This is a genomic window from Paractinoplanes maris, assembly GCF_023544465.1.
Taxonomy (GTDB): Bacteria; Actinomycetota; Actinomycetes; order Mycobacteriales; family Micromonosporaceae; genus Actinoplanes; species Actinoplanes maris.
Genome location: NZ_JALPVL010000018.1, coordinates 170,461 through 225,926 on the forward strand (window position 1 = coordinate 170,461; position 55,466 = coordinate 225,926).

Below are 55,466 nucleotides of genomic sequence, written 5' to 3' on the forward strand. Positions count from 1 at the left end.
ATCGGCGAGCTGATCCCGGCGCGGCCGGACGGGACCACGCTCGAAGTACGGTCCTGACCGCGAGCGCCGGGCACGGCGAGCCGGCGCGGGGGTTGACTTCGAGTGCACTCGAACTGCGAGGCTGACACCCATGGCTAACGGACTCACTGTCGGCGAGGCCGCGGAAACTGTCGGGCTCAGTGTGCACACGCTGCGCTGGTACGAGCAGGAGGGCCTGGTCGCGCCGATCGAGCGGGACAGTGCCGGCCGGCGGCGGTACTGCGACGACGATCTGGGCTGGCTGCGGCTGCTGATCCGGCTGCGGGGCACCGGCATGCCCGTGCGGGACATGCGCCGCTACGCCGAGATGGTGCGCGACGGCGACCACACCGTGGGCGACCGGCTGCAGCTGTTCGTCGAGCACCGTGAGCGCGTGCTGGCCCGCATCGACGAGTTGCAGCAGGACCTCTCGATGCTGGACATCAAGATCGCCCTGTACGGCGAGATGGACCGCGCCCAGCAGGAACGGCAGGGCGACGACTTCCAGCGGGTGCGGCACGAGCTGGGACACGATGGACTGACCGCGCCGGCCCGCTGACCGCGTTCGCGGCGACCCCCGGCGAAAGAAGCGACCCGCGAGACAGCGACCCCGCGAGACAGCGACCCCGCGAGACAGCGACCCCGCGAGACAGCGACCCCGCGAGACAGCGACCCCGCGAGACAGCGACCCCGCGAGACAGCGACCCCGCGAGACAGCGACCCCGCGAGACAGCGACCCCGCGAGACAGCGACCCCGCGAGACAGCGACCCCGCGAGACAGCGACCCCGGCGAAGCAAGCGACCCGCCGAGACGAGCGACGCGCCGAACTAAGGCCCGGCGAGACTAAGACCCGCTGACTTTCTTGCCGCCGGCTTTGTTCAGGCCCTCGCGCTGCGGCACGACCGTGTAACGCGGGTCCTTGGCCGACTCGACGCCGCCCTCGAACACCCCGAACCGGGTCAGCACCGAGCCTGCCAGCAGCGACACCCCGGCCAGGGCCGACACGACCCGGCTGCGACGACCGACCACCGCACCCACCGCGCCGGCCACCGTCAGCAGCCGCGCCGCCTTCAGCAGCTTGCCCGGGCGGCCCGTGGTGTAGGGCTCGCTCAGCAACCCGTACCCGTGCTCGACCCGATGCCCGGCGACGAGCTCGACCGCGGCGCCGGCCAGGGCCATCCGCCGGGCGGGCCGACCGGGGGCGGCGATCAGCCCCACGGCCGCCCCGCTGGCCAGGGCGCTTCCGGCGAACATGAACGGCAGGTCGGGATAGACAGCGTTCCAGCTCGGCACCGCCGTGTCGGCGAAAAGCACCGCGGTGTACGTGGCCAGCCCGGGAGCCAGCACGGCGGCGCCATACCCGGCGGCCGCACCCACCGGCGGCAGCACTTTCCGAGCTAGTCCGAGCACCCCGTGGGCGGGCAGGAACGGCGCCACCTCGGCCACCGCCGCCACCCCGGCCGCGCCGCCGAACAAGCTCAGCAGCCACGTACCCATCGACATCGGCGACGTCGGCTTGGCCACCCGCAGCATGTGGTGGAAGCGGTCCGGTCGCCCCAGGTCCTTGATCAGGAAGAAGGTGCTGGCGCCGAGCGCACCCAGCGCCGTCGTCCGGCCGGCGACCCGCAGCACCGGATCGCCGGTGGCCTGGCCGCCCGCCGCGAGTAGCGCCGACCCGGCGGCGAGGCCACCGGTGAACAGGTAGATCGCGATGTCGTGGGTCCACACCGGAGGCCGCACGATGGGCCGCCCGTAGTAGGACTGGAAGTCGGCCTTGGGCACCATCGACCGGTCGCCGCCACCGCCGCGCTTGCCCTTGCGCCGCCCGGCACCGTCGCCCCCGGAGGAATTGCGCACCGGGCCACCCGGCGCCTCGTCCCGCGACAGTCCGCTGCCGGGCCGGCCGGCGGGCGGCGGGGAAACCGAGCTCACTGACGCCTCCCGGCGAACGCGACGACCGCGGTGGCGGCCATGGTCAACGCGGCCAGTCCGGCCCGCTTCCACATCGAGACGACATCGCGGGTCGGCACGTGCGGGTCGGGCGGCAGACCGTACACCTCGGGCTCGTCCAGCAGCAGGAAGAACGCGCCGTCCCCGCCCACCCCGTCGGAGGAGTCGTGGCCATAGAGCCGGGCCTCGGCGACACCGTTCTCCTGCAGGTTCTTGACTCGGCGGGCCGCGCGCTCACGCAGCTCGGAGAGCTCGCCGAACTGGATGGACTCGGTCGGGCAGGCCTGGGCGCAGGCGGGGGTCAATCCATCGCCGATGCGGTCGTAGCAGAGCGTGCACTTCCAGGCCCGGCCGTCGTCCTCACGCCGGTCGATCACGCCGTACGGGCAGGCCGAGATGCAGTAGCCGCAACCGTTGCAGATGTCTTCCTGCACCACGACCGTGCCGAACTCGGTGCGGAACAACGCCCCGGTCGGGCAGACGTCGAGGCATCCGGCGTGGGTGCAGTGCTTGCACACGTTCGACATCATCAGCCAGCGGAAGTCGGTGCGCGGCGCCTCGGCGACCCGCCCCGGCAGATCGGTCATCGGCATCCCGAGGAACTGCCCACCGCCTGCCTGAGCAGAGCCCGGTGTAGCAGAGCCCGGTGAAGCAGAGCCCGGTGTAGCAGCGCCGGAATGAGAAGAGCCGCAGCCCCCGGAACCGCAGCCCGGAGCAGCCGGGGCGCCGAGGAACTCGCTGCCGGCGGTGGCCGCCGCGGCCAGCGCGTCGACCGCCGGTGGAATCCCCGGCGCGGTGCCCGTGTCCGGCGCGGTCCGCGCCGCCACCACATTGGTCGCCGGGATCGACGACGGCCCGACCGGCAGCCCGGCGAACGCGCCCGGCGTATCGGTGGCCGCGCCCGACGACGACCGGGGCTGCTCGATGAAGGCCACGTGCCGCCACGAGTTCGCGGTCAGCCCACCGGTGTTGTCGTAGGACTGTCCGAGCAGGTCGAACCCGTCGTCCGGCACCGCGTTCCACGTCTTGCAGGCCACCTCGCACGCCTTGCAGCCGATGCAGACCGACGTGTCGGTGAAGAATCCCATCCGCGGCGGCGCGTCGGTGTAGCCCGCGTCCGGCGCCGGGTCGAGCGGCCCGTAGAGGCTATTGCTGCCCATCGTCTGCGTCCCTCGGGGTCTCGATCGGCGTGTGGTGCCCGGGTGTGAGGCCCGCACGATCACGGTAGCCCTGCACGTACGTCAGAAGCTCCGGGCCGGTCGGCCGGCGGCCCGGCTGGATGTCGCAGGTGCCCACCTTGCTCTCCTGGATGAGCACGTTGGGGTCGAGCGTGATGCCGATCAGGTCGTTGGCCGAGTCGCCGGTGACCAGGCCCTCGCTGCCCCAGTGATAGGGCATCCAGAGCTGGTGCACGACGCGGCCGTCGATCCGCAGCGGTGTCAGCCGGTCGGTCACCATCACCCGGGCCTCGATCGCCGCTCGCGCGGTGACCATGTGGGCCCAGCCCATGTGCTCCAGGCCGCGCTCGGCCGCCAGCTCGGGCGACACCTCGACGAACATCTCCGGCTGCAGCTCCGACAGGTAGGCCAGCTGCCGGCTCATGCCGCCGGCCGTGTGGTGCTCGGTCAGGCGGCTCGTGCTGAAGACGTACGGGAAGACCTCCGAGTGTTTCTCGGGCGGGCTCGGGTTGGTCAGGTTGTCGGAGCGCTCGTACACCTTGCGGGTCGGATTGGCCTGCTGGCCGTAGAGCGGGTTGCGGAACACCGACTCGGCCGGCTCGTAGTGGGTCGGCATCGGGCCGTCGATGAGCCCGCTCGGCGCGTACAGCCAGCCCTTGCCGTCGCCCTGCATGATGAACGCGTCGTCACCGGAGATGGCCTCGACCCCGCTCGCGCCCTCGGGCGGCCGGTAGGACGGCGGCTTCGTCTTCTCGAAGTCGGGCACGTCGTCGCCGACCCACTCGCCCTTCTCGGCGTCCCACCACACGTATTTCTTGCGCTCCGACCACGGCTTGCCGTCGGGGTCGGCCGAGGCCCGGTTGTAGAGGGTGCGCCGGTTGGCCGGCCACACCCAGCCCCACTCGAGGGCGACGTAGTTCTGCTCGCTGCCGGGCTTGCGCCGGGCGGCCTGGTTGACCCCGTCCTGGTAGACGCCGGTGTAGATCCAGCACCCGCCCGAGGTCGAGCCGTCCGGCTTCATCTCGGTGAAGGTGCTCAGCAGCTTGCCGGTCGTCAGGTCGTACCCGTTGATCTCCTTCAGGACGTCCTCGCCGCTGGGCTCGCTCAGCTCGCCGTGCACGGGATAATCCCAGGCCAGGTTGAGCACGCCCTCGTCGCGGGGGCGGGTGGACCCGGCCAGGCGCTCCTTGATCTTGCGGCCGAGGTGGTAGAAGAACCACAGCTCACTGCGGGCCTCGCCCGGCGGCTCGACGGCCTTCTCCCGCCACTGCAGCATGCGCTGGGTCTGGGTGAAGGTGCCCTCCTTCTCGGCGTGCGAGGCGGCGGGCATGAAGAAGACCTCGGTCTTGCACTCCTCGGGCACGATCTCACCGGTGGCGATCTCGGGCCCGTTCTTCCAGAACGTCGCGCTCTCGATCATGTAGAGGTCGCGGACCACCAGCCAGTCGAGGTTGGCCATGCCGAGTCGCTGGGCCTTGCCGTGGGCCGAGCCGACCGCCGGGTTCTGGCCGAGCAGGAAATATCCCTTGATCTTTCCGTCGATCATGTCGAGAACCTGCTGGTAGGTGCCGTGGTCGCCGGTCAGGCGGGGCATCCAGCCGTACCCGTAGTCGTTCTCCTCGGTCGCCGCGTCGCCCCAGTAGGACTTGAGCAGGCTCACCGCGTACGACTTCGCGTTGGCCCAGAACCCGGACTGCTCCGGATGCCGGATGGCGTCGATCCACTGGTCGAACGTCTGGTGCTGCTGGAAGTGCGGCATCGGCAGGTAGCCGGGCAGCAGGTTGAACAGCGTCGGGATGTCGGTCGAGCCCTGGATGCTGGCGTGCCCGCGCAGCGCCATCACGCCACCGCCGGGGCGCCCCATGTTGCCCAGGAGCAGCTGGATGATCGCGCCGGCCCGGATGTACTGCACGCCCACGCTGTGCTGCGTCCAGCCCACGGAGTAGACGAGCGCGGTCGTCCGCTCCCGGCCCGAATTCGCCGTCCAGGCCTCACAGACCTCGAGGAACTTCTCTTGCGGTACGCCGCACAGGCGCTCCACGACCTCGGGCGTGTAGCGGGCGTAGTGCCGCTTGAGCACCTGGTAGACGCAGCGCGGGTCCTGCAGGGTCGGGTCCCGCGGGACGTCGGCCGGGATCGGCGGGCCGTGCGACTCCTGCTCGAGGCCGGAGGCGGTCTCCCGGTCGGCGTGCGACTCGCCCTCCTCCTGACCCTCGTCCTGCTGCCCCGCGTACTGCCAGCTGCCCTGGTCGTACGTGTTGAGCTCGGAGTCGTAGCCGGAGAACAGGCCGTCGAGGTCCTCGGTGTCCTGGAAGTCCTCGCTGACCAGCATGGACGCGTTGGTGTACGCGACCACGTACTCCCGGAAGTCCTTCTCGTTGCTGAGGATGTAGTTGATCACGCCACCCAGGAACGCGATGTCGGCCCCGGCCCGCACCGGCAGGTAGGTGTGCGCGAGCGCACTGGTGCGGGTAAAGCGCGGGTCGACGTGGATGACCTTCGCCCCGCGGTTCTTGGCCTCGACAACCCACTGGAAGCCCACCGGGTGCGCCTCGGCCATGTTGGAGCCCTGGATGATGATGCAGTCCGCGTTAGCCAGATCCTGGAGGAATCCGGTGGCCCCGCCACGGCCGAAGGAGGTCCCCAGACCGGGGACGGTGGCGGAGTGTCAAATACGGGCCTGGTTCTCGATCTGAATAGCGCCGATCGCGGTGAAGAGCTTCTTGATCAGATAGTTCTCTTCGTTGTCGAGCGTGGCCCCGCCGAGGCTCGAGATTCCCAGCGTACGGTTGAGCGGCCGCCCATCGTCGTCGGCGTCCTGCCAGGTCGCGTCGCGCGCGGCGAGCACCCGATCGGTGATCATGTCCATCGCCGTGTCGAGGTCGAGCTCTTCCCAATCCGTGCCGTACGGCCGGCGGTAGAGCACCTTCTGCTGGCGGCGGTCGCTGGTCACCAGGCTCAGGCTGGCCGAGCCCTTGGGGCAGAGGCGGCCCCGCGAGATGGGGCTGTCGGGGTCGCCCTCGATCTGGACGACCTTCTCGTCCTTGACGAAGATGCGCTGCCCGCAGCCGACCGCGCAGTAGGGGCAGACCGATTTGGCCACCCGGTCGGCAGTCTCGGTGCGGGCGGTCAGAGCCTTGGACCGCGGGGACTGCGAGGCAGCGCCCCGGCCCAGCGGGTCGGTGCCGGTGAGCTGCCGGTAGACCGGCCACCCCTCGATCCATGTCTTGACTCCCACGATCACGACCCTAACCCAGCTTCCGGCCTGTCGCACGGGACCCGCGCGCGCCTCACAAACGACCTGGATAATGGGTTTCATGGAGCGTCCCGTGGCCCTGCGGCGGTGTCCCCGCTGCGGGCATCAGACACGCGCCGACCGCATGGTGAAGGGCTTCGGCCGTGACTGCGCGACCCAGCTGGGCCTGATCGGGCGCTCGGTCGACACCGGCCACGAGGGCCCCGACCTGCTCGACGTGCTTCGGGAGAACGCGTCCTCGGCCGAACAGGAGGATTCGTGCGACGGCTGGGACCGGCCGGGCGACGGTCCGTACGGATGGTGAACAACATCGGACAGAATGCATCCTGATCAGAGGGTACGCTGCGGGCGCCGCTGACCGCCCGGACAAGGGAACACATCAATGCGCAGGCTCGCTGGCGCCGCCCTGATCCTCCTTCTGACCGTGCTCACCGCCCCGGCGGCGGCACAGGCCGCACCCTCCTGGCAGATGCAGGTGAAACAGGTCAGCATCGCGCCCGGCAGCGTCGAGGAGGGCCTGCCGTTCTCGGTCACCCCGCCTCGCGTCCGCGGGACCCGATACCAGTACGACCTGGTCTTCGACATCACCGCGGCCGCGGGCCTGGTCAAGCTCCGGCCCAACATCAACCCGAGGTGTGTCACCACGGCCACCACCCTGACCTGTCCGGAGACGGGCTTGGACATGTCGAGCTACCTGCTGGTCACCGCGGAAGCGGATGCCCCGGTCGGCACGGTCGTGCGGATCCCGGGTCGCGTCGTCACCGGCGGCCGGACGGTGGCCAGTGCGACCGGCACGATCACGATCGCCGAGGAGGTCGCCCTGACCGCGGTCGAATCGCAGGGCGACCTGTCGATGGCCACCGGCTCGACCGCGGGGCTGGCCGCCGGCATCCGCAACACCGGCGACGTCCCGGTGAACGGCATCGTCCTCGAACTGAAATCGATCACCGGCATCGAGACCGCCGGCTACCGCAACTGCGTCAACTTCGAGGGTCCGCCCGGTCCGGTCTCCCCGTCGTCCGGCGCCACCTGCCTGTTCGACGCCGTGCTGGAGCCCGGTCAGGAGTACCGGCTGGCGACGCCCTGGCAGATCACCGCCACCGACGCGGTGTGGGCGCCGAGTGAGTGGCTCTCCCAGTTCTTCTGGTACACGGTGCAGGACTACCGGGACCTGGGCCGCCGGCTGCCACCGGGCACCGGCGACGGCCCCGAGCTGCAGCTGGCCGGTGCGGCAGAACTGCCCGCGGGCCCGGCCGCCGCACCGCAGACCGAGCTGGACGTCAACGCCAACCCGGACAACAACAATGATCAGTGGAGCCTGCGGGTCACCGGGCGCAACGTCTCCACTTTCACGGTCACCGGCGACACGGCGAGCGGCCGCGTCGGCCAGACCGTGGCCGTGCAGGCCAGTGTGCTCAACAACGGCCCGGCGCGGGTCGAGGGCTGGGGCGTCGGGAACTCCCACCTGATGGTCACCGTGCGGCCGCCGGCCGGCACGACGGTGATCAAACCCGGCAAGGGCTGCACTGTGTTCAACGTCGACGCGCCGTCGGCTCCGGGCGTGCCGTGGCCGCCGGGCGCCGACTTCGACGACGGCAACTACTACTGCTTCACCGACATCATCCGGGGCAACCCCTACCTGCCGGGCAAGCCGGTGAACTTCGACTTCACCCTGCGCCTCGACAAGCCCGGCACGCTGCGGGGCGAGATCCGGACCATCCTCGGTTTCGGTGGGGGCCAGGCCACCGTGGTCAACCAGAAGGACGCCATCGTGGTCACCGCCACCGGCCCGGCCGCGGGCAGCCCCGGTGGTGACGGTGACGACGGTGACGACGGCGGCACGGGTGGTGGCGGCGGCCTGCCGATCACCGGTGGGAACACCGCCACGGTCGCTTTGATCGGTCTCGCTCTGCTCGCGGCCGGCGCCGCCGCGCGGTTCGCGACGCGCCGCCGGTGATCGGGTCACGCAGCACGCCGCGCTCCACTTCACTCCGGACGATGCGCAGGCTCGCCGGCGTCACTCTGATCGCATTCGTCGCCGCCCTCATTCCGGCCGCGGCCGCGCCGGCCGCTCCCGCCGGGGACTACGGACTGACCCTGGCCGACACCAGCGTCGCGCCGGGCACGGCCAAAGCCATGCGGGTCCAATTCACCGCACCCGCCACCAATCCGCCGCGCGACTACCGCCTGGTCTTCGACATCGCGGCGCTGAGCGGGATCGCCACCCTCACCCCGTGGCCGTCCGCCCAATGCACCACCACCGCCTCCACGCTGGACTGCGCGGCCGTCGGCGAGTCGCAGCTGGTCGTGACCGCCGCACCCGGCGCCGAACTGGGCGCAACCGCGAAGGTCGGCCTGCGGGCCGTCCTGGGCACCGCGACGCTGGACACCGCGACCGCCACCGTGACCATTGCCGAGCAGGCCGCGCTGACCGCGGTCGACGCCCAGGCCGACCTCTCGGTGGCGACCGGCGCGACGACCGGGCTGGCCGCCGCGGTCCGCAACACCGGCGACCGCCCGGTGACCGGTGTGGTCCTGCAGCTGCGCACGGCCATCGGCATCCGCACGGCCGATCACCGCAACTGCGCCCCGATCACCGCCGCCCCCACGATCCTTCGGCCCCAGGCGGGCGCGGCCTGTCTGTTCGACGCCGAGCTGGCCCCCGGTCAGACCTACCGGCTCGCGACACCGTGGCCGGTCACCGCGACCGACGCCGTCTGGGCGCCGAGCGAGTGGATCTCGTCGTTCACCTGGTACACCGCGCAGGACTACCTCGACCTCGGTCACCGGCTGCCGGCCGGGGGCAGCGGCCCCGAGCTCGAACTGGCCGCCGTCACCACCGCCCGCGCCGTCCCGCAGACCGAGCCCGACACCCTCGACAACGCCGACGACTGGACGCTCTCTGTCACCGGCGACAACCGCTCCCCCATCACGGTGAAGGGCGCGACGGTGAACGGCACGGTCGGCCGGACGGTCACCGCCCGCCTCAGCGTGCGCAACGACGGCCCGGCGCGCATCGAAAGCTGGGGACACCCGGCCGGCGCGTACCTGACCGTCACGGTGAAGCCGCCCGCCGGCACCACAGTGGTCAAGCACCCCGAGCGGTGCGAGCCGTTCGTCAGCGGCTACCCGGGGCCGGACGCGCCCTGGCCGCCGGGTGTGCTGCCCGGTGACGGCAACTTCTACTGCTTCACCGACTTCTGGCGCGGCAACCCCTACCTGCCCGGCCGGGCCGAGACCTTCGACTTCACCTTCCGGGTCGACCGGCCGGGCACGCTGCGCGGCGAGATCCGCACCGAGCTGCACAGTGCCGGCGTGAAGCGCCAGAGTGCCCCCATCGTCATCACCGCGACCGGCGCGGCCACCGGCGGCGACAACGGCAATGGCGGCGGCGAGGGCGGCGGCGGCCTCCCGATCACCGGCACCGACACCGCCACCGTGGCGCTGATCGGTCTCACTCTCCTCGTCGCCGGCGCCACCGCCCGGTTCGCCACCCGTCGCCACTGAAGGCCACCGTCATGCGCCGAGCCGTCGGCACAGCCTGATCGCCCTGCTGACCGCACTTCTGACGGTGACCGTCCGGCTGCCCGCCGGGCAGCAACACCACCGCCGTGGCCCTGATCGGCCTCGCGTTGCTCGTCGCCGGCGCCTGCGCCCGGGTGGCCACCCGCCGCCGTCAGAAAGATTTTGCATCGCTAGTGACAAAAGTTGGCGGGCCGTCCATCATGGCTCGATGCCTGGCCGTCATCGTCATCTCCAGCGCACCGGACTGATCGTCACCGCCGCCGCCGTCACCGTCGCCGTGGTCGCCGGCGGTGCGTGGGCGGGCTTCCGCGAGTGGGGCGGCGAGGAGTGCGCCACCACGGTCCAGCTGCGGGTGGACGCCGCCCCCGAGATCGCCCCGGCCATCCGGGCCGCCGCCGAGGCGTGGACCAAGCGCGAGGACGCCTGCGCCCAGGTCGCGGTCACCGCCGCCGACCCGGCGGCGGTCGCGGCCGCGGTCGGCGGGCAGCACGGGGTGAACCTGGCCGGGGTCGGCACCGGCGGGCGGGCCACGGCGTCCGGCGTCGACATCTGGATCCCCGACGCCACGACCTGGTTGCTCCGCATCTCGTCGGAGGCACCGGGATTCGTGCCGTCCGTGCTGGGCTCGGTGGCGATGAGCCCGATGGTGCTCGCCGTGCCGCAGTCGTCGGCCGCGTCGCTGGGCCTGACGACCCGTACGCCGAAAATGGCCGACCTTGTCACGAGGCTCTACGCCGACAAGGCACTGCGGCCCGGCATCGTCGAGCCGTCGCGCTCGGCCACCGGGCTGGCCGGGCTGCTCACCGTGGCCGGCGCGACCAAGAACCCCGCCCTGCGCGTCGGGGTCATGCGGACCCTCGCCGCCAACAGCTCCAACCTCCGCGACGACCTGCTGGTCAAGCTGGGCGACAGCGTCGGCCTGGCGCCGCTGTCCGAGGCCGACGTCATCGGCCACAACGCCAGAACACCGGGCAATCAGCTGGCCGCCCTCTATCCGAGCCCCGCCACGGCCGTGCTCGATTATCCGTACGCGGTGATGCCCGGGGTCGACCCGGAGAAAGCCGCCGCGGCGGCCCGGCTACGCGCGGCACTCGGCGCTTTCCCGGCCGAGCTGGCCCAGGCCGGGCTGCGCAACGCGGACGGCTCGGTGGGTTCGGGATTCCCGGCCCCGGACGGCGCGCCGGCCAAGGTCTTGTCACCGCCGGCCCCGCCCGCCGCGGCCATCACTCCGTTGCTCGGCAGCTGGACGGCGATCACCCAGCCGGGCCGGATGCTCGCGGTGTTCGACGTGTCGGGCTCGATGAAGGCGAAGGTGCCGACCGCCGGCGGCCTGACCCGGGCCGAGGTGACCCAGCGGACGGCGCAGCAGGGCCTGGCGCTGCTCGACGGACGCTGGTCGGTCGGCAACTGGACGTTCTCGACGAACATGGTGGGCCGGCGGCCGTGGAAGGAGAACGTGCCGATCTCGTCGGTCGCCACGAACCTGCCCCGGCTGAAGGCGGCCATCGGCCGGATCACCCCGAAGGACGGCGGGGACACCGGGCTGTTCGATACCGCGCTGGCCGCGTACGGGGCGGTGCTGAAAGGCTGGAAGCCCGGCGTGTCCAACTCGGTGGTCATCTATACCGACGGCGCGAACGACAATCCCGGCGGCCTCACGATCGACGAGCTGGTCGCCAAGATGACCAAGCTCCGCAACCCGGCCAAACCGGTCCGCATGATCATCATCGGCATGGGCACCGCGATCGACCGCGCCGAACTGGAAGCGATCGTCAAGGCCTCCGGCTCCGGCGGCGTCTTCGTCGCCACCGACCCCGCCAAGATCGGCGAAATCTTCCTGGAGGCGATTGCCAGCCGCCGCGGCGCCTGATCAGGCGCCGGGACGGGCCGGGCGGCCGGCGCCGATGCAGACGAAGCCGGACGCGATGGCCATCACGCGTTCGTCGTCCGCGTTCTCGCGCTGGGCGGCGGCGAGCGCCTCGGCGGCCGGGACGCCCGCGGCCAGGCGGGTGTGCAGGGCTGACATCAGCGGTGCGGTCTGTGCGTCGAGCACGGGCAGCACCGATGCCACCACCTGCACGGCGCCGAGTGCGAGGAAGGTCGCGCTCAGGCCCAGCAGTTCGTTGCCCGCCGCGACGACGTTGCGCCCGCCGTCGCATGACGCCAGCACCACCGTGTGCGGGACGCCGGTCAGCCGCTCCAGGTCGTAGACCATGAGCGGGCCGTCGGCGAACCGCAGCGAGGAGAACAGCGGGTTGTGCTGGTGGGCGGTGCCGTGCGCGGCCAGGTGGGCCAGCGTCGCGCCGTCCATCGTGCCGGTGACGGCCGCGACCGTCGCGTCGGCGCCGATCAGAGGCTTCCCGTCGTAGATCTGGGCGACGTCGAGCGCCTCGGCCTCGGCGCCGGGCAGATCGGGCCCCGCGCACACCGCCACCGGTCCGTCCACGGTGGATTCGCGTGCTGTCGCGCGCGCCCACAGCATGGCTGACGGCGCCACGACCATCGGGCGCCCGGCGCACGAGGGCAGCAGCGCCCACGGCAGCGACTGCAACGGCCCGGTCGGCACCAGCACCAGCGGCCGGTCCGCGGTCTCGGTCAGCGGGCTCAGGATCAGCCGGTCGAGCCGCCGGGCGGCGTCCCGCACGAGCGCGAGGGCGCCGGCCCGGTCGTCGCGTCCGGTCGCGTCGGCGGCCAACCGGCCCAGCCCGAACGGCAACCGGCGCACGAGGTCGCGCACCTCGGCGGTCGCGGCCAGGCGGTGATGGCGCATCCCGGCCGGCGTCATCGTCACCGCGTGCAGCTCCGGGCCGTGCTCGACGAACTCGATCAGGGCCCGCTCGCCCAGGGAACCGGCGACGGCCGCGGCCGACGGCGCCAGGGCCGACCGGGCGGTCCCGGCCTGCCTGGACCACCGCGCGTGGTCGCGGATCCGGCGCTCCAGCGCGATCTGCCGCCGCACCAGGGCGGCCACGGGGCTGCCGGCCTTGCGCAGCTGGAGGATCTCGACGGCCACCGACCGCAGATCGGCCAGGTCACCGGCCAGCACGTCGTCGTCCGGCGGCCGGACCGGGCGGCGCATCAGGTGCACGGCCCGCCCCAGCTCGGCCCACTCCCAGATGCCCAGCGGACGGCCGCGGCGGACGGCCACCTCCAGGCCGAGATCGACCAGATCCGTACGGTGGCCGGCCGCGTGCGCACGCAGGTCGGTGGCGCCGATGGTCGCCGCGTGGTCGCCCAGCACGGTCAGGCCGGCCCGGACCGCCCGGGTCGCCCCGCCCGGGTCGTCCGCGGCCAGCCGCCGGGTCGCCTCGGCGTACCAGCCCCGGGCCCGCAGCAGGGCCGGGCCCCGCCGGCGGGCCTCGGCTGCGACACCAAGGTGACGTTGCGCGGTGGCCGGCTGGCCCTTGGCCCGGGCCACCCGGGCGGCGAGCAGCCGTCCTTCGAGCGCCGCCACCGGCCAGCGGTGCGGGAGCACCGCCTCGACGGTCTTGTCGATCGCGGCGAGCGAGGGCGTCGTGCCGCCGGCCTCACGGATCGACAGGACGGCGAGCCGGGCCAGCGGCACCCAGTCGGCCCGGCCCTGGCGCGCGAACTCGCGCAGCGCCCGGCAGGCCTGACCCAGCGCGAGCGGCAGGTCGCCGTCGACCGCCGCGACCCGGGCCAGCAGCAGGCGCACCTCGGGCAGCCCGAGCCGGCTGCGGGTCCGTTCGAACTCGGCCACCGCCTGCTCGGCCGTCTCCCGGGCCTCCGAGATCAGGCGGGCCGACAACAGCAGGTCGGTGCGGTCGGTCAGCAGCGGGCCGAGCTGCGCCCGCAGACCCTCGATGATCTCTTCGGCCTCGTCGAAATGGGCCAGCGCGGCCGGGATGTCGCCCCGCAACGACTGGACGAAGCCGAGGTTGGCCAGCGCGTAGCCGTTCTGCAGGGTGAGCCCGAGATCGCGGCACAGCCGCACCGCCTCGTCGAGATCGGCCAGGGCGGCCGCGTGCTCGCGGCGCTGGGCGTGCAGCACGCCCCGGTTGAAGACGACACGCTGCACCCACAGGTCGTCGCCGGCCCGGCGCAGTGGCGGAAGGGCTACGCGGTAACGCTCCAGGGCCTCACCGAGGCGCCCCAGCTGGTGCAGGATCGCGCCTTCCTGAGCGCGGGCGCGGGCCCCCTCGACGTGGTCGAGACGCTGGACGGCGGCGCGGATCTCGCGCAGGGCATCCCGGGGACGGCCGCGCAGATTCAACGCGTACGCGAAGGTCATCTGAGCCTCGGCGCCGAGCCGGGGCAGGGCGGCGGTGCGCGCGACCTCCATCGCCCGCCGCAGGTGACGGACCGCGCGGTCGAGGTCTTTGTGGTGGATCGCGGCCAGCCCGCGGGCCCGCTGAGCGATCACGGTGGCGGCCTGGTCACCGCTGCGCCGGGCCAGGGTGAGGGCCTGGACGGCGAGGTCGTCCGCGCGCTCCGGGTCACCCTCGGCCACCCGCAGCGCGTCCTCGGCTGCCTCCCGTGCGGCCGACGCTCCCACACCTAACAGAGACGACGCGGCCGGATTCCTGTCAACCACTTTACGGTCAGGACCGGCGTATCAGCCGTTGCTTTCACCCCTCTGTACGCGTAGGACTGACTGCAGGCAACGCCGGAAAGGGTGTGCCCATCATGGATCAGGAACGTTCACGGAGGCTCGATCTCCAGGTCGGCAACGAGATCGTTGTCGAGCTGGAGTACGTACCGCTGGTCAGCGAGGAGCTGATCCATTTCGGCGTGACCGTCGACGGCGAACCGGACCGGAACCAGCGCCTCGGCCTGGGCCGTCTGAGGTTGAAGGGTCTGGCGGTCGAGGACACCGCCGCGACCACCGACCCCGGCGCCGGTGTCGGCGACGACGCCCGCGGGCACTGGAAGAAGGCGCTGGGCGCGATCCTGGCCGGCGACGGCCCTGAACCGACCAATCTCGACGTCTGCCTGGCCGCAATGCGGTCCTGGTTCGCCGGGAAGTACGGCGGTTTCGTGCCCGCCTTCGGAAAGAACCGCGGACTGCAGGACGTCGAGGGCCTCCCCTACATCAGCGGCGGCGGCGTAAGCAAGGTGCCCACCCTTCCGCGGACGCCACCACCCGCCATCGGCCGGGTGGGATCACCGGACGGAGCCGGTGTCCGGGTCGGTCTGGCCGACACGCCGATCTTCGCCAACGCGCAGCTCGAAGGACGCTACGACAAGGATGTCGCCACGTTCGTACCGGAGGGTGTGGTCAAGCCGGCATCCGGGCACGCGACCTTCATCGCCGGCCTGGTGCTGCAGCGGGCCCCCGGCGCCTTCCTGGTCGTCCGGCCGGCCCTCGGCACCGACGCCCACGGCACCAGCTGGGACGTCGCGACCTCGCTGATGGCCTTCCTCGACGAGAAGAACCGGGTCGACGTCCTGCCGCTGGCCCTGGGGACGTACACCATGGACGGCCGGCCCCCGCTGGTCCTGACCCGGGCCATGGAACGCCTGACGTCACGCACCGTCGTGGTGGCCGCGGCCGGTAACCACGGCAAGGAACCGTTCTCCGGCCCACCCGGCCAGTTGACCAGCAGGACCGTCACCCATCCGGCCTCGGAACCCCGCGTCTGCGCTGTCGCCGCGGCGGACGCCGACGGCAAGCTCGCGGAGTTCAGTCCCCCCGACCTGCCCTGGTTCCAGTTGAAGGCGCGTGGCGTGGACGTCTCGAGCCTGTATCTCGATGCGAGGGTTCAGATCGACGCCGACCAGGAGCCGGAGCGATTCGAGGGATTCGCCAGCTGGAGCGGCTCCTCGTTCGCGGTCGCGACAGTGGCCGGCGAGATCGCCCGGCGGACTGTGCCCGGTCGTGTCACCGCGCGTGAAGCACTCGACCAGATCCTGGCCCACGGTGCCGACGGCATCTGGAGAGCCAGGGATTGACCGCGAGCCGGCGTCGCGGCCGGTTCACCAAGGGAAGGGAACCGGCCGAGGCTGATGCCCGACGACGAACCACTGGCGGGGCTGATCGAACGCGCCAAGAACGGTGACCGGGTGGCGTGGAACGCGATCGTGGCCCGGTTCGCCCCGCTGGTGTGGTCGGTCTGCCTCCGGTCGGGTCTCTCCCGCACGGACGCCGAGGACGCCTGCCAGGGTGTCTGGATGCGCCTGGTGGAGCAGCTGGACAAGCTCCGCGAGCCGGCCGCCCTGCCCGGGTGGCTCGTCACCACGACGCGCCGCGAGGGCATCCGGGTGCAGCGCCTGGCCCGCCAGCGCGAGCTCGTCGAGCGCCGCGCCGTCCGGGAGAAGGAGCTGACCGCCGGCCAGGACCTCCCGGACCACGGGCTCCTGGCAGTGGAGCGGCAACAGGCTTTGCGCACGGCGTTCGCCGAGCTGTCGGAACCGTGCCGGCGCCTGCTGACCCTGCTGCTCCACGATCCCCCGCTGCCGTATGCCGAGATCGGCGCGAGGATGGGCAGGCCGGTGGGCAGCCTCGGGCCGAGCCGGGCCCGATGCCTCGACAAGCTTCGCCGGCACCCGGCGATTCTCGGCCTGACCGGCACGGAGCATGAGCACACGGGGCGAGGGAACGACGATGGATGACCGGTGGCATGACGACGAGCACCTGCTCGCCGCGCTCGCGGAGTCGCTGAGCGCCGCGGAGGCGGTGCCGGCCCGGGTGGTCGCGCTCGGCGAGGCGGCCTTCGACTGGCGGACGATCGACGCGGAGCTGGCCGCCCTGACGTACGACTCGGCCGTCGACCCGGTGCCGGACGAGCCGGCACTGGTCCGGGCCGAGGTGGCTTCCCTGCGGTCGTTGCGGTTCCAGGCCCCCGCGGTGGCCGTCGTGCTCGAGATCACCGACGACGCCCTGGTCGGCCAGATCCTGCCGCCCCGGCCGGCCGGCGTCTCCCTGATGAGCTCGATCGGTGAGGGCACCGACGTCGAAGCCGACGACCTGGGCTACTTCGTCTTCCGCCCGGTGCCGCGAGGCTCGTTCCGCCTGCTGTGCCGCACCCGTCCCGGCCCCGAGCTGCTCACCAGCTGGTTCCAGCTCTAGGCGACGCCGTACGGAATCGCTGTTGACCGGCCCGGGGCGAGACACCGAGGCGGGCCGAGAAAAGTCGCATCTTCAGGCCGTATACGGACCTGACGGTGCCGTGTGACCGGGGTCTCGTGATCTTGCGTTGACTTGAAGTGCGGTTGAGGTTCTAGGTTTGAGAACCGATCCCGAGAGAGGACCCCGATGCGACTGCCCCGCCTCTTCACGCCGCGCACCACGGTGAGCGCCCACTGCGACCTGCCCTGCGGCGTCTACGACCCCGCCCAGGCGCGGATCGAGGCTGAGTCGGTCAAGGCCATTTGCGAGAAATACCAGGCCAACGAGGACCCGGAGTTCCGTACGCGTGCCCTGATCATCAAGGAGCAGCGCGCCGAGCTGGTCAAGCACCACCTGTGGGTGCTGTGGACCGACTACTTCAAGGCGCCGCACTTCGAGCAGTACCCCGAGCTGCACACCCTGTTCAACGAGGCCACCAAGCTGGCCGGTGGGGGCGGGGCCAAGGGCTCGGCCGACCCCGAGGTCGCCGACCGCCTCCTCGCCAAGATCGAGGAGATCTCGACGATCTTCTGGGCGACCAAGAAGGCCTGAGGACACAGACATGGATCGCTCTCTTCGGGTCGCCGTCGTCGGTGCCGGCCCGGCCGGCATCTACGCGGCTGACATCCTCACCAAGGCGGCCCCGGCCGCCACGGTCGACATCATCGACCGGCTCCCGACGCCCTACGGCCTCATCCGGTACGGGGTCGCCCCCGACCACCCGCGGATCAAAGAGATCATCACGGCGCTGCACCACGTGCTGGAGGATCCGCGCATCCGGTTCATCGGCAACGTCGACTACGGCGTCGACGTCAAGCCCGAGGAGCTCACCCCGTTCTACGACGCGGTCGTGGTCGCCACCGGCGCCGACAAGGACCGTGAGCTGGACATCCCCGGCATCGACCTGCCGGGCAGCCATGGCGCGGCCGACTTCGTGTCCTGGTATGACGGCCATCCGGACGTACCGCGGGAATGGCCTTTGACCGCGAGCAAGGTCGCTGTGATCGGGGCCGGCAACGTGGCCGTCGACGTCGCCCGCATCCTGGCCAAGACCGCGGACGAGCTGCTCGAGACCGAGATCCCCGACAACGTGCACCGCGGCCTGCTGGCCAGCCCGGTCACCGACGTGCACCTGTTCTCGCGGCGCGGACCGGGGCAGGTCAAGTTCACCCCGATGGAGCTGCGCGAACTGGACGAGTCGCCCAACGTCGAGGTGGTCGTGCACCCGGAGGGCATGGAGTTCGACGAGGGCAGTCTGGCCGCGATCCGGGCCCGGCGCTCGCTCAAGATGTGCGTCGACACCCTGCAGAACTGGTGCGCCCGCGACCCCCGGGACCGCCCACGCCGCCTGCACCTGCACTTCCTGCAGGCCCCCGTGGCGGTTCTCGGTTCTTCCCGTACGGAGGGCCTGCGCACCGAGACACAGGAGCTCACCGGCGACGGCTCGGTCCGCGGCACCGGCGTGTTCACCGACTGGGAGGTGCAGGCCGTCTACCGGGCCATCGGCTACCTGAGCCGCCCGATCGCCGACCTGCCGTTCGACCCGGTCACCGGGACGATCCCGCACGAGGCCGGCCGCGTGCTCGACCTCGACGGCGAGCGGGTGCCCGGTTTGTACGCGACGGGTTGGATCAAGCGCGGCCCGGTCGGCCTGATCGGTCACACGAAGAAGGACGCCAACGAGACGATCACCAGCCTGCTGGCCGACGTCGACACCCTGCCCGCGGCGATCCACCGCGACCCGGCCGACGTGCTGACCTACCTCGACCGGCGCGGCGTCGGCTACACCACCTGGGACGGCTGGAAGCGCCTGGACGACCACGAGGTCGGGCTGGGCCGGCCACACGGCCGCAAGCGGGTGAAGGTCGTCCCGCGCCAGGACATGATCGACATCAGCCGGGGCATCTGAGGCCCCGGGCGTGCTTTGACGTCGGGTGCCGGCGGGGACCTCCCGCCGGCACCCAGCGGATTTCGCGCCGCGCCGGCTCAGGCGACGTGCCGGGCCGGGCGTAGCAGGGTCAGGGCGCGCAGCGCCTCGGAGCGGGAGATCGGCTGATCGTCCTCGGCCTGCACGGCCAGGGCCATCTCGATCGCCTGGCGGATCCAGGTCGTCTTGGGCACCTCGGCCGCCTTGGCCGCGGCCGCCACGGCCTGGTCGAGCTCGGTCGGCAGCCGCAGCGAGCGGACCACCATCACGGCCGAACCGGCCGGGGGCAGCAACTCCAGCAGGGCCTGCTCGTCCTCCGGACCGGCCGGGGGCTCGAACGAGAGTCCGTCCATGAACGGGGCGAGCTGCTCGGCCGACTGCGGTACGTCGTCGTGACTCATCGGGTCTCCTCCCACCGGCTGAACTGCTGCAGTTCCTCATCGGTCATGCCCCGGGCACCGATGATCTTCCAAGTGAGCTCGGTCGCGTGATAGACCGCCACGATCAGCGGCCGCCCACCCACCGTGCGGCCCCACACGGTGAGGACCGGAACGCCCTCGGCGCTGACCGCACGCCGAGGCCACCGACGCCGGGCCTCCAGCACCTGCCGCACCTCGTGAAGCTCGATGCCGAGCAGAGCGGCCAGGGCCCAGTCGTCCCATTCGTATGGCACTCCCCCAGCGTACTACGCGCGTGATACGCGAGTCAGGGCGAAGCGGACGCCGGTGAGCTGCTCGGAGACCGTCCAGAGGCGGCGGGCGGTGTCGAGGTCCCGGGCCCGGCGGGAGCGGCCGACCAGGTGGGGGGCGCCGCGGCCCTCGAGGAAGCCGCTCGGGCCGGCGTAGCTGTTGCCGGGGAGGTCGGCCACGGCCGCGTAGAGGGTGGGCAGGGCGCCGTCGTCCTCGCTCTGGGCCAGCAGATTGACCAGTGGTCGCTGCAGGGTGGCCAGCCAGGTCGGCACGCCCTGGTGATGCAGCAGGTTGGTGCTGGCCAGGCCGGGGTGGGCGGCATTGGCCAGGACCGGGGAGCCGGCCTCGGTGAGCCGGCGCTGCAGCTCGGCCGTGAAGAGCAGGTTGGCCAGCTTGGACTGGCCGTAGGCGGCCATCGGGCGGTAGCGGCGCCGTTCCCAGTTGAGGTCGTCGAAGTCGATCCGGCCGGCCCGGTGGCCGCTCGACGAGACGGTCACCACGCGCTGCCGGATCCGGGGCAGCAGCAGGTTGGTCAGCGCGAAGTGGCCCAGGTGGTTGGTGCCGAACTGCAGCTCGAAGCCGTCGGCCGTGCGCCCGAGCGGCGGCACCATCAGGCCGGCGTTGTTGATCAGCAGGTCGACCGGCTCGTCGAGGGCGTCGGCGAACTCGCGGATCGAGGCCAGGTCGGCCAGGTCGAGCCGGCGGACCTCGGTCTCGCCGGTCATGGCGGCGGCGGCCGCGCGACCCTTGGCGACGTCGCGGACGGCCAGCACGACGCGGGCCCCGCGGGCGGCCAGGGCCCGGGCGGCGGAGCGGCCGATCCCGCTGTTGGCCCCGGTGACGACGACGGTGCGCCCGGTCTGCGGCGGCAGGGTGGCGAACGTAAATGTAGGCATGAGCAACAATGTAGGCGGTGACAACAATGTCGTCAATGGCAACAACTGGCTAGGATGTGGTCGTGCCGCCCTATCACCACGGACAACTCCGTACGGCCCTGCTCGAGGCCGCCGAGCGCAGCCTGCGCGAGAGCGGTGCCGAGCAGCTCTCCCTGCGCGAGCTGGCCCGCGAGATCGGGGTGAGCCACGCCGCGCCCCGCCGGCACTTCCCCGACCGGCAGTCGCTGCTCTACGCGCTGGCCGAGACCGGCTTCGCGCGGCTGGACACGCAGCTGCGGGCTGCGGTCGCCGAGGCCGGCGAGGGTTATGTGCCGCAGCTGCGGGCGACTGTGACGGCGTACATCCGCTTTGCCACCGACGACGCGGCCCTGCTCGAGCTGATGTTCGGCAGCAAGCACCGGCCGGGCGCCGAGCGGGTGGTGGCGGCGTCCGGGCCGGCCTTCACGCTGATGGACGAGCTGATCGTGCGGGGTCAGGCCGAGGGCCGGCTGGCCGCCGGGGATCCCGAGCGGATCGGGATCGTCATGTTCGCCACGATGCAGGGCATCGCCACGATGATCAACACCGGGCTGGTCCGGCCCGGACTGCTCGACGACCTCGCGGAGACGGCCGTCGAGCAGTTCATATCAGGACCTAGGGAGTCCAGCGCACGTTCGGGTTGACGCGGCCGTTCCGGTCGAAGACGGCCATGTTGTCCCAGCCGTCCCCGGTGCCGTTGATGTTCGCCGGGTCCCAGCCGTTGCCCTTGATGGCATACCAGGTGGGCTCCCAGTAGAAGACGCCGACGGCGCCGGCGTTGCGAGCGGTGTTCTGCACCCAGGTGAACTGCTGGGCCTGGCCGGCCCAGGTGGCCGGGATGTTGTCGCAGAGCACCGTGCCGGGGATCGAGTTGGGCTCGTTGTCGGCGTCGGCCGTGGTGAACTGGTAGGCCGTCTCGGCGATCACCACCGGCTTGCCGTAGCGGGTGCGGGCGTCAGTGATGACGTTGTAGAGGTTGGCCAGACTGCCGTGCCACATGCAGTAATACGACAGTGCGGTGACGTCCCACGGCACACCCTGCGCCTTGATGCCGTCGTAGAACCAGCGCATGTTGGCCATGCTGTCGGCGTCGGCCACGTGCACCCACACCTGGGTCGCGTTGTTGCACGCCTTCACCGCGTTGTAGCCCTGCTTCAGCAGTGAGCCCAGCGGCGCGAAGTCGTTGTTGGTGACCTGACCGCGGGGCCACAGCATGCCGACGTTGATCTCGTTGCCGACCTGGACGCTGTCGGGGGTGGTGCCCTGCGCCTTCAGGGCGGTGCAGACGTCGTACGTGTAGTTGTAGACATCCGCCTGGAGCTGGGTCAGCGAGTGGGTGGCCCAGGCGGCCGGCGTGAACTGCTTGCCGGGGTCGGCCCACGTGTCGGAGTAGTGGAAGTCGATCAGCAGCTTGAGACCCTTGGCCTTGATCGCCCTGGCCTGCTGGAGCACCTTGGCCTTGTTGTTGTAGCCACTGGCCGGGTTGTTCCAGATGCGCAGCCGGGCGTAGTTGACCCCGGCCGACTTGAGGATGTCGTACGGGTCGGCGGCGTTGCCGGACGCGTTGTAGTACTTGCCGCCGAGGTCGAGCGTGCGCTGCAGCGACGAGACGTCGGCGCCTCGCATGGTGAGCGTGCCGGCGGCCTGCGCCGGGGCGGCCAGGGCCGCCGAGATCGTCAGGACGGCGACGACCACCACGGCACGGAGGGACGGTTTCATATCGCTCCTTCACGGACGAAGGGGGGACCGGCGCCGGTGGCGACGCCGGAGTGGAGCCCTGGGAGCGGGACGGCGGGATGGAGCCGTTACAGCGGGGAGGAAGCGCGGACGACCAGGGTGGTCGGCACGGTGATGGAGAGCGGGGTGCGGCCGGCGATCACGTCGGTGAGCAGCCGGACCATCTCGTCGGCGACCCGATCCAGGGGGTGGCGGACCGTGGTCAGCGGGGGTTCGGTGGTGGCGGCCAGGCCGGAGTCGTCGAAGCCGACCACCCGCACGTCGCCGGGCACGTCGCGGCCGGCCTCGCGCAGCACGCGCAGGGCGCCCTCGGCCATCGCGTCCGAGGCCACGAAGACCGCGTCCAGCCCGGGGTCGTGGGCCAGCAGCGTCCGCATGGCGGCCGCCCCCGACTCCCGGCTCCAGTCGCCGTGGGCGATCAGGCCGGGGTCGATGGTCAGGCCGTGGGCGATCAGCGCGTCGTGGTAGCCCTGCAACCGGTCGACGCCACCGCCGGTGTCCTGCGGCCCGGTGATCGTGGCGATTCTCGTACGGCCGGCGCTGATCAGATGCTCGACGGCCGACCGCCCGCCGTTGCGGTCGTCGGCCATCACCGAGCTGATCACCTGCTCGAAGCCGAGGACCCGGCCGCAGGCGACGATCGGCACCTCGGCCCGCACCAGCTGGCTGAGCAGCGGATCGCCGGAGTGCGGGGACACCAGGAGCACGCCGTCGACGTGCCCGCCGGAGAGGTACGCGATGGTGCGGCTGCGTTCCTCCGGGGTCGAGGCGATCATCAGGATCAGCGTGAGCTCGCGGTCGGACAGCGCCTGGGCGGCACTGCGCAGCAGGACGGAGAAGTTGGGATCCTCGAACAGCAGGTGCTGCGGCTCGGTGAGCAGGAAGGCGATCGATCCGGAGCGGCCGGTGGCGAGGGACCGGGCGTGCGGGTTGGCCGTGTAACCCGTACGGGAAATGGCCTCCCGCACGGCGCGCACCGCCTCGGGGCTGACCCACTCGCGGCCGTTGAGGACGCGCGAGACGGTGGCGTAAGAGACCCCGGCCTCGCGCGCGACGTCGCGGATGGTGGGCCGCTTACGCCCAGGTGAGGGCGTCGGCACGGTGGGGATCATAGCCGTCACGCTGGACCTCGATCGGGGCAGTCGCTCATGCCTTCACCGCACCCGCGCCGAGGTCGACCCGCCAATAGCGCTGCAGTGTCAAAAACAGCACCACGAGAGGGATGATCGACAGCAGCGAGCCCGTGACCACCGACGTGTACATTGCGGGCTGGGTGGCGCCCTGGTTGAGCAGGCCGCTCAGGCCCACCGTCACCGGGAAGAGCCGGTCGTCGCCGAGCATGATGAACGGCAGCATGTAGTTGTTCCAGATGGCTACGAACTGGAAGAGGAACACGGTCACGAGCCCGGAGCGCATCATCGGCAGCGCCACCCGGGAGAAGGCCCGCCAGTCGCTCGCGCCGTCCATCCGGGCCGCCTCCAGCACCTCGTCGGGCACGGTCGCGGCCGCGAAGATCCGGCAGAGATAGATCCCGTACGGGCTGATGAAGCTCGGCAGCAGCACGGCCCAGTAGGTGTTGGTCAGCCCGACCTTGGCCAGCAACAGGTATTGCGGCACGGCCAGGATCACGGCCGGCACGAGCACCCCGGCCAGCACGAGGTTGAAGGCCAGCCCCTTGCCGCGGAAGTCGTACTTGGCCATGGCGAACCCGGCCATCGCACTGACCAGCGTCGACACCGCGGCGCCGCCACCGGCGAAGACGGCCGAGTTGACCATCCAGCGCCAGTAGAGGCCGTCGCGGTAGCTGGTGAGGAACGCGATGTTGTCGAACAGGTGGGTGCTGGGCGCGAAGGTGAACGTGGTGAACAGCTCGCTCGCGCTCTTGGTCGACGCGACCAGCACCCACACGACGGGCAGCAGGCAGTAGGCGGCCCCGAGCAGCAGGAGCACGGTGGCGGTCGGGCTGGAGCGCCTGCGCGCGACCGGCGGCGCCACCTCCGCCACGGGACGAACCAAGGTGGTCACGGCCATGACTCAGTTCTCCTGACTGAAGGCTCGCGAGCCGACGAGCTTGAGGAAGCCGTACGAGATGACGAACGTGGCCGCCGCGATCACCACCGAGGTCGCCGCGGCGGAGTAGACGTCGTTGCGGACGAACGCGTCCCGGTAGACCTTCATCAGCGGGGTCCAGGTGGTCGAGATGGTGTTGCTGAGCGGCCGCAACGTCATCGGTTCGGCGAAGACCTGCAGCGTGGCGATCAGCGAGAACAGGAACGTCATGATCAGCGACGGCCCGATGACCGGGATCTTGATGCGCAGCGCGATCTGGACGTCCGACGCGCCGTCGATGCGGGCCGCCTCGAACAACTCCGTCGGGATGGCCCGCAGCGCGGTGTAGAGCACGATCATGTTGAAGCCGGTGCCGCCCCAGATCGCGATGTTGGCCACCGCGTAGAGCACCCACGACGAGCTGAGCGCGTCGGGCGCGGTGATCCCCACGCCCGACAGCACGTCGACGATCGGGCTGACCCGCGGCAGGTAGAGGAAACCCCACAGCAGCGAGGCGATCACCGCGGGGACGGCGTACGGAAGGAAGATCGCGGTGCGGGTGAAGGTGCCCACCCGGGTCCGCCCGGCGTCGAGCAGCAGGGCCATCACCAGCGCCAGGCCGAGCATGCCGGGCACCACGATCAACCCGTACGCCCCCACCCGGAGCACGCTGGGCACGAACTCCGGGTCGGTCAGCGATCGGCTGTAGTTGCTCAGCCCGGCCCACACCTCACTGCGGGCGCCGGCCCCCAGCCCGAGTCCGCTGACCTTGACCCGGCGCAGGCTCAGGTAGCCGGCGTAGACGATCGGCGCGGCCAGGAAAGCCGCGAACAGCACCAGCGCCGGGGTCAGGAAGAGGTACGGCGCGCTCCGGGTCCTCATCCGGCGACGGTGAATCCGGCGTTCTTCAGGTCACCCACCGTGGCCTGCTGAATAGTGTCCAGCGCGGTGCCGAACGCGGCGGCCTGCCGGGTCTCGGCCGCCTTGCCGAAGGCATCGTTGTAGGCGCTGTAGGCCACGTTGACGTTCGGCCCGTAGGTGAACGGCTTGGTGATTTTCCCGGCCTCGGCGGCGATCGTGTAGAAGTCCGGCTGGTTGCTGAAGAACGCCGGTGGCTGGGTCAGCGCGACGCTGGTGGCGTCGGTGGCGGCCGGGTAGACGTTGGCCGTGCCGGCCAGCGCCTTGAGCGCAGCCGGGTCGGTGTTCAGCCACTTCACGAACTCGGCGGCCTGCGCCTTGTGCTTGGACTGCGAGGTGACGCTGGTGGCCGAGCCGCCCCAGTTGCCGTTGGCGGGCGCCGCGGCGTCCCAGTCGGGCAGCAGCGCGGTCTTCCACTTGCCCTTGGTCGAGGCCGCGTTCCCTTCCAGGACGCCCGGACCCCAGACCGCGCCGAGCCAGCCGACCTGGGTGCCGTCGTTGAGGGCCGCGTTCCACTCCGGGGTGTACATCGGCTTGTTGCTGATCACGCCCTCCTGGACCAGACCGCCCCAGAAATCGGCGACCTTGCGGGTGTTGGCGTCGTTGACGGCGACGGTCCACGACTCGCCCTGCACTCCCCACCACGACGCGCCGGCCTGCTGGGACAGCCCGGCGAACCAGCCCGGGTCGTTGGACGAGAACGTGCCCAGGTACTGCTTCGGGTTCGCCTTGTGGATCTTGCGGGCGGCCTCGGCGTACTCGTCCCAGGTCTTCGGGACGGCCACGCCGGCCTTGTCGAAGATGTCGGAGCGGTAGAAGAACATCATCGGGCCGGAGTCCTGCGGCACGCCGTAGACGGCCTCGGAGCCCAGGGTGACCGAGTTCCAGGCCGACTCGCTGAACTTGGCCTTCAGGTCGCCCGCCTCCTGGGCGATGTCGGCCACCGCGTCCGCGGCCACCAGCGTCGGGATCTTCTGATACTCGGCCTGCATCACGTCGGGGGCACCGCTGCCGGCCTTGATCGCGGTGAGCAGCTTGGCCACCGCCGGGTCACCGCCGTCCTGCTTGTTGACGGTGACCTGGATGTTCGGGTGCGAGGCGTTCCAGCCCGCGACGACCTTGTCCATGTTCGGCGCCCAGCTCCAATAGGTGAGCGCCACCTTCTGGCCCGGATCGGCCGTCTCCGGGTCGTCGCCACCGCTGCACGCGGTGGTCAGTATCAGCGCCGCGGTCAGCACCCCGGCGAACGTCTTCTTCATCGCTGCTCCTCGTTGGCGGGAGACGCACGTCACTTGTTGAGCCTGTGACCGGTTACAGTGCTGCTCGCGTTCATGATTGTCAAGGGCTTGCTTCCGGGCGGTTAAGACGCGGTATCGTGCGGGCTCAGTAGCCTGTGACCGGTTACAGGAATGCCAGGGAGGCTTCGTGCTTTTGGTCGCACACCGTCCATGGTCCGAGCCGCCGCGCCGACCGCGGATGAGCAACGACGAGGACGTCCGGCCGGGGATCGCGCTGACCAGCCGGCACCTGTCGCTGCGGGGCGCGCCGGTCATCCCGGTGTCGGGCGAGCTGCACTACAGCCGGGTGCCGCGGCACCGCTGGGCCGAGCGGCTGCGCCAGATGCGGGCCGGCGGTGTCACCGTCGTGGCCAGCTATGTGTTCTGGCTGCACCACGTCGAACGCCGCGGCGAGCCCCGCTTCGACGGCAACCTCGACGTCCGCGCGTTCGTCGACGAGGTGCGGGCGGCCGGGCTCGACATGGTGCTGCGCATCGGCCCGTGGTGCCACGGCGAGAGCCGCAACGGTGGCTTCCCCGACTGGGTGCAGCAGGCGCCGGTCACCCACCGCACTGACGACCCGGCCTACCTGCCGCTGGTCGAGGAGTGGTTCGGGCAGCTCGCGGCGGCGCTGGGCCGGCCCGAGCTGCTCGGCATCCAGCTCGAGAACGAGCTCTACGACCAGCCCGGGCACCTGGTGACTTTGAAGCGGCTGGCCCGGGCGGCCGGGCTGAGCGCCCCACTGTGGACGGCGACCGCCTGGGGTGGGGCCGATCTGCCCGAGGACGAGGTGCTGCCGCTCTACGGCGGTTACGGCGACGGGTTCTGGGTGGACGCCGACGCGCCCTGGGACCCGACGTTCCGCGACCACTACTTCTTCTCGCACGTGTGGGACGATCCCGGCATCGGCGCCGACGTGCGGCGGCTGCACGAGGCCCGATTGGGCACGCCTCAGCCGCGTACGCCCTCGCCTCTGTTCCCCCCGGCCACCTGCGAGCTGAGCGGCGGCATGGGCACCGCCTACCACCGGCGGCCGTGGCCGCGCGCGCTCGACGTGGCGACGATCGCGCACTGCAAAATCGGCAACGGCTCGGCCTGGCAGGGCTATTACATGTACGCCGGGGGAACGAATCCGCCGCATACCCAGGAGTCCCACGCCACGGGTTATCCGAACGACATGCAGCGCCTCGGCTACGACTTCCACGCGCCGATCGGCGAGGCCGGTCTGCTCGGCGAAAGCCACGCCGCGCTGCGCCGGCAGCACGCTTTCCTGGCCGCTTTCGGCGACCGGCTGGCCGAGATGCCGTCAACCCTTCCTTCCGTACGCCCGAACGGCGTCGACGACACGGAAACGCTCCGCTACGCGCTGCGCAGCGACGGCGACAGCGGATTCCTCTTCATCGCCTGGCACCAGCCGCATTTCCCGCTGCCCACCTATCGGCAGGCGCAGTTCCAGGTCTCCCTCGGCCCCCGGGCGCTGACGCTGCCCCCGGTGGACATCCCGGCCGGCACGATCGCCTGCTGGCCGTTGCGGCTCGCGGTCGGCGAGGTGCATCTCGACTGGGCCACCGCCTCGGTGCTCACCGTGCTGCCCGGCGAGATTCCCACGCTGGTGCTCGTCGCCTCGGCCGGCATCGACGTCAGCTGCTCGGTCGACGGCGTCGAATCCGTTGTCACACCGGGTTTCCAGCCCATCCGTCTCGCGCCGGCTCTCGACCTCCTGGCGCTTCCGGCAGAGGCCGCCGACTCGGTCTGGGTCGATTCCCGGCGGCGCCTCCTGCTGTCGGACGACGAACTGCGCTGGGGCCCCGACGGTCGGATCGAGGCGGTCGGCACCGGCGTCCCGTCGGTGCGCGTCTACAACGGTTCCGGCTTCGTCCCGTTGCCGTTCCACCCCGGCCCGGCGGGCTTCGAGGTGGCGGCCGAGTTCGAAGAGGTGCGCCCGGCGGCCGGAACGGTCCCGGTGGCGTACGGAAAGTTCGAAGGACGCCAGTCAGCACCCACCCCGGAGACGTTCGACGAACTGGCCGCCGTGTATCGCCTGGCCGTTCCCCCCGTCACCCCCGAGCTCGACGTCTTCCTGCACATCGAGTGGGCCGGCGACGTCGGCGAACTCCGCGTCGACGGCCGCCCGGTCACCGACCGCTTCTGGGACGGCTCGCCCTGGACGGTCAACCTGCGCGACGTCCACTGGCGCCCCGGCTCGGTGCTGACGCTGCACCTGCTGCCCCTCGCCGCCGGCTCGACCGTCTCACTCCCCCACGAGGCCCACCAACGCCTGCTGGCCGCGGACGCCCAACTGCTCGACCTCACCTCGGTCCGGGTGCTGGCCCGTCAGTGTTTCGTGGAGCGGACCGAGCCGTAGATCGCCAGGTGTCGTGCCGGCATCGGATCAACCGGCTCGTACGGCCCGGAAGGTGGTCCGGATCTCGTCGGTGAGGACGCCGGGCTGCTCCAGGGCGGCGAAATGCCCACCCCGGTCGAGCTGGGCATAATGCAGCACCGTCTCGTAGCGTCGCTCGATCCAGCGCCGGGATGCCTGCACGGCCTCGCCGGGGAAGATGCTGAACCCGGCCGGAACGGGATTGGGTCCGGATCCGGATCCGCCGGCCCTGCCCTGCCGTTCTTCCCAGTAGAGCCGGGCGGCGGACGCACCGGCATTGGGCAGCCAGTAGAGCATGATGTCGTCGAGGATGTCGTCGCGGTCGACCACCTCTTCCGGGTCGCCGTCGTTGTCGGTCACGTCCTGGAAAAGGGTGTAGATCCAGGCGGCCAGCCCGGCCGGTGAGTCCGCCAGGGAGTAGCCGATCGTCTGCGGCCGGGTCGCCTGCTCCCGGGCGTACCCGTCCAGTTCGCTCTGGTAGCGCTGAGCGCGCGCCATCATCCGCTGCTCCTCCCCGGTCGCCTCGCTCATCTCCTGCGCGGTGGGAAACACCAGCGGGAAGTTGAAGTGCGCACCCCGGACGCTCCCGGGGGCCTTACGGGTGAGCTGCTCGACGACGGCCGCGCCCCAGTCGCCGCCCTGGGCGAACCAGCTGTCGTAGCCCAGGCGGCGCATGAGCGTGATCCACGCGTCGGCCACCCGGGAGATGTCCCAGCCGGTCGTGGCCGGCCGGCCGGAGAACCCGAAGCCGGGCATGGAGGGGATCACCAGGTGGAAGGCATCCTCGGCGTGGCCGCCGTGAGCCACCGGATCGGTCAGGGGGCCGATCAGATGCCGGAACTCCAGGATCGAGCCCGGCCAGCCGTGGCACAGCAGCAGCGGCACCGCGCCGGGCTCGGCCGAGCGCACATGCAGGAAGTGGACGTCGATCCCGTCGAGGACGGTGCCGAACGAGCCGAAGCCGTTGATGGCGCGCTCGGTGCGTCGCCAGTCGTACCCGGTGGCCCAGTGGTCGCACAGGGCCCGGATGCGGTCCAGCTGCGGTCCCTGAGCGGCGTCCGGCACCGTTTCGCGGTCCGGCCACCGGGTGGCGGCAAGACGGCTCAGCAGATCTTTCAAGTCGTCGTCGGAGACCGCGATCGGGTACGGCTCCACGAGGTCGGTGAGCGGGGACTTCATCAGCTGCTCCCAGGGTTTCGGCGATCGGGGTCGTCATTGTAGGCACGAAGTGGAAGACAAATTCAACTTGGAAGAACTCTTCCAGTTGGGTATGGTCGGCTCGTGCCTCCTCCCCTGCGCCGAGATGCCGAACGCAACCGTCAGCTGTTGCTGCGCACGGCGTACGACCTGATGGCCTCAGCCGGCCTCGACGTCCCGTATGAAGACATCGCCCGAGCCGCCGGCACCGGGATGGGCACCATGTACCGGCGTTTCCCGCAACGACAGGACCTGTTGGACGCCCTGTTCAGCGAGCACATCGAAACGGTGATCACCATCGCCGAGCAGGCCTCGCGCTACGACGACGCGTGGGCTGGGCTGACCTGGTTCCTCGAGCGGCAACTCGAGATCGAGGCGCAGAGCCGGGGTCTCGGGGAGTTGCTGCGCAGCCGCAACCAGGCCACGGCCCTGGTGCGGCGGGCCCACGAGCAGATGACCCCGCTGGTGGCCGGCCTCATCGCCCGCGCTGTTCGTGCGGGTCAGCTGCCGGCCGAGGCCACCCCGGCCGACTTCGCCGCCGTGCACGTGATGGTGGGCAGCGTCATGGACGCCTCCCGCACCTTCGCCCCGCAGCTGTGGCGCCGCGCTCTCACGATCGCCCTGGCGGGCCTGCGCCATGCCGACCTGTCCGGTGACCCACCGGCCGAGAACGTCATCGACCGCCTCTACAACGACCCGGAGAAGTGAAGGTTCAGCATGGCTCTGCCCGACGACCTGCTCGAAGTCCTCAACGCCAAGGCGATCTGCTTCGTGACCACCCTCATGCCCGACGGATCACCGCAGATCTCCCAGACCTGGGCCTCCACCGACGGTGAACACGTGCTCATCAACACGGTCGACACCCACCAGAAGACCCGCAACATCCACCGTGACCCGCGTATCGCCATCGGCATCGCCGACCCGGCCGCACCGTCCCGGTCCTGGGCCCTGCGGGGCACCGTCGTGGCCGCCACGACCGACGGCGCCCGGCAGAACATCGACGAGCTGTCCCAGAAATACATCGGCCGCCCCTACCCCGGTTTCGGCGGAGGCCCGCAGCAGCGGGTCATCCTCACCGTCAAGGTCGAGAAACTCCACAAACCCTGACCGTGCGCCCCGTCTGACGATCCGGCCTCGTACCGGGACTCTGTCCGCTGTCGTTCGCCTAGGATCGGCGGACGGTTGGCGCGGACACGGAGGAGGCGTTGGCGATGGAGCCGGCGGCGTTTCTGCTCGGGTGCCTGCGCCGGGCCGGGATGGGCGACGTGGTCGCGGTGGAGCCGGTGACCGGGGGGCTGGCCGCGCTGGCCGGCCTGGCGACGCGGCGGGACGCGCCACCGGTGTTCGTCAAAGCGTTCGCCGAGCCACCGGACGACGACGTCTTCACCGCCGAGGCCGAAGGGCTGGGCGTCCTGCGCGACGGCGGCATCGCGACACCCGAGGTGATCCTGGCCGACCGGGAAGTGCTCGTGTTGTCGGTGCTGCGGGCCAGACCGCGCAGTGAGACCTTCTGGGAGCAGTTCGCCCACGCGCTCGCCCGCCTGCACACCAGCACGGTTCACCCGCGGTTCGGATGGCATCGCGACAACTGGCTGGGCCGCCGGCGGCAGGTCAACACGTGGGACGACGACGGCTTCGCCTTCTTCGCCGAGCATCGGCTGCTCCGGTGGCTGGGGGAACCCCGCGTCGACGCCGCGCTCGACGCCGGCGATCGCCGGGCGCTGGATCGGCTGTGTCAGCGATTGCCCGAGCTGCTGCCCGACCGGCCGGCGTGCCTGACGCACGGGGACCTGTGGAGCCAGAACCTCTTGGCCACCCCGGACGGGCGGCCCGCGCTGATCGATCCGGCGGTGTCCTACACGTGGGCCGAGGTCGATCTCGCGCACGTGTGGACCACGTCGCCTCCGCCCGAGGCTCAACGATTCTTCACGACGTACGCGGAGTTGACCTCGCTCGACGGTGGCTGGCCGGCCCGGATGCCGATCATCCAGCTGCGGCAACACCTCGCCGTGCTGGCCCAGTTCGACGACGACTGGGGTGCGGCCGAGCTGATCCGCGCCACTCTCATCCCGTTCCGGACGTCGAGCTGACCCCGTCCGGGGGAACCGATCTGGGCTGGTTTCCGACCGGTCCGTACGGTGGCGGCATGTCCTCCGCTGCCGCCCTCGCCGGTCATCTGCACACCCTGGGTGAAGAAGAGCTGGCTGAATTGATCGCGATCCGGCGTGACGTGGCGTTCGAGCCTGCTCCGAAGTCCGTCGACCAGCTCACCGAACGGCTGCTTCATCCCTCGTCGATGACGGCCGCCGCCATCCTGCTGAACCTGCCGGAACTGCAGGTGGTCGAGGCTGCGGCCGCACTGGGCGACGGTTGCACCACCGTACGGCTGGCCGCGCTGCTGGGGGTGGCGGATGACGATCCTGACCTGGGTGCGGCAGTGCGGCGTCTCATCGAGCTTGCCCTGATCTGGCCGCATGAGGGTGCTCTGGCCGCCGGGCATCTGGACGAGATCTGGTCGCACCCGCTGGATCTCGGGTCTCGCGCCGCCGACCTCCTGACCACCCGGGCCATGAACGAACTGCGCAAGCTGGCGACCCTGTACGACATCCCGGTGACCGGCCGCGGCAAGGACGAGGTGGTCACCGCGCTCGCCTCCTGGCTGGCCCGGCCGGAGAACGTGCGCCGGCTCGCGGCCGAGGCACCGGCCGACGTCCGGGATCAACTGGTCACGCTGGCCTCGCAACCCGTCACGTCGTTCGGTCCGCCCGGGATGATGTTCGGTTCCCCTGGCATGGTGCTTCCCTGGGCAATCGACCATGGGCTTCTCATCCGGTCCGGCTGGAATGTGACAGAGATGCCGCGCGAAGTCGCTCTCGCTCTCCGCGACGGATACACAGCACCTTTCGATCCTCGACCGCCGGCCATCACGCTTTCCCCGATCGCGCCGGACGCCGCGGAACGAGACGCGGCCGCAGCCGCGGCCGAGATTCTGGCGGCGATCACCGCCGTCGTCACGGCGATGAGCAGCGGTCCGGTTCCCTTGCTGAAGACCGGCGGCCTCGGTGTACGGGAACTACGACGGATCGCCAAGCTTTCCGGTCAGGACGAGGACGGTACGCGCCTGACCGTCGAACTGCTCGCGGCCGGTGGGCTGATCGAGGCGTCGGAGGACGGGCTCACACCGTCGACAACGTATGACGAGTTCGCCGCGGCCGAACCCGCGGACCAGCTGCTCGACGTCATCGACGACTGGTTGGCCATGCCCGCGTCACCGCTGGCCCCGGCCGACTCCACCGCGACCTCTCGCCTTCTGTCCTGGGACGAGGAAGAGGAGCTGATGCTCACCGGACTGCGGGCCGTGATCCTGCGAGCCCTGCACACCGCAGTGCCGGAAGGGCAGGCGGCCGATCCAGGGACGCTCGCTCCTCGACTGAGCTGGGCGAGTCCTGTTCTGGCCGACCAAGCGGACGAGGACCTTCCGCGCTATGTCACCGGCATCTGGCGAGAAGCGCACCGGCTCGGTCTGCTCGCCCTCGGAACGATGACCGGGCTCGGTCACGCCCGACTGAGCAAAGACCCTGACGTCGCCCGCCGCCGGGCCGAGGCGATGCTGCCTCGACCTCGCGACACCGTCCTGCTGCAGAACGATCTCACCGCGGTGGTGACCGGCACCCCGTCGGCCGGGCTGCTCACCCTGCTCGACCGCGCCGCCACCCCGGAGTCTCGTAGCGGTGCCTGGACCTGGCGCTTCTCACCGGCCAGCATTCGCTCCGCGCTCGACGCCGGAGACACGCGGGACGAGTTGTCCGCGCGCATCGCCGAGGTCGCCGAGGGTGGCCGCGTACCCCAGGCGCTGACGTATCTGATCGACGACGTGGCCCGGCGCCACGGCCAGGTCAAGGTTCGTCCGACCGGCTGCTGCCTGTGCAGCGACGACGAGACCCTCCTCACCGAGATCCTCCAGACCCGCTCGCTGCACGCCCTGCGTCTGGTCCGGCTGGCCCCGACCGTCCTGGCCAGCGGCAAACCACAGGCGGAGACGCTGACCGCATTGCGGATGGCCGGATACGCGCCGGCTGCCCTGGGCGCGGACGGCAGGCCGGCCATCGAGATCCCGCGACGGCGTGCCGTACCTCAGCCGGTCGAGGACGACATCGAAGAAATGCCCGCACCGCTCCATCCCGGCAAGGTGGCACGCATGGTGCTCGGCGCTCGATGAGAGTCGGTGTGGCCGAGCGGCCGTGTGGGACTGATCAGCAACAGATTGGCATTGATGTGCGACAATCCGTGACGCGTCGGGGAGGGCTACCACCGACCCAGGAGATCCGGGGGCTTGGGTGAGCGGGATCGCAGGTCCGTCACAAGACGTCGCCACCGCGGCCGTCAGCAGCGAGAGCGCTGAGCAATCCCCGGCGGCACGAAGTCTGCTGAAACGGATGTGGTCTCGCCGCGAGTGGACTCTGGTGGTCCTCGGCGGGCTGGCGCTAGCCGTGCTGCTGACCTGGCCGACGCTGCGCGACCCGCGGCACACCGTGCCCGGCGACATCGGCGATCCGGCCATGTTCGCCTGGCAGATCGCCTGGGCCGGTCATGCGCTGCTGCACGGTCCCTCGCAGCTGTGGGACTCGAACACGTTCTATCCCGATCCGCACTCGCTGGCCTTCACCGACACCGTTCTCGGATACGCGCCGCTCGGCATGTTCGGGTCCGGCATGGAGGCGGCCCTGCTGCGCTACAACATCCTGTACGTCCTGCTGCACGCGCTCGCCTTCGTCGGGGCGTACGCGTTGACCCGTCAGCTGGGCGCGCACCCGCTCGGCGCCACGGTGGCCGGCGTCGCCTGGGCGTTCTCGCCGTGGCGGCTCGCGCATGTCGGGCACCTGAACGTCATCTCCACCGGCGGCATCGCGCTGAGCCTGGCCATGATCGCGCGCGGTCACGGCTGGTCGTTGCGCCGGGGTCATCGCCCCGACCGGCACAGTGCATGGTGGGCACTGGCCGGCTGGCTGGTCGGCGCCTGGCAGATCACCCTCGGGCTCGCCATCGGGCTCGTCTTCGCGTACGTGATGGTCGCCGTCTGCCTGGTGGCCGCGGCCTTCTACGGCTGGGCCTGGTGGCGGCGCGGCCGGCCGGCTTTCGGGCGACGGCTGCTGGCCGCCGATCTGATCGGCGGGGTGTTCTTCGGCGCCGCCACGTTGTACATAGGACTCGCCTTCTCCCGCGTGGTGGAGCTCAACCCGCAGGCCGACCGGGCGCTGAGCTGGACCGAGCTGTATTCGCCGGCCTGGCGGGGGCTCTTCGTCGCCCCTGAGTCGTCCTGGCTCTACGGCGCCCGGCACGCCGTGGCCCGGGCCGAGCTGGCGTGGCCACCGGAGATGGCGTTGCTGCCGGGCATCGCCCTGATCATCCTGGCCACGACGGGGATGTTCTTCTCGGTCTTCCGGGTCCGCCACCGGATCCTGTTGACCGTCGGCACGCTGGTCGCGGTGCTGCTGACCCTCGGCGCGACCCTGCCCTGGCACGGCGACCCGGGCTATCTGACCCTCTCCAAGCACCTGCCGGGCTGGTCGGCGCTGCGCACACCCGGACGGATCATGGTGTGGACCACGCTGTTGATGGCCATCCTGGCCGCCGGTGCGGTCAGCGCCTTCGTCGCCGAGGTGCGGGGCGCCGCGCCCTGGCGCAAGCCCGGGACCGCACGGTCCGGCCCCGTGGCCCGCGGCAAGTTCGTCGTTCTGCGGCTCGCCCTGCTGATCCCGCTCGTGCTGGTCGTCGTCGACGGGATCAACCGCACCCCCCACCCCGAGGTGCTGCGATATCCGGCCGCGATGAGGGTCGCAGCGGAGCCGACCCTGGTGCTGCCCAGCGGCGGCAGCCTCGAGATGTCCATCATGCTGTGGTCCACCAACGGGTTCCCGCGCATCCCCAACGGCATCGTCACCTTCGTCCCGACCGGGCAGGAGCGGGTCCGCTCGAGCAGCATGACGTTCCCGGACACGGCCAGCATCGCCGCGCTACGGGCGGACGGCATCCGGTCGGTCGTCGTCCTGCCCGAGTGGCTGAGCGGCACCCCGTGGGAAGGCGTGCCCGGCCGCCCGATCGACGGCCTGGGCATAACCCGCGAAGACATCGACGGCGCCATCCTCTACCGGCTCGGCTGACAAACCAGCGCCGGCCACCGTGATCTCAGCACCTTCCCGCCGGCGCCCGGGCCAGTCGGCCACCACTGTCCGAGGGCTTGACGTACGCCTATAGTCATCAAGCATGGTGAGCGCCTCCCGCGGAACGACGACCAGCCTGTCCCTCTCCCGCCTTCTGTGTAGGTACAGTCCTCCTGACGTAGGCACTTCGTTGAGGGTGCAACCGATGAGTTCGGTCTCGGTCCGAGAGTTCTCCTACAACCCGAGCGCCATGTTCAACCGCGCCGAGCACGGCGAGACGATCGAGGTGACCCGCCACGGCAAGGTCATCGCGGTGCTACTCCCTGGCGCGACAGGCCTGGGCCGTCATTCTCCGCTGGTCGCCAAAGGTCTGATCCGGCTCAAGGCCACCACGACAGCCGACCTCGACCGCCTGCCGTCCTACGACATTCCGGCCGAGGCCTCGCCTTTGGATCTGCTGCTGGAGGCCCGAGCCGAGGACGACCGTTGATATATCTGGACGCCTCCGCACTCGTGACACTGCTGGCCAGGCGCACCTACGCCAAGGAGCTGAGCGAGTTCCTGGAAAGCCGGCCGGTGATGCCTATGGCCACCAGCACTCTAGGTGTTGATTCGCTGGACACGTTGGTACCTACGACAAACGGATGCTTGACGTCGCGCGGGCGGAGGGTTTGCCGGTCGAAGCTCCAGGTTTCCGCTGACTGGGCAGCCGCCGGTTTGGAGTGCTTCAGGTCGGGGTGGGTTTGGTGTTGGTGGCGGTCAGGGGGGTGGCCAGGTCTTCCAGACTCTTTCGTTCGGCCTTCACGCCCAGGAACGCCTCGACCAGCCCGGCTGCGATCATCAGGCTGGCGCCGATGACGAAGGCCAGGACGGTGTCGCCGACCTGGCCGGTGCCGACCAGTTCGGCGAACAGCAGGGGGCCGGTGATGCCGCCGGCGGCGGTGCCGATGGCGTAGAAGAAGGCGATCGCCAGGGCGCGGGTCTCCATCGGGAAGATCTCGGAGACGGTCAGGTAGGCCGAGCTCGCGCCGGCCGAGGCGAAGAACAGCACCACGCACCAGCAGGCGGTCATGGTGACCGCGGTCAGCACGCCGGCGCTGAACAGCCAGGCGGTGACCAGCAGCAGCACGCCGGACAGGACGTAGGTTCCGGTGATCATGATCTTGCGGCCCACCGAGTCGAACAGGCGGGCCAGCAGCAGCGGGCCGAAGAGGTTGCCCACGGCGATCACCGCGAAGTAGTAGCCCGTGCTGCCGGGTGGCACGTCGAAGAACGTCTGCAGGATCTGCGCGTACCCGAAGGTGATCGCGTTGTAGAGGAACGCCTGCCCGATGAAGAGCGACAGACCCAGCGCCGACCGTTTGGGGTACTGCTTGATCAGCGTCTTGGCGATCTCGCCGAAGCCGATCGTACGGCGCTGGTGGATGGTGATGTATTTGTCGACCGGCTCGAGCGTCACGTTGTCCTCGCGCTCGACCGTCCTCTCGACGTCGCCGACCAGCTTCTCGGCCTCGTCGCCGCGGCCGTGGATGAACAGCCAGCGCGGGCTCTCGGGCACGTGGCGGCGCACCAGCAGGATGACGAAGCCGAGCACCACGCCCAGCCCGAAGGCGACCCGCCAGCCCCAGCTGACCGGCAGCGCCGTGAGGATCGGCACGGTCAGCAGCGCCCCGAACGCCGCACCGGCCCAGTAGGTGCCGTTGATCACGATGTCGATGCGGCCGCGGTACTTGGCCGGGATGAGCTCGTCGATCGCCGAGTTGATGGCCGCGTACTCGCCGCCGATGCCCGCGCCGGTGACGAACCGGAAGATGAAGAACCACCACGCGTCGAAGGAGAGCGCGGTCATCGCCGTACCGAAAAGGTAGACGGCCAGCGTGAGGATGAAGAGCTTCTTGCGGCCGAAGCGGTCGGTCAGCCAGCCGAAGAAGAGCGCACCGAAGCAGGCGCCGAGCACGTAGATCGCCGCGCCCAGGCCGGTGACCTGGCTCTGCGTGATGTCGAGACCGCTGCCGGGCTCGGCCAGGCGCCCGGAGAGGTTGCCGACGATGGTGACTTCGAGACCGTCGAGGATCCAGACCGTGCCCAGACCGATGACGATCATCCAGTGCCAACGGGCCCAGGGAAGGCGGTCGAGCCGCGCAGGCACATCGGTGCGCACATCTGCCATGTGGCGGGGTCTACCCCGCTGATCCCTCACGGTAACCGGCGCGGCTGCGGCATGATGGGGTTTTCCCCTTGACCGGCTGGGAAAGTAGCCAGCAGGAGGCCGCGTGCGGTTTGTCCGCCGGACCTCCACAGTGTTGATACTCACGGCATAATCGGCCTGGTCAGGGTGCTCTACTTAACGAGACACCGAGCACCGAGGGAGTGGTAATGCAGCGGCATCGGGTGGCAGTTATCGGCGCCGGCTTCGGGGGTCTGTTCGCGATCAGGGCGCTTCGTAAGGCACCGGTCGACATCACGCTCATCAACGGCACGGCTTACCACCTGTTCCAGCCCTTGCTCTACCAGGTGGCGACCGGCGTGTTGTCCGAGGGCGAGATCGCCCCGCCCATCCGTGAGGTGCTGAAGCGGCAGGACAACGTCGACGTCAAGCTCGGCTGGGCCCAGCGCGTCGACACCGACCAGAAGGTCGTCTACGTGTCCGGCCCGGGCATCGATTACACGGTGGAGTACGACACTCTGATCGTCGCCGCCGGGGCTTCGCAGTCCTACTTCGGCAACGACCACTTCAACGACTACGCGCCCGGCATGAAGAGCATCGACGACGCCCTCGAGCTGCGCGCCAAGATCTTCGGCGCCTTCGAGATCGCCGACCTGCAGACCGACCCCGAGGCGCAGGAGCGCTGGCTCACCTTCGTGGTGGTCGGCGCCGGCCCGACCGGGGTCGAGATGGCCGGTCAGATCGCCGAGCTGGCCCACCGCAACCTGCCGGGGCAGTACAAGCACATCGACCCCCGCAAGGCCCGGATCATCCTGGTCGACGCGGTCGGCGCGGTGCTCAACACCTTCGGCGACCACCTCTCCACCCGGGCGCTGCGCCAGCTGCACCTGATGGGGGTCGAGGTCGAGCTCAACACCAAGGTGGTCGACGTCGACGCGACCGGCATCGAGGTCGAGTCCGAGCGCGGTCACGAGCGCATCCCGTCGATGACCAAGGTGTGGGCGGCCGGCGTGCAGGCGCCCGCACTGGCCCGGCAGGTCGCCGAGGCGGCCGGGGCCGAGACCGACCGCGCGGGCCGCATCATGGTCAACCCCGACCTGACCGTTCCGGGTCACCCCGAGATCTTCGCGCTGGGCGACATGATGAACCTGGCCGGCGCCGACGGCCGCCCGCTGCCCGGAGTGGCCCAGGTGGCCATCCAGGGTGGCAACTACGCGGCCAAGGTGATCGAGAAGCGGCTGCGCCGCAAGCCCGCGCCCGAGCCTTTCAAGTATTTCGACAAGGGCAGCATGGCCACGATCTCGCGGTTCTCCGCGGTGGCCAGCGTCGGCAAGTTCCGCCTGTCGGGCTTCTTCGCCTGGCTGATGTGGCTCGCCGTGCACGTCTTCTACCTGGTCGGCTTCAAAAACCGGTTCACCACCGTGCTGCACTGGGCGGTCAGCTTCCTGGGGCGCGGCCGCTCCGAGCGGGTCGCGACCGAGCAGCAGGCCTTCGCCCGGCGCGCGATGAAGGACTACGGCGACCCGTACCAGCGGGTCCGCGCCCCGGAGGAGACCGAAGCTCTGCGGGCCACCGCCCCGGCGGAGACCGAAGCCGCCCCGGCGCCCGTAGAGAAAGCAACGGTCGGCAAGTAACAAAGATCAGCGAGGACGGATGGTCGCCCAGACCATCTTGCCCTCGCGGGTCGGCAAGGCACCCCAAGCCGCCGAGGCGGCCTGCACCGTCCGCAGCCCCTGACCGCGGACGTCCCACAGGCTGCCCGGCGGCTCCCGTGTCTGGTCGATCATCCGGGGCAGGCACGGATCGCCGTCGCAGACGGTCAGGTGCAGCCCCGCGCCGCGGCGCACCACGATCGCCGTGATCGGGGTGCGGGCGTGCTCGACGGCGTTACCGGCCAGTTCGCTCATCACCAGGCGGCCGCGGTAGAGCACCTCGGGCAGGTTCCACGCTCCGCAGGCGTCGGTGACCAGGTTGCGGGCCAGGGCGGGGGTGTCCGGGTGGCGGGGCAGCGCGAGCCGGAGCCGGTCGGTGATCGGCCCGCCGGCGGCCACCGCGGCGAACGCCCCGGCGAGGTCGGGGAAGAGCGGCAAAAAGAACGGGCCGCCCATCCGGACGAGTCGCCCGTGCAGCGCGGCCCGCGGCGGCAGACAGGCCGCGACCCGGACCGGCGGCTCCATCGCGCCGGCCACCCGGGACACGGTCAGCCAGGTCGCCGCGCCGGCCGCGTGCCGGTCGTTGAGCTCGCACAGGTCGAGGATCAGCGCCGACGGGTGCTGACCCAGGGCTTTGCGGACGGCCACGAAGGTGTCCCGGCGCAGCGCGGTCCCCCAGACGCCGCGCACGGCGACGACGGTGATCGCGTTGTCGGTGTCCGCGGTGACGAGCACACTGCCGCCGTCGTCACGGGCTGTGTGCCGGCCGAGCGAGTGGCGCGATCCCATGCTGGGCCAACGAAGATTCTCCATAGGCGGCCACGGCTACCCGCCGAAGAGATCACCATGTGCGAATATCGGCGATTCCCGCTAAAGGGGTCAGCCGTTCGGGGGGACGACAGTCTCCGGCGGCAGCAGCTCCCCCGAGATGGCCCGGTACGGCGGCCACTCCGGCACCGCCAGCTGGTCGACGCCGACCGGGTCGGCCAGCGCCCGGTCGATCGCCGCGCGCAGCCGGTTCTGCTCCTCGGCCGGGTTCTGATACCAGGCCACCGACCAGATCCGGTGCATGTGCCAGCCCAGTTCGCGCAGCTCCTCGTCGCGCAGCCGGTCCCGGTCGCGGGTGGACGGGATCGACTGGTACTCCAGACCGTCGAACTCGATGCCGATGGCGAACACGTCGTCGTCCTGGTCGGGGTGGAGCACCGCGAGGTCGATCCAGTGCCCGGCGGCGCCCACTCTCCGGCGTACGGAATAGCCCCACGACAGCAGCGCGGTGAGCACGGCATCCTCGAAGGGTGTCGCGTCATCACGGTCGATGACGTCCCGGCCCAGGGTGGCCGCCGCCCGCTCGGCGTATTCGAGGTAGGCCTTGAGGTGCCGCACGCTCTCGTTGCCCATGTCGGGGACGTCGCCGGACCGGATCGACGACACGACCTCGACGCGCTGGGAGGCGCGGGTGATGGCGACGTTGAGCCGGCGCCAGCCCTGGGGACGGTTGAGCGACCCGAAGTTCGTACTGATCTTGTCGTTCTCGTCGTAGCCGTAGCCGATCGACAGGATGATCACGTCACGCACGTCACCCTGCACGGCTTCCAGGCTCTTGCAGAAGAAGCCGGTGAGCCGGTTGCCGTCGTCCAGGAAGTGCTCGAGGTCGGGGCGCTCGGCCATCGCCCGGCGCACCGCCTCGTCGACCGCGTCGGCCTGCGCCACCGAGAGCGTGACGACACCGAGCGTCTTGCCGGGCCGGGTGGCGTAGTGGTGCAGGACCCGCTCGGCCACCGCGTCCGCCTCGATCGGGTTGTCCGAGGTGCTCTGCCGCCGGTAGACGCCGTCGACCAGGAACAACTCGACGCCGTGGTCGGGCTCCCGCGGATAGCTGCGGGTCAGCCCGACCAGCCGGCCGTGGTAGTAGGCGAGGTCGGCGAACGCGAACAGCGCCTCGTGCCGGCTGCGGTGATGCCAGCCCAGGTGCAGGATCGGGAAGGTCTCGCGGGCCAGGTCGAGGATGGACGGGAAGTCGGTGACGTCGTCCTCGACCCGGTCGTAGAACGAGGTCGGCGGCAGCTGCCGTTCGTCGCCCACGACCACAAGTGCGTCACCGCGGTAGATGCAGTTGATCGCGTCGGCCGTGGTCACCTGGGACGCCTCGTCGAAGATGACGGTGTCGAACTCCATCTCGGGCGGCAGGTACCGGCTCACCGCCAGCGGCGACATCAGCAGGCACGGCTTGAGTCCCTGGGCCGCGTGCCGGGCCTGGGCCAGCAGCTCCTGCACCGGCAGGTGCCCGGACTGCTTGTTGCCCTCGCGCCGGATCACGCCCGGTTCCCCGCCGGCCGAGGCGGACGGCCGCCGGGCCTCGACGGCATAGACGATGTCGGCCAGCGCCGCGCCGCTCAGCTCGCGGTCGAGCAGCCGATAGACGTCGACCAGATGCGTACGATCCTCGGCCGCCACCGGTTGCAGACCCGGATCGTCGCGGATCACCGCGTCGGCCCAGCCGCGCAGCAGCGCCCGCTCGAGCACCGGCCACACCTGCTCGATCGGGATCTCCTGCTCGGCGCAGAACTCCAGCGCCTCGGCCAGGCCGTGCTCGACCAGCACCCGGCGGGCGTCCTCGTGCCGGAACCACTCGTGCTGGCCCTCCGGGTCGTGCAGCAGCTCGACCAGCAGGTCGCGGGCGTTGTCGTAGTCGCCCAGCCGCTCGATCAGCTCGCCGTGCCGGGCCGGGCCGAACGCGTCCAGGACCTGGGCCCGCGCCGACTCCCAGCCGGCCACCGCCGCCCCCAGCCCCTCGGTGGGCTGGGCGATCATCAAGGCGTGGGCCTGCTCGGCCGTCATCGCCGCGTCCTCGCCGGTCATCAGCCGGCGCGCGTGCACCGTCCACGCGACGACCTCGTTCATCGCCTCGTCGTCGGTCTTGGCGCCGCGATAGACCGAGCCCAGCACGGCCGCGTGCGCGGCCGCCTCGGCCCAGATCGCCTCCTCGGCGTCGGTGGCGGCCTGCCGCTGCTCGGCGATCTCCATCGTCTCGGCCAGCGTCAGGTCACGCCCGGTCGGCGCGGCGTAGGCCCGGATCATCTCGGCCGCGGCGTGCAGCGGGGCGATGTGGGCGCGCAGCCAGGTCACCGCGTCGGCGATGGCGCCCTCGCCCAGTTCGGGCCGCGGGGCCCGGGCCGGGGCGGCGCGCAGCGTGGTGCGGAAGCGGGTGAACTCGTCGCGGGCCTCGCTGACGATGCGCAGCAGCGCGCTGTTGGGCCGGGGTGCGCAGACATGCACGGTGACCGCGGGCAGCGCGTCGGCCGGCACCTCGCGGATCACCTCGTCGGCCGTGTGCATGGCCTCCTGGATGGCGTGGAAGTCGGTGTCCAGGCCGTTCCAGTGCCGGCCGAGCTGCTCGGCGTACTCGGCCTCGGCCTCCTTCAGATCCTCGACGGCCTGCTTCCAGGCGGCCGCGTCCTCGACGTTGGCCACCGCCGCGGCCGGCTTGACGTCGGGCAGCGCCGCCTCGACGGCCTTCTGCTTGTCGCGCCGATAGGGCCGCAGCAGCTTGCGCGGGCCGCGGTGCCGGGTCAGCCGGTCGGCCACCTCGGTGATCGGCTCGGCCAGCACCCCCTCGTCGAAGTGCCGGCGGGCCTGCGTCTCGGTCTCCCGGACCCGTTCGATGGCCAGCCGCAGCGCCCGGACCGCGGCGTGTGCGGCCGGCATGCCCCCGGTCTCGAACCAGGCCGGCTCGGGCTTGTGCTCGCGCTGGATCAGGTCGGCCACGGTGATGACCCGGGCCGAGTCGGCGAAGGTGACCACGTTGGGCAGTCCGAGCCGGGCGGTGACCCGGTCCAGGCTCTCCTGCCGGCTCTCCAGTCGGTCCGCCTCCTCGGCGAACTTGTTGGCCAGGTGGTCGGCCTGCGCGGCGTTCAGCGGCTTGAGGTCGACGGCCTCGGGCACCAGGTGCGACAGGTCCGGGATGTCCTTGAGCTCGTCGGCCGACGGCAGCTCGGCCCACGGGATGCCGCCGTAGCGCAGCGCGGCCAGGTGGTGGGTGAGGTCGGTGGCTGCCTTCTGCACCGGGTGGATGCTGTCGACGGTCAGCCAGTCCTCCTCGACCTTGGGCGGGCGCTTGCCGGCGTGGGCCGAGAGGGCGGCCAGCCGGGACGCGCCGACCGGCTCGTGCAGGTCGAACGCGTCGGCCAGGGTCGAGTTGGCGATCACCGTCTCGGCCAGCTTGCCCAGGGAGGTCATGGCCTGGCGCAGGCGGCCGTCGAGCGGCTCCCGGTCGGTCGCCTCGCGCCACAGGTACGTCTCACTGCGTACCCGGCCGAGCCGGGCCACCGCGTCGCGCAAGCGATAGAGCGCGTCACCGGTGAGCTCCTGCGGGGCGATGGCGGCGACCGGCGCCGCGGGCACGTCGAGCAACCGGGCGGACAGTCCGAGCACCTCGAACAAGCTGCGGCCGAGTGGCTGCCGCACGCGGTTCAGAGCTTCCGCGTACGCGGTCAGGCGCTCGCGCCGCTCCCGGACCGCCCGCCGATCGATCGGGTCCATGGTCGCCAGCGGCACCGGATCGGTGTCGAGCGCGGTGGCCAGCGCGGTCGCCACGTCCCGCCGCCCGACCAGGTCGCTGTGCAGCGCGAGCAGGTAGTTGCCGAGACCGGCGTCGGTGAGCCGGCGCTGCACGGTGTCGAGCGCGGCGGCCTTTTCCGAGACGACCAGCACCCGCTTGCCCGCGTGCAGCAGCCCGCCCACCATGTTGGCGATGGTCTGCGACTTGCCGGTGCCGGGCGGCCCGTCGAGCACGAAGCTGCGCCCGGCCACCGCGGCCGTGATGGCGACCCGCTGGGTGGCGTCGGCGTCGAGGATCAACGGCACGTCCTCGGGCGGGGCGACGACGTCGATCCGCTCGACCGGGGTCGGCTCGAAGGCGAACGCGCGGTCGGCGTCCCGGGTGGCCAGCGCGCGCACGACCGGGTGCTCGACGATGTGCGGCTCGTTCTCGTAGAGGTCGTAGTACATCGCCTCGCGGTGCACGCTGAGGCAGGAGAGCGTGACCGTCTCGTCGGCGTACCAGCCGCGCCGCTCGCCGATGGCCACGTCGATCCGGGCCCACAGCACGGTCACGTCGAGCTCGGCCAGCGAGTTGATCTCGGGGATGTCGATGTCGAGCTCGGCCATCCGCACGACCAGGGCCGGGTTGACGATCGGGTCCTCGGGCCGCGCGATCAGCCTCGGGCCGGCCGCGTCGATCTCCACCGGGACGAGCAGGATCGGGCTCTCGTACGGGGATCCGTCGTCGTCCGACCAGTGCAGCATTCCCACGCCGAGGTAGAGCGGGGACACACCGCGGTCGAGCAGCTCTAGGCGGCTGCGGCGCCAGAAGTGGTGCAGCAGCGCGCCGAGTTGCTCCTCGGGCAGCTCGGTGCGCAGCACGGGGGCCGTCGACTCGCCCTCCGCGTGGAAGGCGTAGCCGCCGCCCTCCTGGAGCACCTTCACGATCGCCTTGGGCGACGGGCCGGTGATCTCGATGGATCCCGAGGACGCCCGGGCGAAGTTGAGCAGGGGGTTGGTGCCGGTCAGATCGACCAGGCCGGAACGCCAGCTCTCCAGCGCCGACCGCACGTCGGCACCGGGGAGCTCACTTGAATCCGCTTCATGATCCGGCCACATGCCTCAATTTCAGCAAGTCGGACGCCAGTCACGCTGGGGATTCGGCTACGTGCTTAAGGATATTTACGGCAAAACGGTCTAGGAGGCGCTTTTCACAGCCGGCCGGCCGCAGCATGCATGCCCTTCGGCGCCGCCCAGGTCGACTTCACCTGGGCGGCGCTCCGGTCGGTCAGGCCGCGTGCACGTGCTCCTCGACGTCGCGGGACTGCTCGGGAGCCTGCCGCTCGAGGGCCGCACCCTCGACGTCGACCGCCGGCAGCCAGGAGAGCCAGCGCGGCAGCCACCACGCGGAGCGGCCGAGCAGAGTGATGGCCGCCGGGACGATGATCATGCGGACCACGATGGCGTCGAACAGGATGCCGATGGCCAGGGCGAAGGCGATCGGCTTGATGGTGTCGTTGCCCTCGGGCACGAAGCCGGCGAAGACCGAGAACATGATCGTCGCCGCGGCCACGACCACCGGCGCGGCCTGCTTGAAGCCGGTCACCACCGCGTCGCGCGGCGAGGCGCCGTGGGCGTGTGCCTCGTGCATCCGCGAGACCAGGAAGACCTGGTAGTCCATGGCCAGGCCGAACAGGATGCCGACGATGATGATCGGCGCCAGGCTCAGCAGCGGGCCGGTGGTCTGCGCGTTGACCAGGCCGGAGAGCCAGCCCCACTGGAAGACCGCGGTGGTCGCGCCGAGCGCCGCGCCGATCGTGAGCAGGAAGCCGACCACGCCGACGACCGGCACCAGCAGCGACCGGAAGACCAGCACGAGCAGGACGAAGGCCAGGCCGACGACCAGGATCAGATAGATCGGCAGCGCCTGGTCGAGCTTCTCCGACACGTCGATGCTGACCGCGGTCTGCCCGGTCACGTAGACCTGGGCGCCGGGACCGTCGGCCACGTCGTCCCGGATCGCGTGCACCAGGTCGATCGTCGCGGTGTCCTCCGGGCCCGAGCCCGGGATGATCGTGATGAGGGCGGCGTTCTGCCCCTGGCTGACCCGGGGCTGGGCCACGAACGCGACGTCCGGGAGGGCGGCGATCTTTTCCCGTACGGAGGACGCGTACGCCGGAGCGCCGGACCCGTCCACCAGGACCAGCAGCGGACCGGCGAAGCCGGGGCCGAAGCGCTCGGCGATGATCTGGTCGGCCTTCTCCTGGGTGCTGCCCTCGGCCGCCCGCTGGATGAGCGTGGTCTGCATCGAGAAGAACGGGATGGCGATCACGGCCAGCGCCGCGACCGCGACGATCAGGCTGAGGACCCGCTGGTGGGTGACCATGTGGGCCCAGCCGCGATAGAAGCCCCGGTCCCTCTTCGGGCTCGCGACCGGGTTGCCGCGCTCCTTCTTGGGCAGCGCCCGCAGGCCGATCGCGCCCAGGAACGCCGGCACCAGCGTGATGGCGACCAGGACGGCGAAGACGATGGTGCCCGCGGCGGCCAGACCCATCTCGGTCAGGAACGGGATGCCGGCGACGGACAGGCCGGCCAGCGCGATCACCACGGTCAGACCGGCGGTGACCACGGCCGAGCCGGCCGTGCCGACCGCGAGCGCGACCGCCTCGGGCACCGGCAGGCCGCGGCGCAGCTCCTGGCGGAACCGGGTGACGATGAACAGCGCGTAGTCGATGCCGACCGCGAGGCCCAGCATGATCGCGAGAATCGGGGTGGTCGACTGCAGCTCGGTGAAGCCGCTCAGCGTGGTGATGCCGAGGGCGCCGATCGCCACGCCGGCCAGGGCGGTCAGCAGGTTCATGCCGGCCAGGACCAGGGACCCGTACGTGATGGCCAGCACCACCAGGGCCACGACCACACCGAGGATCTCGCCGGCGCCGCCGATGTCGGCCCCCGACTCCTGGGTCGCCTCGCCGCGCGCCTCGACGATCAGATCGGCCGAGCGGGACTGGTCGACCACGGCGGTCAGCGCCTCGCGCTCCTCGACCGTGATCTCGGACGCCTGCACGCCGTAGGTCACCGTGCTGTAGGCGGCGGTCTGGTCCTGCGACACCGTCGGCGCCTTCGGGTCCAGCGGGTTGCTGGCCGAGACCACGCCCGGCAGCTTCTGCAGCTGGGCGACGACCGCGGCGACCTGGGTGGCGGTGGCCCGATCGGTGATCTTGCCGGTGCCGGGCGCCTCCATCACCACCTGGGCCGTGGCACCGGCCGAGGCCGCACCGAAGCGCTCCTCCATCAGCTCGAGCGCCTTGGTCGACTCCTGACCCGGGATCGAGAAGGAGTTGACCATCGTGCCCGAGAGCGTGGCGGCGCCGGCCCCGAGGGCGATCACGGCCACCAGCCAGGCGACCATGACCAGCGCCTTGTGGCGTACGGCCCCGAGTCCGAGGCGGTGCAGCAACGTTGCCATTTCAGTCAATCCCTTGTTGGTGGGCCTCAGCGCTCGTGGCCGAGCGCGTCGTAGCTGATGTCGATCAGGTCGTCGAGCGTGGCGGCCAGGGGTTTCTCGCGCAGCGCGACCCCGGCGACGGCGAGGGCACCGAGCGCGCCGACCACCCGGATGGCCCGCACCGGGTCGGTCTCGGGGTCGACCGCGAAGGCCTCGAAGACCGGCTCGCCGATGCACTCCATGGCCGTGCCGAGCTCGCCCTCCTCGGAACCGGCGAGACCGCTGAGCAGCAGGGCGACCGTGCCCGGGCACTCGGCCGCGAGCCGGGCGACGCTGGTGATGACCGCCCGGTCGCGCACCGGACCGGGCGGCATGGCGGCGACCTCGTCGGCCACCGCGCGGATGTCCCGCAGCACGCGGTCGAGCACCGCCTGCTGCAGCGACTCCTTGGTCGGATAGCGGTGCAGCAGACCCGTCTTGGAGTAGCCCACCGCGTCGGCGATGCGCTGGACGGACGTCTCCTTGAAGCCGTGCCGGGCGAACAGGGTCGCGGCGGCTTCGAGGATCTCGTCGTCGATCTCTTGCTTGGACGGCCGCGGCATGCGGACCACTTTAGTCGGGGATGGACCAGGTCGGTCGGTAACCGACCGTGGCGGTCCTCACAGTTGTTCTCATATGCCGTGCCTACCGCAAACGAAACGGCCGGCTACGGGTTTCCCCGCAACCGGCCGTCGAACCCTTCGGCTCTAGTGAGTTACCTCTTTCACCCAACCGGCGATGTTGTCCACCCGGGCCGCACTCTCGATCTGCGTGTGCGGGCAGGACGGGCCGTTGCTGACCACCGCGACCAGCGCCGGGCCCTTCTTGCCACGCTCGACGAAGAAGGGGCCGCCCGAGTCGTACGGGCACGGGGTCGTGTCCGCCTGCGGCGAGTTGCCCTTGAGCTGCGTGACCGTGTCGGTCAGACCGGCCACCTCCATCTTCCCGGTGCGCAGCCAGGTGACCGGCGCCGGGTTGGTGCTGGTTGTGGAGCCGTACCCGGTGAGCCGCACCGGATCCCCGGCCTCCGGCGCCGTGCGACCGACCCGGATCGGGCGGACGTCACGCACCGGCTCGGCCAGCTTGGCCAGCGACACGTCGGCCGTCGCGGACTGGCGGACCGCGACGATCTCGACCTCGTGGCCACGTGAGGTGTCCGTGAGATCGGTGCGGCCGATGGTCGCGATCGTCGAGTCGGCGACCGGGCGTTCGACCCGGACGCCGTTCGCGTCCCGGAAGCAGTGCCCCGCCGTGATGATCCACTGCGCCGCCACGAGCGCGCCGGAGCAGGCGCTGTTGCGCTTGCCGCCGTCGGCCGTGGGGATGCCCGTCATGGTCAGCTTGACCGAGAAGGCGTACCGGCCCGGCTTGACCTGTTCCCCGTTGGCGATCGCGTTCGCCGGAGCGGCGAACCCGAGCAGCCCCACGGCGACGGCACCGGCCGCGGCGAGAATCGACCTCTTTCTCTGTCCCATTCGGACAACCTAGCGGCGGCGATCAACCCCGGCGAATCGGGGAAGTCCCCGGGTGATCCCTGAGTGTCGCGGTGGCTTTTGGTGTCGTACGCGGCTTTACCCAGCACATCGCGTCGGCTTCCCGACTATCACCGGCTCGGGGTACGACCGGGGTTCGGCCCGGATGTTCCCAGCTCGCTATCTGCCTAGTTTCAGGTTCGACACAGAATCGAGCACTGGGGGAACTGATGGGCAGGCGACCGGTAACGGTGCGCATGGCGCGGTGGAGCGCCGAGCATCCGTGGCGCGCGATCGCGCTCTGGGTGGTCTTCGTGGCGGTGTGCTTCGTGGGCGGAAACGCCGCGGGCCTCAAGGAAGCCACGGCGCAGGACGACGCGATCGGCGAGGCCGGTCGTGCGTACGTGATGATCGAGGAAGGTGGGTTCGCCGACGAGCCCGCCGTCGACAACGTTCTGATCACCGCCCGTTCGGGCAAGCTCGACACCGCGGCCGCCGAGCGGGCCGCCGCCGATGCCACCACCAAGCTGCGGTCGGTCACCGGCGTCGCCTCGGTGGGCAAGCCGATCCCGGCCAACGACGGCTCGGCGCTGCTCGTGCCGATCACCATGGCCGGCGAGCCCGACTCCGCCTCCGACCGGGTCGAGCCACTGCGCACGGCCACGGCCGAGGTGCAGCAGTCCCATCCGGAGCTGCGGGTCGAACAGGTCGGTGGCCCGTCCATCGACAAGGCCCTCGACGACACCCTGGGCAACGACTTCAAACGGGCCGAGATCCTCAGCCTGCCGGTCACCCTGGCCATCCTGATCCTGGTCTTCGGCGCGCTGATCGCCGCCGGGGTGCCGGTGCTGCTGGCGCTGTCCTCAGTGGCCGCCGCGATGGGCCTCTCCACGCTGGCCTCACACCTGATCCCGTCCACCGACACCACCTCCAGCGTCATCCTGCTGATCGGCATGGCGGTCGGCGTCGACTACTCGCTGTTCTATGTCCGGCGAGAACGGGAGGAACGGGCGAAGGGCCGCGGCCACGTCGACGCGGTCGAGATCGCGGCCGAGACCTCGGGGCACGCCGTGGTGGTCAGCGGCACGGCCGTGGTCATCGCGATGGCCGGGCTCTTCCTGGCCGGGGACTCCACGTTCTCGTCGCTCGCCGTCGGCTCGATCCTGGTCGTCACGGTGGCCGTCCTCGGCTCGCTGACCGTGCTGCCCGCGATCCTGTCCAAGCTGGGCCGCTGGGTCGACCGGCCGCGGGTGCCGTTCGTGTGGCGCCTGACCGCCCGCAACTCCGGCGGCGGCTCCCGCTTCTGGCGGGCGATCCTGCACCCGGCGCTGCGCTGGCCCGCGGCCACGCTGCTGGTGAGCGCGCTCGCCCTGCTCGCGCTGGCCGCCCCGGCCCTCAACATGAACCTCAAGTTCCCGGGTACGGAGGACCTGCCCCGCACCACGCCGGCCATGCAGGCCTACGACCGTCTGGCCGCCGCGTACCCCAGCAACGGCACCACCCACATGGTCGCCGTGCAGGCCCCGGCCGACCGGGCCGGTGACGTCAAGGCGGCGCTGACCAAGCTGGCCGCGAGCACCGAGGGCAACCGCCTGTTCGCGGTGCCCGAGCAGACCGGGCCGGACATCGAGGTCTCCCCCGACAAGACGGTGACCGTGCTCGACCTGGCGACACCGTTCACGTCCCGCAGCGACGAGGCGGCCGACTCGTTGCACGAGCTCCGCGAGACCCTGGCCCCGGCCGCGCTGGGCGGTCTCGACTACGCGGTGGGCGGCGACGTCGCCAACAACGAGGACTACGCGAAGCACATCTGGCAGACGTTGCCGATCGTGGCCGGGGTCGTCCTGCTGCTGACGTTCCTGATGATGGCCTGGACGTTCCGCTCGATCGTGGTCGCGGCCACCTCGATCCTGCTCAACCTGCTCTCGGTCGGGGCGGCGTACGGCTTCCTGGTCCTGGTCTTCCAGGGCAGCTGGGCGCCCGACCTGCTCAACTTCACCTCGATGGACGCGATCGTCAGCTGGCTGCCGCTGTTCCTGTTCGTGGTGTTGTTCGGCCTGTCGATGGACTACCACGTCTTCGTGGTCTCCCGGATCCGCGAGGCGGTCCAGCGCGGCGTCCCGACCCGGGAAGCCGTGGCCGAGGGCATCACCGGCTCGGCCGGCACGGTCAGCAGCGCCGCGCTGGTGATGGTCGCGGTCTTCTCGATCTTCGCCACACTGTCCACCATCGACATGAAGCAGCTGGGCATCGGCCTGGCCGCCGCGATCCTGCTGGACGCGACGATCATCCGGGCCGTGGTGCTGCCCTCGGTCATGACCCTGCTGGGCAACGCCAACTGGTGGGCGCCGCGCTTCATGCGTCCCCGCGGCCGCCACGCGGCTTCGGCGGTCGTGGAGGCTCCCCCGGCGCCGGAGCCCGAGCTGGTCGGTCGCCACTGACCCGTACGGCTGGAAAGGGAGGCTCCCACGCCGGAGCCTCCCTTTCCCTGTGCGGCGCTCAGGCGAGCCAGAAGTCGAACGGCCGGCGACCCGGCCGGAAACCGTGCGCCTCGGCCAGGTGCGCGGCCTCGCGGAAGCCCGCGGCCAACATCGCCGGCAGGTGAGCGTCGCTGCCGAACGAGACGGCCGTGCCGCCTTCCTCCCGCCACCAGCGGACAACCTCCGGGTGTAACGGGACGCGCGTGTTGACCTCGAGCACCCGCCCGCCGCCGGCGATCGCGCGCAGGGCCAGCCGGAATTCCTCCTCGAACGTGTACGGGTCGAACGGCCCCGGCCAGGCTCGCACGGGATAGTCGATGTGCGCGAACACCTCGAAGTCGTCACTGGCCGCGACCACGGTGGGAACCTGCCGAAGATAGCGCCGCAACGCCGCGGCCGGCCCGTAGCGCTCGAACAGCCCCGGCGGCTCGAAGAACGTCTCCCCCACCGGCAACCCGTGCAGCGAGCCCAGCACCCGATCGAACTGCCCGGCCCCCAGCACAGCCGCCACCGCCTCACGATGCAGATGCGGCTCCCCGATCTCGAGCCCGCTCAGGATGTGCAGCTCCGGAAAGCGATCCCGGCACCGCTCGACGCTCGCGAGATAGCCCGCGGTGTCGAACGCCGGCGGGCTGACCCGCCCCCGCCCATCCGCGACGGAGGACAGCTCCGGACTCGCCTCGAGCGTCGCCCGATCGGCCGTCCACACGACATGGTCGAGGTGCTCGGTGAAGGCCACCGCCGGCACCCCGATCTCGACCGCCCGCGCGCAGGTCCCCTCCATGTCCCCCACCCACGTGTCCCAGGACCATTCACTGTGCACGTGGCTGTCCGCCGGCAGCATGCCGCTCAGCTCCCCGGCTCGTTGTCCCTCACGTCGAAGAACCTCCAGCGCCCCTCGGAAACCACTTCGACAGCACCGTCAACAACCTTGATCGCGGTCTGCTGGTCGATCGCGTACGCCGGACCGCCGATCCTGGCCGCCCACTTCTCCGCCCCAGCCATGCTGTTGTCCGGGCTCTCCGGAATATCAAGGTGCGGGAAGATCGAAAAATCGACCAGGCCGAGCGCATCATCCCCACCGCCGGCCGGCTTCCAGCCCACGAACTCCTCGCCCACCCGCGGAGTCATCACCATGCTCCCCGCGCTGAGTCCCACATAGACCGTGCCGGACAACGACGGCAGCAGGTCAGCCAGCCCGGACTCCCGCATCCAGTGGGTGAGGTAGAGCGCGTCGCCCCCGTTGACCAGCAGCACGTCGGCCTCCCGGACCCACGAGACCCACAGCGCCTCGTCGATGCTGGGCAGTGCGGTCAGCTCCAGCATCCCCACCGACTCCCAGCCGAGGCCGGTCATGGGGCCGGGCGCCCGCCCACTGACAAAGTTCCACGGCGAGACGGGATCGGCGTACGGCCCGCCGTAGCCCGCAGTGGGAATGCAGAGAGCCCTGGCCTCCTCGATCGGCTTACCCAGGAGTTCGAGGAGCGCTTGGTGGATGCTCGCGTTCCTGATCCCAGAATCCGTCAGCAGAAGTCTCATCGTGTCCTCCCAGAAGCATGCGATCAGTCCACCCACACCACCGGCGTGACCGTACGCCGTGCGGACCACCGACCCAACGTCAGCGACGCGCCGGCTGACGGCCTCACGCGCCGCCCCTCCCGCTGGACAACGACAAGACCCCAGGACAGCGGCCGGCGGGCGGGCTTAAGGACAACCTCGAGTGCTGGGGCCTTGACCCCCGGTCTTGGACACGGGGTTATGCGGCTGGCGCCAGCGTAGCTGGCGTTGCCAGGGTGTTGTTTTCGTAGTTGATCGGGGATTGGTGTCCGAGTCGGGAGTGGCGGCGGACGGTGTTGTAGCGGTGCAGCCAGCGGAAGCTGGCCAGCCGGGCTTCGCGGACGTCGGTGAACGCGTTGCGGCCTTGCAGGGTCTCGCGTTTGAAGGTGGCGTTGAACGACTCCGCGAGGGCGTTGTCGGCCGAGCTGCCGATCTTGGCCATCGATTGACGGACCCCGGCGTCGGCGCAAGCGGTAGCGAAGTCCCTCGAGGTGTATTGGGCGCCGTGATCGGAGTGGAAGATCGCCCCGTCCAGGCTGCTGCGGGTGCGCCGGGCGGCGTGCAGGGCGTCGATGACCAGGCCGGTGCGCATGTGGTCGGCGATCGCCCAGCCAGCCAGCCGCCGCGAGTGCAGGTCGATCACGGTGGCCAGGTAGAGGAACCCGCCCTCGCCGATCGGTAGGTAGGTGATGTCGCCGACGTAGCGTTGGTTGATCGCCGGTGCGGTGAAGTCACGGCTGATCAGATCCGGTGCTTTGACCGCGGCTGGGTCGGTGATCGTGGTCTGGACGCGCCGGCGCAGCCGCAACCCGGCGATGCGGTGAGCGCGCATGACCCGGGCGACTTTCTTGCGGTTGACCGCCAGGCCGCCGTCCTGCAGCTCGGCGGTGATCCGCGGCGCCCCGTAGGTGCCGTCATGACGGGCCTGCACTGCCCGGATCCGCGTCGCCAGCGCCGCGTCCGCGGCCTCACGGGCGGCCCGGTGACCGGCCGTGGCCCGCCAGTAATAGAAACTCGACCGGGCGATCTGCAGAACCTGACACAACCGCTTCACGCCGAAGCGTGCCTGATGGTCGGCGACGAACTGGAAGCGGTTCACCAGCGCGTCTCCCCGGCGAAATACTTGGCCGCCTTGCGCAGGATGTCGCGTTCCTCCTCCAACTCCCTAACCCGCCGCCGCAGAGCCGCGTTCTCTTCCTCCACCGCGCCCGCCACCGGCGGCAAGCCGGCCGCCGCCGCTACCGGGCCCGCCGGGATCTCCCCGCGGCGCTGCTGATCGGCACGCACCCACCGGCGCATCGTCTCGTCATCCACCCCGAGATCCTCAGCGACCTGCGCGATCGACACCCCCGGACGCGACCGGTACAACTCGACCGCCTCGGTCCGGAACTCATCCGAATAGTTTCTGAACACCATCGTCTTCCAGAACTCCTGATCCTCCCGGACCCCCAGGCCCGAGGTTCAAGTGTCCAAGATCAGGGGTCAAGGCCCCTGCTTTCGGCGGCCGGGTGAAGGCAAGACCTCAGGGCTCCGCCCCGAACCCCGGCCGCTCGAAAAGATCAGGTGGCTTTCTTGCGGTGGTGGCTTGGTTGATCTCTCCGGACCGGAAGCCAGGAGCGAATCGCAAGTGAGGGCAGGACGCAAGAAGGGCGCTTGCGTCCTGCCCTCACTCACGATGAGCTGCGGCTGCCGCCCCGGAGAGATCAACCAAGCTTTGGATGGACGAGCGTGTGGATTGACATCCTCTCCGTCCTAAAGGACGGAGATTCCCTCCACGCTGCGCGTGGAACACGCGGCGTCCGGGTGGGTTACCGCTTCGCCGCGCGGTGCCGGGACGAGTCCCGGTCTTACCTGCGCTCC

42 protein-coding genes and 1 pseudogene (1 of these 43 running past the window's edge) are annotated in these 55,466 nt (G+C 70.8%); 21 read left to right on the forward strand and 22 right to left on the reverse strand.

Annotation, left to right across the window (positions count from 1 at the left end):
• Positions 1-57 carry the final stretch of a selenide, water dikinase SelD gene (selD, locus tag NAG42_RS41510; RefSeq protein WP_438872521.1) on the forward strand. 954 nt of this gene lie to the left of the window's left edge, so the window shows 57 of its 1,011 coding nt (coding positions 955-1,011); its start codon lies beyond the left edge, outside the window; the stop codon is at positions 55-57.
• A gap of 73 nt (positions 58-130) precedes the next feature.
• Complete coding sequence (locus NAG42_RS41515) at positions 131-577, forward strand: MerR family transcriptional regulator (protein WP_250038025.1); 447 nt, start codon at positions 131-133, stop codon at positions 575-577.
• Positions 578-862: 285 nt separating this feature from the next.
• Here NAG42_RS41515 and nrfD read toward each other — a convergent pair whose 3' ends face one another.
• The 3 genes and pseudogenes from nrfD to fdh form a co-directional block, all read right to left on the reverse strand.
• The gene (gene nrfD / locus NAG42_RS41520; protein WP_250038069.1) at positions 863-1,804 is read right to left on the reverse strand and encodes an NrfD/PsrC family molybdoenzyme membrane anchor subunit; all 942 of its coding nucleotides are present in this window, start codon (positions 1,802-1,804) and stop codon (positions 863-865) included.
• Between the two features lie 143 nt (positions 1,805-1,947).
• A complete protein-coding gene (locus NAG42_RS41525) occupies positions 1,948-3,129 on the reverse strand; it encodes a 4Fe-4S dicluster domain-containing protein (RefSeq protein WP_438872522.1) in 1,182 nt (393 codons plus the stop codon).
• Positions 3,130-3,145: 16 nt separating this feature from the next.
• Positions 3,146-6,385, reverse strand: a pseudogene (gene fdh, locus NAG42_RS41530) (formate dehydrogenase); the annotation flags it as partial.
• A 79-nt stretch (positions 6,386-6,464) separates the two neighbouring features.
• Between fdh and NAG42_RS41535 the strand changes: the two are divergent.
• The 4 genes from NAG42_RS41535 to NAG42_RS41550 all read left to right on the forward strand — a co-directional run bounded on the left by NAG42_RS41535 (position 6,465) and on the right by NAG42_RS41550 (position 11,798).
• Positions 6,465-6,707, forward strand: coding sequence for a hypothetical protein (locus NAG42_RS41535; RefSeq protein ID WP_250038027.1), 243 nt, complete (start codon positions 6,465-6,467; stop codon positions 6,705-6,707).
• 78 nt (positions 6,708-6,785) lie between these two features.
• Positions 6,786-8,360 carry a molecular chaperone DnaJ gene (locus NAG42_RS41540; RefSeq protein ID WP_250038028.1) on the forward strand — a complete coding sequence of 525 codons (1,575 nt, stop codon included), beginning with the start codon at positions 6,786-6,788 and terminating at the stop codon, positions 8,358-8,360.
• Between the two features lie 41 nt (positions 8,361-8,401).
• Positions 8,402-9,910 (forward strand): hypothetical protein, encoded by a 1,509-nt coding sequence (locus NAG42_RS41545; RefSeq protein ID WP_250038029.1) that lies wholly within the window; start codon positions 8,402-8,404, stop codon positions 9,908-9,910.
• Positions 9,911-10,136: 226 nt separating this feature from the next.
• Entirely contained in the window at positions 10,137-11,798 is a 1,662-nt protein-coding gene (locus NAG42_RS41550; protein ID WP_250038030.1) for a VWA domain-containing protein, read from the forward strand.
• On the opposite strand, the gene NAG42_RS45255 is transcribed toward NAG42_RS41550, so the two are convergent.
• Positions 11,799-14,444: a CHAT domain-containing protein gene (locus NAG42_RS45255; protein ID WP_250038031.1), complete on the reverse strand. Its 2,646-nt coding sequence runs from the start codon at positions 14,442-14,444 to the stop codon at positions 11,799-11,801.
• A gap of 131 nt (positions 14,445-14,575) precedes the next feature.
• Here NAG42_RS45255 and NAG42_RS41560 point away from each other — a divergent pair, with 131 nt between their 5' ends.
• From NAG42_RS41560 to NAG42_RS41580, 5 genes are all read left to right on the forward strand, one after another.
• Complete coding sequence (locus NAG42_RS41560; RefSeq protein WP_250038032.1) at positions 14,576-15,841, forward strand: S8 family serine peptidase; 1,266 nt, start codon at positions 14,576-14,578, stop codon at positions 15,839-15,841.
• Between the two features lie 54 nt (positions 15,842-15,895).
• A complete protein-coding gene (locus NAG42_RS41565; protein ID WP_250038033.1) occupies positions 15,896-16,501 on the forward strand; it encodes an RNA polymerase sigma factor in 606 nt (201 codons plus the stop codon).
• Positions 16,494-16,958 carry a hypothetical protein gene (locus NAG42_RS41570; protein ID WP_250038034.1) on the forward strand — a complete coding sequence of 155 codons (465 nt, stop codon included), beginning with the start codon at positions 16,494-16,496 and terminating at the stop codon, positions 16,956-16,958. The genes NAG42_RS41565 and NAG42_RS41570 overlap by 8 nt, the downstream gene beginning before the upstream one ends.
• A gap of 186 nt (positions 16,959-17,144) precedes the next feature.
• Entirely contained in the window at positions 17,145-17,549 is a 405-nt protein-coding gene (gene sodN / locus NAG42_RS41575; RefSeq protein WP_250038035.1) for a superoxide dismutase, Ni, read from the forward strand.
• Between the two features lie 10 nt (positions 17,550-17,559).
• Positions 17,560-18,906, forward strand: coding sequence for an FAD-dependent oxidoreductase (locus NAG42_RS41580; RefSeq protein WP_250038036.1), 1,347 nt, complete (start codon positions 17,560-17,562; stop codon positions 18,904-18,906).
• Between the two features lie 77 nt (positions 18,907-18,983).
• Here NAG42_RS41580 and NAG42_RS41585 read toward each other — a convergent pair whose 3' ends face one another.
• Genes NAG42_RS41585 through NAG42_RS41595 form a run of 3 tightly spaced genes read right to left on the reverse strand, consistent with a single transcriptional unit; the run spans position 18,984 to position 20,509 of the window.
• Positions 18,984-19,325, reverse strand: coding sequence for a hypothetical protein (locus tag NAG42_RS41585; protein WP_250038037.1), 342 nt, complete (start codon positions 19,323-19,325; stop codon positions 18,984-18,986).
• Entirely contained in the window at positions 19,322-19,597 is a 276-nt protein-coding gene (locus NAG42_RS41590; RefSeq protein ID WP_250038038.1) for a hypothetical protein, read from the reverse strand. Before NAG42_RS41590 ends, NAG42_RS41585 begins: the two co-directional genes overlap by 4 nt.
• 12 nt (positions 19,598-19,609) lie before the next feature.
• A complete protein-coding gene (locus NAG42_RS41595; protein WP_250038039.1) occupies positions 19,610-20,509 on the reverse strand; it encodes an oxidoreductase in 900 nt (299 codons plus the stop codon).
• Between the two features lie 62 nt (positions 20,510-20,571).
• On the opposite strand from NAG42_RS41595, the gene NAG42_RS41600 reads away from it, so the two are divergent.
• Positions 20,572-21,171, forward strand: a complete 600-nt coding sequence (locus tag NAG42_RS41600; RefSeq protein ID WP_250038040.1) for a TetR/AcrR family transcriptional regulator — start codon at positions 20,572-20,574, stop codon at positions 21,169-21,171.
• Here NAG42_RS41600 and NAG42_RS41605 read toward each other — a convergent pair.
• The 5 genes from NAG42_RS41605 to NAG42_RS41625 all read right to left on the reverse strand — a co-directional run bounded on the left by NAG42_RS41605 (position 21,143) and on the right by NAG42_RS41625 (position 26,490).
• Complete coding sequence (locus NAG42_RS41605) at positions 21,143-22,246, reverse strand: glycoside hydrolase family 53 protein (RefSeq protein WP_250038041.1); 1,104 nt, start codon at positions 22,244-22,246, stop codon at positions 21,143-21,145. The genes NAG42_RS41600 and NAG42_RS41605 overlap by 29 nt on opposite strands.
• 86 nt (positions 22,247-22,332) lie before the next feature.
• On the reverse strand, positions 22,333-23,376 hold the full coding sequence (locus NAG42_RS41610) for a LacI family DNA-binding transcriptional regulator (RefSeq protein WP_250038042.1): 1,044 nt from the start codon (positions 23,374-23,376) through the stop codon (positions 22,333-22,335).
• 34 nt (positions 23,377-23,410) lie between these two features.
• Positions 23,411-24,295, reverse strand: a complete 885-nt coding sequence (locus tag NAG42_RS41615) for a carbohydrate ABC transporter permease (RefSeq protein WP_438872523.1) — start codon at positions 24,293-24,295, stop codon at positions 23,411-23,413.
• A 3-nt stretch (positions 24,296-24,298) separates the two neighbouring features.
• Positions 24,299-25,195, reverse strand: a complete 897-nt coding sequence (locus NAG42_RS41620; RefSeq protein WP_250038044.1) for a carbohydrate ABC transporter permease — start codon at positions 25,193-25,195, stop codon at positions 24,299-24,301.
• Positions 25,192-26,490, reverse strand: a complete 1,299-nt coding sequence (locus NAG42_RS41625; protein ID WP_250038045.1) for an ABC transporter substrate-binding protein — start codon at positions 26,488-26,490, stop codon at positions 25,192-25,194. Before NAG42_RS41625 ends, NAG42_RS41620 begins: the two co-directional genes overlap by 4 nt.
• Before the next feature lie 217 nt (positions 26,491-26,707).
• Here NAG42_RS41625 and NAG42_RS41630 point away from each other — a divergent pair, with 217 nt between their 5' ends.
• A complete protein-coding gene (locus NAG42_RS41630; RefSeq protein WP_250038046.1) occupies positions 26,708-28,873 on the forward strand; it encodes a beta-galactosidase in 2,166 nt (721 codons plus the stop codon).
• 27 nt (positions 28,874-28,900) lie between these two features.
• On the opposite strand, the gene NAG42_RS41635 is transcribed toward NAG42_RS41630, so the two are convergent.
• A complete protein-coding gene (locus tag NAG42_RS41635; protein WP_250038047.1) occupies positions 28,901-30,070 on the reverse strand; it encodes an epoxide hydrolase family protein in 1,170 nt (389 codons plus the stop codon).
• 102 nt (positions 30,071-30,172) lie between these two features.
• Between NAG42_RS41635 and NAG42_RS41640 the strand changes: the two genes are divergently transcribed.
• The 6 genes from NAG42_RS41640 to NAG42_RS41665 all read left to right on the forward strand — a co-directional run bounded on the left by NAG42_RS41640 (position 30,173) and on the right by NAG42_RS41665 (position 36,739).
• On the forward strand, positions 30,173-30,796 hold the full coding sequence (locus tag NAG42_RS41640; RefSeq protein WP_250038048.1) for a TetR/AcrR family transcriptional regulator: 624 nt from the start codon (positions 30,173-30,175) through the stop codon (positions 30,794-30,796).
• A gap of 9 nt (positions 30,797-30,805) precedes the next feature.
• Positions 30,806-31,195, forward strand: a complete 390-nt coding sequence (locus NAG42_RS41645; RefSeq protein ID WP_250038049.1) for a TIGR03618 family F420-dependent PPOX class oxidoreductase — start codon at positions 30,806-30,808, stop codon at positions 31,193-31,195.
• Positions 31,196-31,299: 104 nt separating this feature from the next.
• Complete coding sequence (locus tag NAG42_RS41650) at positions 31,300-32,178, forward strand: fructosamine kinase family protein (protein WP_250038071.1); 879 nt, start codon at positions 31,300-31,302, stop codon at positions 32,176-32,178.
• Positions 32,179-32,234: 56 nt separating this feature from the next.
• Positions 32,235-34,307 (forward strand): helicase-associated domain-containing protein, encoded by a 2,073-nt coding sequence (locus tag NAG42_RS41655; RefSeq protein ID WP_250038050.1) that lies wholly within the window; start codon positions 32,235-32,237, stop codon positions 34,305-34,307.
• A gap of 217 nt (positions 34,308-34,524) precedes the next feature.
• Complete coding sequence (locus NAG42_RS41660) at positions 34,525-36,249, forward strand: putative glycosyltransferase family protein (protein WP_250038051.1); 1,725 nt, start codon at positions 34,525-34,527, stop codon at positions 36,247-36,249.
• Positions 36,250-36,454: 205 nt separating this feature from the next.
• Positions 36,455-36,739: a type II toxin-antitoxin system Phd/YefM family antitoxin gene (locus NAG42_RS41665; protein ID WP_250038052.1), complete on the forward strand. Its 285-nt coding sequence runs from the start codon at positions 36,455-36,457 to the stop codon at positions 36,737-36,739.
• Positions 36,740-36,976: 237 nt separating this feature from the next.
• Here NAG42_RS41665 and NAG42_RS41670 read toward each other — a convergent pair whose 3' ends face one another.
• The gene (locus NAG42_RS41670; RefSeq protein ID WP_250038053.1) at positions 36,977-38,419 is read right to left on the reverse strand and encodes an MFS transporter; all 1,443 of its coding nucleotides are present in this window, start codon (positions 38,417-38,419) and stop codon (positions 36,977-36,979) included.
• Positions 38,420-38,625: 206 nt separating this feature from the next.
• On the opposite strand from NAG42_RS41670, the gene NAG42_RS41675 reads away from it, so the two are divergent.
• A complete protein-coding gene (locus NAG42_RS41675; RefSeq protein WP_250038054.1) occupies positions 38,626-40,050 on the forward strand; it encodes an NAD(P)/FAD-dependent oxidoreductase in 1,425 nt (474 codons plus the stop codon).
• Positions 40,051-40,056: 6 nt separating this feature from the next.
• Here NAG42_RS41675 and NAG42_RS41680 read toward each other — a convergent pair whose 3' ends face one another.
• The 5 genes from NAG42_RS41680 to NAG42_RS41700 all read right to left on the reverse strand — a co-directional run bounded on the left by NAG42_RS41680 (position 40,057) and on the right by NAG42_RS41700 (position 49,572).
• Positions 40,057-40,857, reverse strand: coding sequence for an ATP-binding protein (locus tag NAG42_RS41680; protein ID WP_250038055.1), 801 nt, complete (start codon positions 40,855-40,857; stop codon positions 40,057-40,059).
• A gap of 90 nt (positions 40,858-40,947) precedes the next feature.
• Positions 40,948-45,681, reverse strand: coding sequence for a PDDEXK-like endonuclease domain-containing protein (locus NAG42_RS41685; RefSeq protein ID WP_250038056.1), 4,734 nt, complete (start codon positions 45,679-45,681; stop codon positions 40,948-40,950).
• 217 nt (positions 45,682-45,898) lie between these two features.
• The gene (locus NAG42_RS41690) at positions 45,899-48,079 is read right to left on the reverse strand and encodes an MMPL family transporter (RefSeq protein WP_250038057.1); all 2,181 of its coding nucleotides are present in this window, start codon (positions 48,077-48,079) and stop codon (positions 45,899-45,901) included.
• Positions 48,080-48,105: 26 nt separating this feature from the next.
• Positions 48,106-48,660 (reverse strand): TetR/AcrR family transcriptional regulator, encoded by a 555-nt coding sequence (locus tag NAG42_RS41695; protein ID WP_250038058.1) that lies wholly within the window; start codon positions 48,658-48,660, stop codon positions 48,106-48,108.
• Positions 48,661-48,804: 144 nt separating this feature from the next.
• Positions 48,805-49,572 (reverse strand): S1 family peptidase, encoded by a 768-nt coding sequence (locus NAG42_RS41700; protein ID WP_250038059.1) that lies wholly within the window; start codon positions 49,570-49,572, stop codon positions 48,805-48,807.
• A gap of 254 nt (positions 49,573-49,826) precedes the next feature.
• Here NAG42_RS41700 and NAG42_RS41705 point away from each other — a divergent pair, with 254 nt between their 5' ends.
• Positions 49,827-52,010 (forward strand): MMPL family transporter, encoded by a 2,184-nt coding sequence (locus NAG42_RS41705; protein WP_250038060.1) that lies wholly within the window; start codon positions 49,827-49,829, stop codon positions 52,008-52,010.
• A 58-nt stretch (positions 52,011-52,068) separates the two neighbouring features.
• Here NAG42_RS41705 and NAG42_RS41710 read toward each other — a convergent pair whose 3' ends face one another.
• From NAG42_RS41710 to NAG42_RS41720, 3 genes are all read right to left on the reverse strand, one after another.
• Positions 52,069-52,893, reverse strand: a complete 825-nt coding sequence (locus NAG42_RS41710; protein WP_250038061.1) for a PHP domain-containing protein — start codon at positions 52,891-52,893, stop codon at positions 52,069-52,071.
• 5 nt (positions 52,894-52,898) lie between these two features.
• Positions 52,899-53,588, reverse strand: coding sequence for a Type 1 glutamine amidotransferase-like domain-containing protein (locus NAG42_RS41715; RefSeq protein ID WP_250038062.1), 690 nt, complete (start codon positions 53,586-53,588; stop codon positions 52,899-52,901).
• 217 nt (positions 53,589-53,805) lie between these two features.
• Positions 53,806-55,022, reverse strand: a protein-coding gene (locus NAG42_RS41720; RefSeq protein WP_250038063.1) for an IS3 family transposase whose coding sequence is annotated in 2 segments (ribosomal slippage) — positions 53,806-54,716 and positions 54,716-55,022 — 1,218 coding nt in all. Because the reading frame shifts where the segments join, the coding sequence is not laid out codon by codon here.
• Positions 55,023-55,466: the final 444 nt, after the last annotated feature.

Bases quoted from the DNA above. Each gene is read 5' to 3' on its own strand.
- NAG42_RS41615 (WP_438872523.1), bottom strand. From the start codon at position 24,295: ATGGCCGTGACCACCTTGGTTCGTCCCGTGGCGGAGGTGGCGCCGCCG.
- NAG42_RS41595 (WP_250038039.1), bottom strand. From the start codon at position 20,509: ATGCCTACATTTACGTTCGCCACCCTGCCGCCGCAGACCGGGCGCACC.
- NAG42_RS41660 (WP_250038051.1), top strand. From the start codon at position 34,525: ATGTGGTCTCGCCGCGAGTGGACTCTGGTGGTCCTCGGCGGGCTGGCG.
- NAG42_RS41690 (WP_250038057.1), bottom strand. From the start codon at position 48,079: ATGGCAACGTTGCTGCACCGCCTCGGACTCGGGGCCGTACGCCACAAG.
- NAG42_RS41580 (WP_250038036.1), top strand. From the start codon at position 17,560: ATGGATCGCTCTCTTCGGGTCGCCGTCGTCGGTGCCGGCCCGGCCGGC.
- NAG42_RS41645 (WP_250038049.1), top strand. From the start codon at position 30,806: ATGGCTCTGCCCGACGACCTGCTCGAAGTCCTCAACGCCAAGGCGATC.
- NAG42_RS41570 (WP_250038034.1), top strand. From the start codon at position 16,494: ATGGATGACCGGTGGCATGACGACGAGCACCTGCTCGCCGCGCTCGCG.
- NAG42_RS41635 (WP_250038047.1), bottom strand. From the start codon at position 30,070: ATGAAGTCCCCGCTCACCGACCTCGTGGAGCCGTACCCGATCGCGGTC.
- NAG42_RS41655 (WP_250038050.1), top strand. From the start codon at position 32,235: ATGTCCTCCGCTGCCGCCCTCGCCGGTCATCTGCACACCCTGGGTGAA.
- NAG42_RS41610 (WP_250038042.1), bottom strand. From the start codon at position 23,376: ATGATCCCCACCGTGCCGACGCCCTCACCTGGGCGTAAGCGGCCCACC.
- NAG42_RS41560 (WP_250038032.1), top strand. From the start codon at position 14,576: ATGGATCAGGAACGTTCACGGAGGCTCGATCTCCAGGTCGGCAACGAG.
- NAG42_RS41585 (WP_250038037.1), bottom strand. From the start codon at position 19,325: ATGAGTCACGACGACGTACCGCAGTCGGCCGAGCAGCTCGCCCCGTTC.
- NAG42_RS41695 (WP_250038058.1), bottom strand. From the start codon at position 48,660: ATGCCGCGGCCGTCCAAGCAAGAGATCGACGACGAGATCCTCGAAGCC.
- NAG42_RS41665 (WP_250038052.1), top strand. From the start codon at position 36,455: ATGAGTTCGGTCTCGGTCCGAGAGTTCTCCTACAACCCGAGCGCCATG.
- NAG42_RS41700 (WP_250038059.1), bottom strand. From the start codon at position 49,572: ATGGGACAGAGAAAGAGGTCGATTCTCGCCGCGGCCGGTGCCGTCGCC.
- NAG42_RS41620 (WP_250038044.1), bottom strand. From the start codon at position 25,195: ATGAGGACCCGGAGCGCGCCGTACCTCTTCCTGACCCCGGCGCTGGTG.
- NAG42_RS41670 (WP_250038053.1), bottom strand. From the start codon at position 38,419: ATGGCAGATGTGCGCACCGATGTGCCTGCGCGGCTCGACCGCCTTCCC.
- NAG42_RS41630 (WP_250038046.1), top strand. From the start codon at position 26,708: ATGAGCAACGACGAGGACGTCCGGCCGGGGATCGCGCTGACCAGCCGG.
- NAG42_RS41565 (WP_250038033.1), top strand. From the start codon at position 15,896: ATGCCCGACGACGAACCACTGGCGGGGCTGATCGAACGCGCCAAGAAC.
- NAG42_RS41715 (WP_250038062.1), bottom strand. From the start codon at position 53,588: ATGAGACTTCTGCTGACGGATTCTGGGATCAGGAACGCGAGCATCCAC.
- NAG42_RS41550 (WP_250038030.1), top strand. From the start codon at position 10,137: ATGCCTGGCCGTCATCGTCATCTCCAGCGCACCGGACTGATCGTCACC.
- NAG42_RS41545 (WP_250038029.1), top strand. From the start codon at position 8,402: ATGCGCAGGCTCGCCGGCGTCACTCTGATCGCATTCGTCGCCGCCCTC.
- NAG42_RS41525 (WP_438872522.1), bottom strand. From the start codon at position 3,129: ATGGGCAGCAATAGCCTCTACGGGCCGCTCGACCCGGCGCCGGACGCG.
- NAG42_RS41650 (WP_250038071.1), top strand. From the start codon at position 31,300: ATGGAGCCGGCGGCGTTTCTGCTCGGGTGCCTGCGCCGGGCCGGGATG.
- NAG42_RS41675 (WP_250038054.1), top strand. From the start codon at position 38,626: ATGCAGCGGCATCGGGTGGCAGTTATCGGCGCCGGCTTCGGGGGTCTG.
- NAG42_RS41515 (WP_250038025.1), top strand. From the start codon at position 131: ATGGCTAACGGACTCACTGTCGGCGAGGCCGCGGAAACTGTCGGGCTC.
- NAG42_RS41705 (WP_250038060.1), top strand. From the start codon at position 49,827: ATGGCGCGGTGGAGCGCCGAGCATCCGTGGCGCGCGATCGCGCTCTGG.
- nrfD (WP_250038069.1), bottom strand. From the start codon at position 1,804: ATGGTGCCCAAGGCCGACTTCCAGTCCTACTACGGGCGGCCCATCGTG.
- NAG42_RS41680 (WP_250038055.1), bottom strand. From the start codon at position 40,857: ATGGGATCGCGCCACTCGCTCGGCCGGCACACAGCCCGTGACGACGGC.
- NAG42_RS41540 (WP_250038028.1), top strand. From the start codon at position 6,786: ATGCGCAGGCTCGCTGGCGCCGCCCTGATCCTCCTTCTGACCGTGCTC.
- NAG42_RS41605 (WP_250038041.1), bottom strand. From the start codon at position 22,246: ATGAAACCGTCCCTCCGTGCCGTGGTGGTCGTCGCCGTCCTGACGATC.
- NAG42_RS41625 (WP_250038045.1), bottom strand. From the start codon at position 26,490: ATGAAGAAGACGTTCGCCGGGGTGCTGACCGCGGCGCTGATACTGACC.
- NAG42_RS41535 (WP_250038027.1), top strand. From the start codon at position 6,465: ATGGAGCGTCCCGTGGCCCTGCGGCGGTGTCCCCGCTGCGGGCATCAG.
- sodN (WP_250038035.1), top strand. From the start codon at position 17,145: ATGCGACTGCCCCGCCTCTTCACGCCGCGCACCACGGTGAGCGCCCAC.
- NAG42_RS41710 (WP_250038061.1), bottom strand. From the start codon at position 52,893: ATGCTGCCGGCGGACAGCCACGTGCACAGTGAATGGTCCTGGGACACG.